This is a genomic window from Janthinobacterium sp. GW821-FHT03C10 (assembly GCF_059420865.1).
The window spans coordinates 796,081-852,257 of sequence record NZ_JBWKUN010000001.1; the positions used below are offsets into that span (position 1 = coordinate 796,081).

A 56,177-nucleotide genomic window follows, 5' to 3' on the forward strand; every position below is an offset into this window, starting at 1 on the left:
ACGCGCGCTCGTGCCACATGACGATCGGGTATGATTTCAGCATGTGTGGACGATTCGATCAAAATGACACGGCGCGCGTGCTGGCGTCATCCTTCGGCTGGACGGACGCGGTGTTCGACAGCGAGGCCGAGCCGCACCTGAACGTCTCGCCCGGCACGTACCGGCCCGTGCTGCATATCCAGGATGGCGTGCAGCGGGTTGACGACGTCTTCTGGGGCTACCGCCCCGCCTGGGCCGCGCAAGCCGTGCCCGCCCCCGGCAAGAAAAAAATCCCCATCGCCATCAATGCACGGCTGGAAAAACTCGCCGGCGCCTACTGGAAACCCTTGCTGCGCGCGGGGCGCGGCATCGTCTGCGTCGATGGCTGGTATGAATGGACGGGCGAAAAAGGCAGCAAGCAGCCGTGGCACATCCACCGCAAGGACCGCGCGCCCCTGTTCCTGCTGGCGCTGGCCCAGTTCGGGCCGTACAAATTCAACCGCGAGGAAGCGGGTTTCGTGCTGGTGACGGCCGACAGCCTGGGCGGCATGGTCGATATCCACGACCGCCGCCCCGTCGCCGTCAGCCTGGAAGACGCGCACCGCTGGCTAGCCCCCGCACTCACGCCCGAGCAGGCGCTGCACCTGGCCCGCACCTGCATGCTCGACGTGGACTTGTTCGAGTGGCATGCCGTCGATAATCCCCTCGTGCCGTCGGCCAAACCCAGGGCACCGCCGCCGGCGTCGCCGCAAGGCGCCTTCGACTGGGGATCGGATTAAGGCAGGCGCGCCAGCCGGCGCCACAGCGCTTCCATCGGCCCCTGGCGGAAGTATCTGAGCCAGTAGCGGCTGAGCAGCACCTGCCCCATCATGATGATGAACGCCAGGCCCAGCATCTCGGCGGGACGCAGTGTCGCGCCCCAGCCCAGGCCAGGCCCCTGCAGCAGCCAGGTGCCGAGCAAGGATTGCAGCAGATAATTGCTCAGCGCCATGCGCCCCACGGGCGCCAGCCATGCGCCCAGCCAGCGCAGCAGGAAGGGACCGGCCAGCATCAATGCCGCCACATAGCCGGCCGCCAGCACGGGACCGCCGGCGAACAGGCCCACTTCGAACAGGGCCGTATCGAACACTTGCTGATACGGATCGGCCACCTGCCACGCGACGGCTCCCGCCGCCAGCAGGTTGAACGGCAAGCCCACGCCCAGGCCCACGGCACGCACGCGCCGCCACACGCGCTGGTGACGCCGCGGCTGCGTCAGCCACCCGAGGCGCACGGACAAGATGCCCAGCAGGAACAGCACGATGATATGCGGCAGCATGACGGCGGCGTACAGCAAGGAGACGAGGAAATCGTTGGCGCGCAGCCTGGCCACGGCCCACACACTGCCTTGCGTGTAGGTGGCGTAGCGGGCGGCGAAGTTTTGCAAGTCATGCGCCGTGTCCGGCGCGCCGCCCTGCTGGCCCACGGGAATGAGCAAACACATGAACAGCAAAAAACCGGCCGCCACCAGCCAGGCGCGGTTGCGCACGCGGCTGAGCCTGGCGGATGCCAGAGACAGGATCAGCATGCCGGCCACCGCATATGAGGTGAGCACATCGCCGCTCCAGATGCAGAAACCGTGCAGGAGGCCAAACACGAGCAGCCAGCGCAAACGGCGCCGGTAGGCCGCTTGCGCCGCGTCCCAGCTGCCCAGCTGGCGCCGCAGGGAACGTGTCTGCAGGGCAAATCCGGCGCCAAACAGAAACGCGAAGACGGGATAGAACTTGAACTGCGCCAGCGCCGCCACGCCGAAAATGACGAGCTGGTCGAGCACGGGCGGCTGCGCCGGCAAGGTGCCATAGCGCAAGGACAGCGTGCCCCAGGCAAAACCCCAGATATTCACCAGCAAGATGCCAAACACGGCGATGCCGCGCAGCACGTCGAGCTGCAGCAACCTGCCGGGTTTGGCGCTCACGGAGTTCAGGGGCGCGCCAGGGTCGGGTAATCGCTGACCTGCAGGCGGAAACCGGACGCATCCGATTGCAGCCGCGCCTGGCCGCCGAACGGCAAGGTGACCCGCCGGCGGATGTGGCCGAATTCGAGCCCCGTCAGCACGGGCACGGGCAGGCGCTCGCGCACGTAAGCCAGCATGGCGTCGAAATCGTAGCCCCTGTCCATGGGGCTCAATTTATAGGCGGAAAAGTCGCCGAGCACGACCGCATGCTGGCGTTCGAACACGCCCGCATGCAGCAATTGCAGCAGCATGCGCTCGACCCGGTACGGGTGCTCGTTGACGTCTTCCAGGAACAGGATGCCGCCATCGACCTGCGGGAAATACGGCGTGCCGAGCAGATGCACGAGCATGGCCAGGTTGCCGCCCCACAAGGTGCCCACTGCCTCAAGCCGCGGATTGTCCGCCGCCGTGCCCGTGACCGTGTGCGTGGGTCCGGCCAGGCACGACCACAGCTGGTCGAGCGTAAATTGCTCGGGTTCGTCGCGCGTAAAATCATCACAGACCATGGGACCGGCAAAGCTGGCGCGGCCCGTTTTCGCCAGCAAGCCCATGTGGAAGGCCGTGAAATCGCTGTAGCCGACGAACAGCTTGCGGCTGGCGGCCATGGCGGTAAAGTCGATGTCGGGCAGGATGCGGCTGATGCCGTAGCTGCCGCGCAAGGCGAGCACCACTTGCACGTCCGGGTCGGCGGCTGCCGCGTTGAGCTGCGCCAGGCGGCCCGCATCCGTGCCGCCGAAGCGCTGGAAGCTGTGTTCGGGATCGTAATAATTGTGGACGGTGGCGCCTTGCGCCTGCAGGCGGGCGATGCCGCGCGCCACGGCCGCGTCATCGGGCGCGCAACCGCCGGGCGCCACGATGGCGATGCCAATTTCAGGTGTCTTCAAAATGCCCGTGCCTTCAAAAGTGGTGGGCGCGCCTAGGCCGGCTGGGAGCGCATCTGGGGCGCCATCTTACCTTGCAGATGCACATCGATCAAGGCGAGCAGGCGCTCGATCAGCTGGGGCGGCATGTCGTGCCCCATGCCTTCGATCACTTCGAGCGTGGCGCCCGGGATCAGCGCCGCCGTATCGATGCCGCAGGCGACGGGGATCAGGGGATCGGCCGCGCCATGGATCACCAGCGCCGGGCAGCTGATACTGGGCAACAAGGCCGTGCGTTCGCCCGAGGCGGCAATGGCCACCATCTGCCGCGCCACGCCTTCCGGGCAGCTGCCCCGCTCCAGCGCCGCCTCGATGCGCTGGTACAGCAGTTTTTCCGACACAGGATAGGCGGGACTGCCGATGACGCGCACGGTGGCCGCCATGTGCGCCATCAGTTCGACGCGGCTGGCATTGCGTTTCGGACGTTGCAGCAAGGCGTTGCGCGCGGCCCGCGTGGGGCCGGGCAAGCCGCGCCGGCCGCTGCTCGACATGATGGAAGTCAAACTGAGCACTTGCTGCGGCGCGCGCGCCGCCATCACTTGCGCGATCATGCCGCCCATCGACACGCCGATCACATGCGCCTGGGCAATGCGCAAGGCCGCCAGCAAACCCAGCGCGTCGTCCGCCATGTCATTCAAGGTGTAGGAAGTTTTCAGGGGCCAGCCCAGCAGGTTTTTCACGTAGGCCAGCGGCAGATACGGTTTGCCCGCCTGCGCCATCTTGCTCGACAGGCCGCTGTCGCGGTTATCGAAGCGCAGGACGCGAAAGCCTTGCTCGACGATGCCTTCGACGAAGTCCGCCGGCCAGGCGATCAGCTGCATGCCCAGACCCATGACCAGCAGCACGCACGGATCGTTGGGGTCGCCGTGGCTTTCATAAGCTATGTTGAGGCCGTTCGCCATGATGGTTGCCATGATTGCCTCTCTTCAGGAACCAGCACGCAGACACGATCGCTGCGGCCTTGCAATCAGCATACCACTATTGTGCTTCAGACATGAGACCGGCACGCGGCACCCACACTGAAGTGTTGCCGCGCCGGTACGGCGCGCGGCAACTCTGCTGCTACCTACTTAGCCTTAGGCAAGGAATCAGCCAGGTCCACCCAGCTTTGCGGCTGCGGTTTGCCCCGCTCGCGCACGCCGAAGAAGGAGACCACTTGCGTGCCGTCGTTGTCGAAGAATTCGACGGACGTGACGCCGCCGCGCTTGACGACCCAGCCGCTGCGCAGGGCCGTGTCGCGGATGTGCAGGTTGAAGTCCGGGTCCAGCACATTGAAGAAGCCGCCTGCCGCCATGGTTTTCTCGATCTTGCCGCTGTAGATCTGCGTCAAGCCGTCGTTGCCCAGGAAGACCATGATGGCAACCTTGTCCCTGGCCGCGTTTTCCAGCAGGGTGCGCAGCGCTTGCGGCGTCACGCGCTCGACCACGCCGGCCGGCGCCAGGCGCAGCGCCTGCTCGCGCGTCAAGTGGAATTCGCGCATGATTTGCGCAAACTGGTGCACGTCCGTCATGTCTTTCCAGGCCAGCTGGAATTCCTTGACGTCGATCTCGCTGTCCGGCTTTTCCGCCGCCTTTGGCGCGACGGCCAGCACGTTCAGTTCGGCGCTTTGCTGGGGCGCGCGGAAGGTCGCCACCAATTTATCGTAGACGGCCACGCCCGGCTCGTTGCGCAGGTAGATTTTGTGCACGGCCGTACCGTTGGCGTCAAAGAATTGCAGGCTGCGCGTCGGCTTGCCGTCGCGGCCAGGCTGTTCCACGGCAAATGCATATTTCCAGTTTTCAAAGTGGAAACGCAAGTCGATCTGGCCGCCCAGGTAGCCGCCCGCGATATTGCGCTGGCGCGCCTCCGTTTCCGGATCCTGTTTCGCGTCGGCCTGTTCCGACTTGTCGCCCGCCTGCTTGAACTTGCTGGCCACGCCCGTCGTTTCGATGACGCCGTTTTCATTGCGCGTGATGGCTTGCACCAGGCCCAGGTCCAGCGCGGCGCGCATGATTTCGCGCGGCTGATTGCCGTCCGCCTGCAGGCGCGTCACGCCCTTGCCGATGTTGGTTGCCAGCAATTGCGCTTCCGACACCCCCAGCGCGCGCGCCGCGTCGCGGATCTGCAGCTTCGGTTGTTCCGTGCGCAGGGTGGACCAGCGTTCCGCCAGGGTGGCTGGGGCCGCATATGCGTTTGCAATCAGCAGGCTGCCTAGCAGGGATAGAACGAGTTTGGATAACTTCATAGAGAGACCATTCAATCAAACATGGAAAAAAAGAGGGGCAGGCGCCCCTCCCCGGTAAAAATTTAGAAGTTCACGCTGAGGCTGGCGGCGACGTTGCGGCCCGGCTTGGCGTAGCGCTCGATCTCGGCGCGGCTGGCGGCCGTGGTGCCGGCGGCCAGGCTGCGCGAGGCGGCATAGTCCCAGTACTTGCGGTCCGTCAAGTTGTACACGCCGACGACGATCTTCGCGTTCTTGTGCACGTTCCAGTACGTCGACAGGTCGAAGATGGTGTACGACGGCACGGTGAACAGGGACCCGGCATCGCCGATCAGCAGGTTTTCCGGCGCCTGCTTGGCGCCCGCATGCACGGCCGTCAGCGCCAGGCCGAACAGCTGGTTCGCATGGTCGTAGCCGAAGGTCAACGCCGACTTGGCGGGCGCCACCGAGTTCAGGCCGCCGCTCTCGCCCGTCCGGGTATTGAAGGAGCGGCCCTTGGCCACGCCCGTGGCCAGGTCAACGTGGTAGCCCTGCATGACCGGCGTCCAGGCGCCCAGTTCCGCGCGCAGGGTCAGCTCGGCGCCCCAGGTGCGGGCATTGCCGATGTTTTCCGGGCGGAACAGGCCGCGCGTGATGGTGGGGTAGTTCACCGGATCATCTTTTTGCATCACGTAGTCGATCATGTCCGTGTATTCCGTCTGGTAGACGGACGCGTGCATGCTCAAGCCCCTGGTGACGTCGCCCTTCAGGCCCAGTTCATACGCCTTGCTGGTTTCCTTGCGCAAGTTGGCATTGCCCAGCACGGCATAGCCCTGCCCCGTGCCCGTATAGCTGAAGGAGTCGTAGGTGCCCGTGCGCTCGGCCGCCGTCGGCAGGCGCGTGCCGCGCGTGAAGGTGGCATAGGCGTTCATCTGCGGCAAGACTTCCACGGACAGGCTCAGGCTGGGCGTGAAATACGTGTCGCTCTCTTCGCGCACTTCCTTGGCCGCGTTCGGCACGGCGATCGCATAGGTTTGCAGGTTTTTCGGCTCGTTCTTGCGGTAATCGGCACGCAGGCCCGGCGTCAGCACGGCTTTCTTGCCGGCCAGATTAAAACTGAGATCGTCGCGCACATACAGGGCCAGCTTGCTCGTGTCCATGTCGGCCATGCGGTTCTTGTTGGTGACCTGATGCTGGCCCGTGGCGACGATGACGCGGTCTTCGCGCCACGGACGGCGCGTTTTCAGCTGTTCCAGCTGCACGCCGTACAGCAGCGCATTGTCCGCATTGAGCTGCTTGAACGCTTCCGACGTCAGGCCGATGCTGTCATTCTTAAAGCTGGTATCGATGGAGCGCTGCGCCGGACTGCCAAACGTGTAGAGGCCTTGCGTCTTGTCGTCGGTCTTCGCGTTCTGCAGATACACTTTCGACGTCAGGCGGTCGAACAGGGCGAAATCCTTGAGCACTACGTCGTGGCCCAGGCTCACGCGCGTACGCTTGGTGGTGGAATCCTGCTGCACGCCCGTCGGGTAATACGCGCTGACCTTGCTACGCAGATCGCGCTTGTTCTTGCGTTCGAACATGTCGACCGTCAAGTCCAGCTTCTGTTCGCCAGGCAATGTCCACACGAGCTTGGACAGCAAGGCGTTCGAATGCCAGTCGTCCGGGTTGACGGGCGTGGTGCCGCGGCTGTCCATCTGCTCGCCGTCGCGGTGCACGTAGACGGCCAGGCCCTGCAGATTGGCGCCGATTTTGGCGGCGCCCGTCAGGGTGTGCGCATTGCTGCGATCGGCCGTGGCGCGGCCGTATTTATAGGCCACGTAATGGTCTTGCCCCTCGCCCAGGTAATCCTCGGGCGACTTGGTGATGAAGGCCACGCCGCCGCCCAGGCCGGGATTGGCGCCGCCGGCCGCCGTCGTGCCCGAATCGATGCGCACTTCGCGGAAGGTTTCCGGATCAAAATAATCACGGCCCGTGGCGAAAGCGTTGAGGGTGTTGCCGTCCGGCTTGGGCGCCGCGTCGGGCAGCGCGATGCCGTCGAGCTCCAGGCTGACCCGGTTGCCTTCCAGGCCGCGGATGTTGTAGCCCGTATTGCCGGAACCATCCCACACGCTGCCGCTGCCCGAGGCCGCCGCTGGCGCGCTGATCAAGGGTAGATAGCGCACGATGCCGCCCATCTCGGTGACATTGCGGCGCTCCAGGTCGTCCGCCGTGACGACCGTCTTGGTGCCGGCGCGGCGCTCGTAATCCTGCTTGGCGTTGACGACGATTTCCGGGAAGACGGGCAGCTTGGCCGGCTCCTGGGCGGCCGTGCCCGCATTGATGGCGGCCGTTTGCGCGGCCACGGGCAACAGCGGCGCCGCAAACAGGCCCAGCAAGGCGGCGCGCAGCACCAGGTTATGACGGCGGGCAGGAACGGGAGATACGACGGGCGCAGCGGAGCGCTGCAGAAGCACTGTAGTCATGGTGATCCGGTGTAAGAGTGGAGGCTGGCTCTTGAACCCGGATCGATAACGATAATGTTAGCGATGCGTAAGGGAAGTTTGCTGGCGAAAACAATACTGTAACACGAATCATTCTCATTTGAGAATGGCAATTGGTCTAGACAGATGTTATTTCGCAACAATTATAAAAATGCCAGCCGGGAGGGCTGGCAAGGCACGGCACACCTACCGGCAAGGCCATGGAGGCCCTGCCCTGTCCGCTGTCAGGCCGGCGGATTGGCCAGCTTGCGCGCTTCCGCCTGGGCCCGGCGGCGCTCGGCAAAGAAGCGCCGGAGGAAGTCGCCGCACTCGTCGGCCAGCACGCCGCCAACGATGGCCGTCTGGTGGTTCAGCGCCGGCTGCTCGAACAGGTTCAGCACGGAACCGCAGGCGCCCGTCTTCGGGTCGCCCGCGCCGTAGACCACGCGCGCCAGCCGTGCATGCAGCATGGCGCCCGAGCACATCACGCACGGTTCCAGGGTCACGTACAGCTCGCAGCCGGGCAAGCGGTAGTTGCCCAGCTTTTCAGCGGCCGCGCGCAAGGCCATCACTTCCGCGTGCGCCGTGGGGTCGTGGCGGCCGATGGGCTGGTTGTAGCCCACGGCGATGACTTCGCCATCCTTGACGACGACGGCGCCGACGGGCACTTCGCCCAGGTCCCACGCGTGCTGGGCCTGCTCCAGGGCCAGCTGCATGTAGCGCGCGTCCTGCGCGCCAGCGTGCGTTTCACTCATCGGTCACTTCGGCCCAGCAATTCGGCGTTTCGTGCAGCACCAGCTTATGCAGGTGCAAGCCCGTGCCGAAATGGTCGGTGAACGCCGCCTTCAGTATCTCGAAGGCGATGCGCGCCAGGTTTTCCACCGTGGGGATGCGGTCGATGACGACGGTCTTATGGTCGGGCAGGCTGGCCAGGAAATCGCGCACGGCCGTGTCCTTCTCGTAGACGAGGAAGGCGTGGTCCCACACGTCGACCAGGTGCTGCTTGGCCAGGGTTTTCACGTCGGAAAAGTCCATGATCATGCCATTGTCGGAATTGCCTTCCGCTTCGATGACCTTGCCGACCAGGGTGATTTCCACCGTGTAGCGGTGGCCGTGCAGGTTGCGGCACTGGCTTTTGTGGTCGGGAATGCGGTGGCCCGCGTCGAATTCGAGCTTGCGTGTGATAGTCAGCATATTGTTTTATTAAGGTATTTGCAGGAGTTTATGGGTTTGCAGGCTCAGCTTCCACTTCGGGTTGCTTTTGCACGTCTCGATGGCCAGCTTCATGTTGTGCGCGGCCAGGGGGCCGTCCATCGCCTGCACGAAGAAGTTCTCGAAATCCAGTTGTTCGTAGGCGGCCAGGTCTTGCTGGAACTGGGGGATGACGACCTTGATCTCATTGCCCTTGTGGACGACCAGTGTCGAGCCCATCTTCGGGCTGACGCAGATCCAGTCCACGCCGGCGGGCACGGGCAAGGTGCCGTTGGTTTCGATGGCGATGGTAAAGCCCACCGCATGCATGGCGTCGATCAGGGCCGCGTCCAGCTGCAGCAGCGGCTCACCGCCCGTAAACACCACGTATTTGCTGGGTGCATAGCTGGCCGGCCACAGGCTGTCGATCAGCGCGGCCAGTTCCTGCGGCGTCTTGAACTTGCCGCCCAGTTCGCCATCGGTGCCGACGAAATCCGTGTCGCAGAACTGGCACACGGCCGTGGCGCGGTCGCTTTCGCGGCCCGTCCACAGGTTGCAGCCGGAAAAGCGGCAAAACACGGCCGGACGGCCCGCGTGCGCACCTTCGCCCTGCAGGGTATAAAAAATCTCTTTGATGCTATAAGTCACTGTATTTCCTAAGAGCTGGCTGACGCATCGCGCATGGATGCGGGCGCGCCCGGCGCAAAACAACAAGGCCGGGGCCGGAGAGCCGATTGACAACCCTCTATTATATGCCGCCACGACACTTCCCGTGCAAATGCCGTGCCTGCCGCCTGGCGCCGCGGCATCCGGCAGCAAGAAAGCCACAGCGGCAGGCAAAACTGCGCAGCTTTTGCGTTTAGACAATATAAATAACCCAAGGTTAATATATTTTCTGTAATAACATTGCCCGTTGGAAAACATTTAGGGAGCGAGAAAATGATGCAACGCTGGCTGCGCCCGCCGTGTCGCCTGAGCATTCTGGCTTGCCTGGCGGTCACTACTCTCGCTTCCCTGGACGCCGGTTACGCCGCCGGTCCGATGCTGCCGACAAGCACGCCCTTGCCCCTGATACTGGTTTGCGCCATCCTGTGCGGTGCGCTGGCGCTGCTGCTGTGGCGCCAGCACCGCCTGGCGCTGCGCCTGCGGGCGCTGGAACAGCTGCGCGCGGACACCGAGCAGGACCGCCTGGCCAGCGGCCAGCAGCAGGCGCGCGAACAGGAACGCCTGCGCATCGGGCGCGACATCCATGACGACCTGGGGCAGCATCTGCTGACCTTGAAGATCGACCTGTCCATGCTGCAGACCAGCACGCATGGCGTGGCGCCCCAGCTGGCGCAGCAGCTGGCCGTGATCGTGCGCAATGTCGACCTCAGCATCGCGGCGCTGCGCTGCGTCATCCATGACCTGCGCCCGCCCGCGCTCGAAGCGGGCCTGCAGGCGGCATGCGAGGAACTGCTGGCCGACTTCAAGCGCACCACGGGCATCGATTGCCGCTGCGATTACCGGCTCGATGCCGCCGCCGGCCGCGCGCATGGCGCCCTGCTGTACCACGTGGTGCAGGAAGCGCTGGCCAATATCGCCCGCCACGCGCGCGCCACGCATGTCCAGCTATGCCTGCGGCAAGCGGGCGGCAGCGTCGAGTGCCGCATCGGCGACGACGGCGTCGGGCTGTCGGGTTCGCCGCCGCGCCTCGGTTGCGGCCTGTCCGGCATGCATGAGCGCGTGGCCGCCGCCGGCGGCAGCCTGCACATCGACAGCCGCAGCGGCACCGGCACCACCTTGCGCGTCTCGCTGCCCCTGCCGGTCTGCCACGACGCGGCGACACCCCATCGCTGAAAGTATTGCTCAATATCAACACCTTCGGCCCGCCACGCTGCATCATGGCCAACGAGCCAGCCCCCTCATTCACCCCAAGAAGGATGCTTACATGCCGGATAGCCATGCACATGCCAGCGCATCGCCCTGCGATGAAGCCCAGGGTTTCGCCGTCAAGATGATGGAATTGCTGGTCGTGCCCACCTTTGTACTCGACGTGCATGGCCAGGTGATGATCTGGAACCGCGCCTGCGAGCAGTTGACGGGCGTGCCTGCGGCCGAAGTGCTGGGCACGCGCGAGCCGGGCCGCTGCTTTTACAACGACGAGCGCCCCACCCTGGCCGACCTGCTGCTGGCCGGACGGGGCGGCGACATGCGCGCCCTGCATGCCCAGCTGCAATACCGCAGCAGCACGGGCAGCAATCTGTGCGCGGAAAACTGGTGCGACATGCCGCGCACGGGGCGGCGGCGCTACCTGGCCGTCGATGCCAGCCCCATCTACGACAACCACGGCGAACTGATCGCCGTCGTCGAAACCCTGCGCGACATGACCGATGAAAAGCGCGCGCACGTGGAACTGGAACGCCTGGCCACGCGCGACGGCTTGACGGGACTGGCAAACCGGCGCTGCTTCGACGACACCATCCTGGCCGAGTGGCAGCGCGCCCAGCGGCAGGACCAGCCCCTGTCGCTGCTGATGGTCGACGTCGACAATTTCAAGGAATACAACGACAGCCACGGCCACCAGGGCGGCGACCTGTGCCTGCGCAAGGTGGCCGGCGCCGTGGCCAGCGAAATGCGCACGAACGACCTAGTGGCCCGCTACGGCGGCGAAGAGTTCGCCGTGATCCTGCCGAACCAGTCGCTCAAGGGCGCGGCCATCGTGGCCGAGCGCATCCGCCAGCGCGTGGAGCGGCTACAGCTGCCGCGCAAGCGCCCCGACGGCGCCTGCGTCACCGTCAGTATCGGCGCCGCCACGGCCCTGCCCGGTCCCGGCACCGAACTGGGCCAGCTGATCCACACGGCCGACTGCGCCCTGTACCGCGCCAAGCACCTGGGCCGCAACCGCATCAGCCTGCCGGAAACGACGCTGACCTGACCACCTGTCCCTGCGGCACGCCTTGCCTGCCCTGACGGGGCCGCCCCTTCATGCCAAAACGCCTTGCCCCTATGCACGGCGGCACGAATATTCTATGCTGCGGCGTTGCACTTTCATAACATCCAATAAGAAGGAGCCCCCGTGTCAAGAATCATGCCCGCTTTATTACCCGCTTTCGCCCTGGCCCTGTCGGCCATGGCTGCGTCGAACCTGGGCGCCGCGCCCGTCAAACCGGCCGCAGCCCACAGCGCCGCCGCCGGCAAGGCCGATCTGCTGCCATTCAAGGCGACGGAAAAAACCCTGGCGAATGGCTTGAAGATCATCATCGTGCCGACGGGCTTTCCCAACCTGGTCTCCTTGCAGATTCCCGTGCAGACGGGCTCGCGCAATGAAGTCGAGCCGGGCAAGTCCGGCTTCGCCCATTTCTTCGAACACATGATGTTCCGCGGCACCAAGGCCTATCCGCCCGAGAAATACCAGGAAGTCATCACCCGCGCCGGCGCGCGCCAGAACGCCTACACGAGCGACGACCTGACCAATTACCACACGACGTTCGCGAAGCAGGACCTGGAAACCGTGCTGAAGGTGGAGGCGGACCGCTTCCAGCACCTCGACTATGCGGAAGACGCGTTCAAGACGGAATCGCGCGCCGTGCTGGGCGAATACAACAAGAACAGCGCCAATCCCGTGTCGAAACTGTTCGAAGTGATGCGCGACAGCGCCTACACGACGCATACCTACAAGCACACGACGATGGGCTTCATCCAGGACATCGAAGACATGCCGAACCAGTACGCGTATTCGAAGCTGTTCTTCGACCGCTGGTACCGTCCCGAGCGCACCACCATCATCATCGCCGGCGACGTGGAACCGCAGCAAGCCATCGCGCTGGTGGAAAAGTACTGGAGCGGCTGGCAGCGCGGCAAGCAGCAGGCGGCCGTGCCCGTCGAACCCGCGCCGCGCGGCCCCGTCTACAAGCACGTGGCCTGGCCCACGCCGACCCTGCCGTGGGTAGCCGTCGGCTTCCACGCGCCCGCGTTTTCCGTGAAGGACAAGGACCAGGCCGCCCTGGCGACCCTGCTGTCGCTGTCCTTCGGCCGCACCTCGCCCCTGTATAAACGCCTGGTGCAGAATGAACAGAAGGTCGACCAGTTGTTCGAGATGACGCCGGACCGCGTCGATCCCACCCTGGCCGTGCTGGGCGCGCGCGTGAAAAACATCGACGACGCCGTCTACGTGCGTGACGCCATCCTGTCCACCGTGGCGCGGCTGCGCGACACGCCGGTGAGCGAAAAAGACCTGGCGGACGCCAAGTCGGCGGAAAAATACGGCTTGATCCGCTCGCTCGACAACACGGAGCAGATCGCCGGCACCCTGGCCTCGTTCGTGCATTTCGACCGTTCCTACGCCACCATCAACCAGTACTACCGCCTGATCGACACGCTCACGCCGGCCGACCTGCAGGCGGCCGCGCGCAAATACCTGACGGACGACGGCCTGGTGGTGACGACCCTGTCGCACCAGCCGATGGCGGCCGCCATCGCCGCCACACCAAAGCTGGCCAGCCTGCTGCCGGCCGCGTCAAATGCAAAATTCGACGTGCTGGTGCAAAAGTCGGCGTTGCCGCAAATCCGCTACAAGCTGCTGTTTATAGCCGGTTCCGCGCAAGACCCGCAGGGCAAGGAAGGCCTGGCCGCGCTGACGGCCGCCATGGTGGCGTCGGGCGGCTCGTCCGAGCGCAAGATCGACGAAGTCAACCAGGCCCTGTTCCCGCTGGCCGGCAGCTTTTCCCAGCAGACGGACAAGGAAATGACGACGTTTACGGGCTCCATCCACAAGGATAACTGGACCCAGTTCAACGCCATCGCCCTGCCCCTGCTGCTCTCGCCCGGCTTCCGCGAAGACGACTTCCGCCGCTTGAAGGATGCGCAAAAAAATGCACTGCTGCTGGACCTGAAGGACAATAACGAAGAGGAATTCGCCAAGGAACGCCTGCAAACCAATGTGTATGCGGGCACGCCATATGGCCATCCCGTACTGGGCACGGTGGCCGGCATCGACGCCATCACCCTGGACGACGTGAAACAGTTCTGGAAAAGCGCGTACGCGCAAGGCGCCGTCAAGGTGGGCATTTCCGGCGACGTGTCCGACGCCATGACGGCGTCGCTGACGCAAGCGCTGGCAAGCTTGCCGGCCGGTCCCGGCTTGCCCGCCACCGTGAAACCGGCGGGCCGCAAGGCGCAGGGCCTGGAAGTGGAAATCATCGAGAAGAACACGCGCGCCACGGCCATCTCGTTCGGCCTGCCTTTGGAGGTGACGCGCACGCATCCGGACTTCCCCGCCCTGTGGCTGGCGAAGACATGGCTGGGCGAGCACCGCGCCTCGAATTCCTACCTGTACCAGCGCATCCGTGAAATCCGCGGCATGAACTATGGCGATTACGCGTACATTGAAGCCTTCCCGCGCGGCATGTATCAGTTCTTCCCGAACCCGAACCTGGGCCGCAAGGCGCAGCTGTTCGAGATCTGGATCCGCCCCGTGGCGCCGGACAACGCCCACTTCGCCCTGCGCGTGGCCCTGACGGAATTGGGCAAGCTCATCGACAACGGCCTGACGCAGGACGATTTCGCCACCACGCGCGACTACCTGATGAAGAACGTCTTCGTCATGACGTCGACGCAGGACCAGCAACTCGGTTACGCGCTCGATTCGCAATGGTATGGCACGCCCGAGTTCACCAAGCTGATGCGTGATGGCTTGTCGAAATTGACGGTACAAGACGTCAACCGCGCCATCAAGCAGCATCTGTCGGCGAAGAACCTGTCCGTGGTGATCGTCGCCAAGGATGCGGCCGGCCTGAAGGAAAAGCTCGTCAGCGACGCGTTTTCTCCCATCAAGTACGACGGCAACAAGCCGCAAGCCCTGCTCGATGAAGACAAGGTCATCGGCGCGATGAAGCTGAACCTCCAGCCGGCGGCCGTCACCGTGACGCCGGCGGCGCAGGCGTTCGCCCAGTAAGTGGGTGCCAGAGCGACCTCGTCCGATGCAGAAGGTCGGACGAGGTTGACCTGGCATTCGGCGCGGCCAAACGCGCCTTCAGGCCGCCAATCCCGGCCTTGGTCGGAAAGTGGCATCTTGGCAATCTGGTTATCCGCATACTGTTTTCAACTCTTCCCGAGTGAAAAACATGACAAGGACAACCATGAACCTGCGCCTTTCCCCTCTTTACGCCAGCTGCCTCCTCGCCGCTGCCGCGCTGCCCGCCACCCTGTACGCCCAGGCGCCGGCCCTCGCCGGACAGTGGCAATTCGGGACGGCGACGGGCACGACCACGACGAATAGCGTCGAGGCCGACCTGATCGACACGGGCATACTCGACATTACCGAAGAGCAAGGCGGCATGCGTGCGACGATCGCGTGGCTCGATGAACGGGGCCAGCTCACCTCCCCACGCACGGTGCACGGGACAAAAGGCCCCGCCGGCACCGTTTTCCGGCATGGCGGCAAGCGCGTCAGCACGGGGCGCAACGGCAAGGAGGTCAGCACCGAGGTGACGATACGCTGGACCTTGCAAGCGAAAGGCGACGTGCTGAGCGGCGAACGCCTGGTCGAAACCGATGAGAACGAGCCCAAGCCTGTAAACGGCACGCGGCTCAGGGAACGCTATGTGCCAGCGGCTTTGCCCGCCGCGCCAGCGGTAGCGGCGGCAGGCGGCGCCGCTCGCGGCCCATCCACGCCGGCCGAGCGCATGCGCGTGGTGCGGATGGCGAAAGAGGCGCAGGGCGCCCCGCTGGCCGTGCAACAGCGCGACGGCGCCTGGCTGGGCGCATGGGTCGATGCCATTCCCGACCTCGCGTTCGACGCCGGCATGCCCGATGACTGGCTGAGCACCGCCCCCGCGCCGGCCACGCGGGCGGCGCTGCGCTTCCAGTACCTGGCCAGCGTGATGGCCTTCCAGATCAGCCACCCGGAGCAGGCCCGGCAGCAAGGGGAGCGCGACCTGGCGGGCATGCAGGGCGTGCTGCGCGCCTACGAATCGCTGCTGCGCCAGGATAAGCTGAACCGTGCCGCCAAGCTGGATGCGGCGCTGGCGGCGCGCCGGCAAGGCACATTGCCCGCCTTCCTGGGCACGTTGTCCGGCAGGGATGCGCGCATCGAAGCCGCGCCAGCGCGCTCCGGCGACGCCACGGCGCGCAAGATCGTGGCGCTGGGCACCAGCGAGCCGCGCGCGATGGACTGGCTCGACATCCTGAGCAACCGCTTCGGCGGCCGCATGGCCGGCAGCGATGCCTACACGCATGCGGCGCAATGGGCACGCATGCAATTGCGGCAATGGGGCGTGCAGGCCGAACTGGAAGAGGCGGGCCAGATGTCAGCAGGCTTCAACCGCGGTCCCTGGTCGGGCAGGATGCTGGCGCCCCGGGAGCTGCCCTTACGCATGGCGACGCCCGCCTACTCGGCCGGCACGCGTGGCGTGCAGCAGGGCCTGGCAATCGTGGGGCCGGCCACCTTGGAAGAGGCACAGCAGCGCGCCGCGCAGTTCCAGGGAAAATGGGTGCTGATCGGGGGCGAAAACAGCGGCGGCGGGCGCGATGGCAGCGCCATCCAAAAGCCCAGGGCCATCACCAGAGTGCTGATGCAGGCCGGCGCCCTGGGCACCCTCCAGTCCGGCGAGGAACCCCTGTACGCCGCCAGCGCGGCGCCCGCCACCTGGGCGTCGCTGCCGACCTTGCCCGACATCAAGCTGGCCGCGCCACAGTACGCGGACATCCGCCAGCGCCTGGCGCACGGCGAGGCCGTCACCCTGGAGTTTGATATCCGCAACTGGTTCTACCCGGGTCCGGTGACGTATCACAACGTCGTCGCCCGCATTCCTGGCTCGGAAAAATCCGGGGAAATCGTGCTGATCGGCGCCCACCTCGACAGCTACGATAGCGGCACGGGTGCGGCAGACAATGGCGGCGGCGTGGCGACCATGCTGGAAGCGATGCGCCTGCTGGCGCTGTCCGAAGCGAAGCCGCGCCGCACCATCATGCTGGTGGCCTTCGGCGCGGAGGAAATCGGCCGCAAGGGTTCATTCGCATTCGCCGAACGGCATGCGGGCGAAATGAAAAACATCGTCATGATGCTCAATCGCGACGGCCGCCCCGGCGCCATCGACGGCATCGCCGTTCCCACGGCCTGGCAACCCGTGTTTGGCCGGGTGGAACGGGCCCTGCAAGACGTCCACCCCGTGTTCGACTTCGCCGCGACCATCAACGATGTGCCGCGCGACGCCAGCAAGGCGATGAATGCGCGGACAGGCAGCGATGATGCCGTCTTCAGCCTGCATGGCGTGCCGACGCCGAAATTTAGCGTGCTCGGCGATTTCGACTACGGCCGCGTGCATCACACGGTACAGGACACGTATGAGAACGTGCTGCCTTTCGGCGCGGCGCAGCAATATTCGGCCATCGCCATCGCCCTGACCGCCTACGAGGTGGCGAATGCGCCGGAGGAACTGAGCCGGAACGGCTACTATCGCGCCGCCCAAGCGGCACAATAGACGTCCGTGCCCGCGTCACTCGAAGGGATTGGCCACCGACGTCACCTCGGGCGGCGGCAACTGGTCCGGCAACTCCTGCTTTTCCAGCTGGGCCACCACGTCGGTCAGCAGTTTTTGCAGCTGCCTGGCCAGCGCCAGGCCCGGCTTGTCCAGGGTCAGGTCGATGTCGCCGCTGAGGCTGATGCGGTCGACCCGGTTTTCGATGGTCAGGCTGCCGATTTCCAGCACATCGCTTTCATTGGCGTAAGGGACGAATTTCTTTGCGCACATGGGATTTCCTTTTTGACGGTCTTGTTATTTCTTGGACTTGCTTTTCACCTTGGGCAAACTCAGCATGCGCAGCTTCTGCTGGCGCGTCAGCGACGGTAACAGATCGATGCCTATCCTGTCTTCCAGTTGCGCAATGCTCAGCACTTCATACGTCTTCGTGTCGACGTTTTCAATGAAGTAGGCGGCGCCGGCACGCTGGCGCGGACTGTACACGGCCTTGTACAGATGGCTGGGCACGATCACCCGGCCCACCTTGCGCAGGTTGCCGCCGATGAACGCCGGTCCCGTGATCACGTACAGGTCGCCCTCCTTCTTCGCCATCTTGCGCACGGCGCCCTCGATGCCGGCCCACACATAGCGGTTGTTGCGCGCGTCTTGCGGCACCATATTGGCCAGGGTAAAGCTGTCGCGCTGGCTCTGGCGGTCCGGCATGTCGCCGTTGGGCGCCATGTGGCCACGGTCGAAGCCGCTGCGCGCATAATCGGCCAGTTCCGCGCGCTGGGCGGCGGGCAGCTTGCGTTCGGCATGAAAGGAGTTTTCGCGCGACAAATCCTGCGCCGCTTCCAGGTTGTTCGCCGTCAAGTGCTCGGCCGACCACAGCGGCGTGCGCGTGATACCCGAGTGCATCACGCCAAACACGTTATAGCACAGCTCTTTGGTCGCCACGTCCAGCTTGGGGTTGGTGATTTCCGGCTTGCGGCCGTCGACGTAGTGGGCGGGACAGGCATCGGCATGCGCCAGGTTCGCGGCAAAGGCGGAAGCCAGCACGCCGCACGCCAGGGTCAGCCTGGCGATCGATCGTTGAATCATATTTCCCTTTGAAATCTTTGCAGGCCAGCATTCTAGCGGACGCGGGCTCCCGCCACAAACCTGGCGTGCGCGCCTGTGCGGGGCGGCAAATTGGCGTGCAGGCGGGCGTGCAGGCGGCCCTGCGCAAAGCCGGCGCAAATAAAGGCCAACAGGCCGCGCACGGCCATTCATATCTGCTAAGATTGCCTTGATTCGTTCGCATCGACCATTCAAGATTTGGAGAGCATATGATCAAAAAAACCCTGCTGCTGATCGTTGTCGTCGTCGCCGCCATCCTCGGCTATGCCACCACCAAGCCCGACACCTTCAGTGTCCAGCGCGAAATCACCATCAAGGCCCCGCCCGAGAAAATCGCCGCCCTGATCACGGACTTCCATTACTGGGCCGCCTGGTCGCCGTGGGAAAAGCTCGATCCCGCCATGCGCCGCACGTTTACGGGGCCGGCCAATGGCCTCGGTGCCCAATATGCGTGGCAAGGCAATGACAAGGTGGGCGCCGGCCGCATGGAAATCACGGAAGCGGCCCAGCCCGAGCGCACCGTCATCAAGCTGGACTTCCTCAAGCCGTTTGAGAGCCACAACACCACCACGTTTACCATGGCGCCCGAGGGCGACGGCACCAAGGTGAACTGGACCATGACGGGCCCCAGCCCTTACGTCAGCAAGGTCATGACGGTCTTCGTCAGCATGGACAGGATGATCGGCAAGGATTTTGAAAAAGGCTTGAACAACCTGAAGGCGGCGGCGGAACGCTAAGCCCGCCCACCGCCAGCGGACACAGGGCCCGCGCGGCCCTGTTGTATTTGGCACGCCCCCTTGCGGGTACCGTCAGAACTGCTCGATCCAGGCCGCCAGGTGGTCCGGCGTGAGCGCCGGCTCGGCCTGCACCACCTTGCCCTGCAAGCCCAGTTCCGTTTTGCTCAGCTGCAAGGACCAGCCGCGCCGCGCCAGCCACAGCAAGCTGGCCAGCCAGAACGAGTGGATGGCCGAGACGGGCATGGTAGTCGGCGTTTCCAGGAATTCCGTCAGCAGGCGGCCATCGAGGAACAGCGCCGTGCCGCCCTGGTTTTGCAGTGCCGCGCCAAACACGGGCAGCAGCATGTCGATCGCCTGCTCCACGCCGCGCCCCGGATGCTCGCGCTCGAGCGTGTCGAGCTGCTGGCGCACGGCGGCGGCAAAGGCCGTGCCGCGGAAGGCTTCCGAACTGACCAGATCGGCATAATCCATCAGCAGCCAGTCCGGCTCGGGCGGCGTGACGCCGGCCGTCAGGGCCGCCGACAGATACGCTTCCACGGGCAGCTGCTGTTCCGGACCAGCCAGGCTGGCGCACAGCGCATACAGGGTGCCGATGCGGTTGGCGACGGCTTGCCGCTGGCGCACCATCAGCTTTTCACGCAGCAACTGCGCGTGTTCATTGCGCAAGCGCGCCAGTTCCAGCGCCTGCTTGAGCTCCATGCGCAGCGCCGCGATATCCCACGGCTTCTGGATGTAGCGGTGGATCTGCCCCTGGTTGACGGCTTCCACCGTGTGCTCCAGCTCGGAATACGCGGTGGTCAGGATGCGCACGATGTGCGGATGGCGGTCCCAGCAATACGACAGCAGCTCGTTGCCGTAGGCGCCAGGCATGCGCTGGTCCGACACCAGCACGGCGATGCGGTCGGCTTGCTCGTCGAGGATGCGCTTGCCTTCCTCGACCGAGGTGGCCGTCAGCACCTCGGCCAGCGGCGCGATGGCGCGCTGGAAGTATTTGAGGGCGTTGGCCTCGTCATCGACGTAGAGTATCGTCGGCAAGCCTTGCGCCGGCTCACGCTGAGCCGGTAAACGCAGATTGGCGTCAATCATGCTCGTTCCTTATATGTACTGGAAAATTCAGGGTGACCGTGGTGGAACTGCCAAATTCGGTGGCGATATCGAGGTTGCCGCCGAACGACTGCATCATGCGGTGGCAAAACACCATGCCCCAGCCCTTGCCTTCGCCGCCGCTGCTGCTCAAGGGGTCGATCAACAGCTGTTCGACGATCTCGGGGGCGATGCCGGCGCCATTGTCGCGCACCGTGATGCGGCCCGCATCGATGCGGATGCCGATCGCCGGATGGGCTTGCTCGCCGGCCGAACGCAAGGCATTCGCCAGCACGGAAGATAAAATCAGCGCGACGCAATTGGGCGACTCGGCAATGGAGAAATCGTCGCCCACCTCGACCGCGATGGCGGCGCGCTGGGCCGTGCTCAAAGGATAGCTGTCGAGCAAGGCGTCCAGCAGCTGGCGCGCGCTGCCGGCGCGGCGTCCACCCTGCATACCCGGCCCGCTGCTGGCCAGGCGCACCGTGTCGACAAAGCTGGCCAGCACCGACAGGCAATAGCGCGCATTGTCGTGCATCAAGGCGGCCGCCTCGCCGATCTCCGCTTGCGGCGTGGAATCCGCCTGTGCGCGCCGGGCGATGCCGCGCGCAAAATTGGCGATGGCCGCCAGCGGCGTGTTCAATTCATGCGCGAGGAAGGCCAGCGATTCCTCCATCGCCACCAGGCCCTGGCGGCGCGCGGCCCGCTCGCGTCCCGTCTGCACGGCCAGCTGCAGCGCCGTTTGCATGGCGGCCAGATCGAGCGGCTTTTCCAGCAGGCGGAATAAGGTGCCGCCGTTGATCAGCTCCAGCAGCACGTCCTTGTCCGCATACGCGGTGACGAGCATGCAGACGATGTGCGGATAGCGCTGCGCCACGTCCTGCAGCAATTCGCTGCCCAGGCGGTCCGGCATGCGGTAATCGGTGACGAGCACGTCGATGAGGCCGGCCTCGTCTTCCAGCAAGGCCAGCGCCGCATCGACGCTGGGCGCCGTCAGCACGCGGTAGCGCTGGCCGACGGCGCGCTCGAAATACTTGCAGGCGAGCGCTTCGTCGTCCACGTACAGCACGCTGGCGCGGCTATCGTTGTCCATGCTAGCGGCCCTCCCAGTCGGAACGCTGCAAGTCGAAATTCATGCTGGCCCATTCGCCGAGCACGCTTTCGGCGCTCAGGGTGCCGCCGTGGCGCTCGATCACGCCATAGCTGATGCTCAGGCCCAGGCCCAGGCCCTGCCCCACTTCGCGCGTGGTAAAGAACGGCTCGAACACGCGCGCCAGATTTTCCGGAGCGATGCCGGGGCCGTTGTCGCGCACGCTGATGCGCAGGCGGTTGTCGTCCCAGTGGGCCGTGACGCGGATCTCGAACGGCGGCGCATTGCCCTTGCGCATGGACAGCACGGCATTGCCCAGCAAGTTGATCAGCACGCCCACGATGGCCGCCTCGTCGCCACGCACCAGGGTGTCGACCGGCAAATCGTGGCTGATGCTGACGTTCTTCGTTTCATGCCCCACGAGGCGGATGGCCGCGTCGAGCGCGCTGCGGAACTGGAAGTGCCCCGTTTCCAGCTGGTTGCCGCTCTTGCGGTAGGCGAAGGTTTTCAAGTCCGAGACGATGTGCTGCACGCGCAACATGCCCTGCTTGGCGTCGGCCAGGCATTCGCTGACCAGCGCGCTTTGCTTGGCGGCCGGGTCTTCGATGGCCACCTCGATGGCCATCATGCAGAAATTCACGGGGTTATTCACTTCATGCAACATCCCGGCGGCCAGGGTGCCGATGGCGGCCATCTTCTCTTGCTGCAGCATCTGCCCCTTGATATCGGCCAGGCTTTTATTCGTTTCTTCCAGCTGCGTGTTCTTTTGCGCCACTTCCGCCTTCAGCTGGAACAGCATGAAGCGGGCGCGTTCATTGAAATAGGTAAACACGGCGCTGATGCTGGCCGACATGATAAGGAATAAACAGTTAACGACAAACGTGCTTGGCAAGTCGAAGCCGCCCGCATGCCAGGCGCAGGCAGCCACGTACAGCAGGCAGGAAATGGCGCCAAAGACCATATTTTGCCACAGGCCGAAGGCCAGCACGATGCCCGACGAATAAATGGCCAGGGTCATGCCCACATAATAGATCGAGGTGGCGCCTTCCGTGACGGCGATCATCCAGGCGATCATGATTTGCGGCAGGATCAGCCAGACAAAGGTCAGCCCCTGGATGCGGTCTTGCGCCCAGCGCGTGCGCATGGCCAGCACGACGCAAAAGATCAGCACGGACACGAGGATGCGCGCGCTGGTAAACGCCGACTGCTTGTCCGGGTACAGGGCCGAATCGAGGCCCATGCCCAGCAGGATCAGCACGATGCCCGTGTAGGCCCCGCCGCGGCTGAATTCCAGGCGGAAGTCGCGCAAAACGGCCGTGTAGCCGGCATGCAAGCCTGGGGTATCCATCATCAAGGAATGCTCACTTCCGCAAATACATTCACGCCCGTGGCGTCGACATAGATCAGCGGATCCGTCGCATGCTCGGGCAGCAGGGCCGACAGGCCCGCTTCATCGCGATAGATCAAATGCCACTCCAGCAAATGCTCCATGCCGAACTTGCCCGGATTATCCGCGTGCACATTCGTCACCAGCAGGCGCCCGCCCGGTCCCACGCGCGAGGCGAAGTGCAGCAGCAGGCGCGCGCACACCTTGTCGGACAAATAATCGAACAGGCCGGCGCAATACACGGCATCGAAACTGCCGGGCAAGCCCGTGGCGCCGGAGCCGTGGCGGCGCTTGAGCAGGTTATGCACGGAGTCATGCACATAATCGATCTCCACCACGCGCCCCGTGCGCTGCATGATGGTGGTCAGGCGCGCGCGCGTCCAGTCCAGGGTCTCGCTGCTGAAGTCGACCAGCTCGAAGGCCAGCCATTGCGCATCGGGACACGTTTCCAGGAAACGCTGCACCTCGATGGCCGGGCCGCAGCCCACGTTGAGCACTTTATACACGCGCCCGGCGGCGCGCGCCGCGGCCGCCTTCTGCGCCAAAAATTCCGTCAGGATATCGATGCGGTTGCGGTGCGCCGTCGCCACGGCCGCCTGCAGGAAGGCGGCGTTGACGATCTGAAAATACGTGCTCGGGCCCTGGCGCGGATCGTCCAGCAACTGATTGACCATCTGGTAGTCGCCCGCATAGCCGAGCGGCTTCGTAAACGTGCGGAAGACGAAGGGCGCGCGCAGGATCAGCGGATGCAGCGCCGCCTGGGCGAACGCGCGGTGGGCCGGCGCCCGCTCCTCTTCGACCAGCGAAGCCTCGGTTTCGAGCTGGCGCAGGTACAGCTGGGTTTGTTCCATCAGGGGCAAGGCCAGCTCGTCGAAGATATCGGGGCGCAGGCGGCCGTTTTCCTTCGGCAGCGAATCGGACAGGTCGACCTGCTCGACCCAGCGCGCCACTTCCGACAGGAAGGCGCGCATTTCGTTGACGACGATCTGGTAATCGCGGCGGATGCGGAAGCGCTCGCCCCAGCCGGCGACAAAGGCGCTCGACTCTTTCAACACGGCGCCCTTGACCACGACCACGTCGCTCAGCTCGCGCCACTCGTCGATCAGGGTCACGGAAACGATGGCGGTCAGGCCCGTGTTGACGCTGCTGATGACGACGGCCTTGCCCACGTAGGCGTTCTTCGCCCCCATGCGCACCGTCACGTCATTGAGCACCTCGCTGACCTGCACAATCGAGTATGGATTGTAGATTTCCATGACCAGCGAATTGCGCTGCAAGTTGAAAATCGTGCCGCGCACCGCCTCACCCTGGGTGTTGCGGAAACTGACGACTGGATCGATCTGCGATTGTGAATACACGATTGAGCATTATCAAGTTGCCTGGTTTCCGGCGCACCACACTGGTGACGCCAGCTTCCAGGCTGGGTTAAGGCACGGCACACCGGTCGTCTGCCGCCGGCCCGCCATCGCGATGGCGCTGTCGCGGCGTCGCGTGGCGCCGTGCCGGAGCGCCTCAAAGCGCGTCTGTTCGCTCTCTGATCGAGTGTACTATGGATGTAGCAGAACGGGCAATTGTTCCCGCAGGAACGACTGTCCGTGGCGCAGGCGCGCAACGCCGGCGTTCATCCCGCCACGAACAGGGCCAGCGCGTGACGCAATAGTTGCGGCGTTTGCCCCGTCCAGCGTTTGAACGAGCGGCGGAAGTTGGTGGCATCATGAAAGCCGAGGTAGGCGGCCACGGCATCGTTGTCGTAGCCATGCGCCTGGAACAGGTAGATCGCCTTGTGCGCGCGCACCTGGTCCAGCTCGGCCTGGAAATGCGTGCCATGGCGCGCCAGATGGCGTTTCAGGGTGGCGGGACTGACGCCGAATTCCTGCGCCGTGCGTTCCAGGGTCGGCGCGCAGCGGATGTTCGCCAGCAGGTAGTCGTACAGCGCACCGAGCAGGCTGGCGGCGGGCACGGGCGCCAGGGCCGCCGCGCGCAAGGCCAGCGCGGCCGCCGTGGCATTGCCGCGCGGCCAGGGCTTGTCGAGCCAGCTGGAATCGATGAGCATGGCGTCCACCTGGCAATCGAAACGCAGGGACTGGCCCAGGTGCACTTCGTGCTGCTCCACGTGGCGGGGCCGCGCGCGGTTGAAACAGAAGCGCCATGGCAAGGACTCGCCCGCCAGCCAGCGGCACATGGCCGCCAGCGCCGTCATGTGCATTTCCACCAAAAAAGGCAGCTGGCTGGGCGCGCCGAACGCATCGACCCAGTACAGCACGTGCATGTCGCCCGCCACACGCAGCCGGGGCTGCAGCAGCGGACACAGCAAGGTATGGAAGTCGCACAGGATGGTCAAGGCCTGGCGCAGATTCTGCGCCTGCAGCAAGGCGTGGCTGGCCGCGCCGTAATGGCCGGGCAGCATTTGCTGGCCCAGCATGAAGCTGGTGTCGGCACTGTCGAGGCCGCGCGCCACGTTGGCCAGCAACTGCAGGTATTGCGCGGCGCTGACCTGGCTTTCCGCGGACGGCAGCGCGCCGCCGTCCAGGCCCGTACCCTTGAGCAAGGGCGCCGTGGCCAGGTCGCGGCTGCGCGCATAATCGAGCACCAGCGCCGGCTGGTGATGGGCCGCGATGCTGGGGTCGCCCTGCTGGTTCAGCGGCATCAGGCGGGCGCGGCGCTGGCGGAACGCGGCTGCGGCGTTTCCACCGCCCGGCTCAGCTCGGCCAGCACCACTTCCGGCACGCCTTCGGTGAGCGAACACGCATGCCGCAGGCTCAGGCGGATTTCGCGGTTGTCGTTGGCATGGTGGCGCATCTGCCCCACCATGGCGCACAGGTGGCGCGCCTTGACGGCCGCATCCTCGCGCGACACGCCCGGCATCAGCACGGCGAAGCGGTCGCCCGCATACCGGCACAGCAAGTCGTCATTGCGCAAGTTCAACAACAGCATGTGGCCCACGGCTTGCAGCACGCGGTCGCCTTCGCGGTGGCCATATTCGCGGTTAATCAGGTGAAAGCTGTCGATGTCGAGCAAGACCAGCGCGCAATCGAGGCCGGGGCGGCGTTCCTGCTCCAGGCGCATCTGCGTGCGCAGGTAGCTGGCGTCGGCCAGCTGCGTGATGCGGTCGAAGGCGCGGTGGTCGCGGAACAGGCGTTCGCGCTTTTGCAGGTGTTCGTTCAGGCGGAACTGTTCCAGGCGCCAGTAATACATGCCGATCGTCAGCACCAGCATGCCAAACGGGATCAAGGCTTCCAGCCAGTTGTCCCACACGGCGCGCTTGTCGACGGCAAAGAATTCGTCCAGGCAATCGGCCCAGGAACCCAGCATGATGGCGCACAGGCCGCCGGCGATCAGGCTCGTCACCCGCCCCCGTGGACGGCTGCTGAGGGTAAACAAAAACCAGATGCCCGCCATGACGGCCGTGCCGCCTTCGCAGACGATATCCATCCACTTCCAGATGGCAAACGGTTTAACATGGCCCAGTGTGGCGTACAGGAATAAAAACAGGGGCAATGCCAGCGCGGCGGCAATCAGACTGTTACGGTGCAACGGCAGCATGTGGGGAACCTTTAAAAGTGGTGCTGTCGCCACGATAGCGCCCGCCCATGACGGCACGATGACATGCCCCGCGCCCGTGCGGCAGGTGCAAACGGCTCAACATCAGCAGCGCGGCGCAGGCAAATGCGGCAAGCCGTTGCCCATGCGCCCCGCGCCGGCAGGTCAATTCAGCTCACCCCGGTTCATTTCCGGCTGGAAAGCGTTCACCCGCCGTTGTTTTCAGGGTGGCAAGCCCTTGCCTGTCACGCAACCGTCATATTTGCTGCCTAGAATCCGCCCGGTTCCTTCCTCCCTAACCGAGCTCTTCATGAAAACCATGCACCCTTCCTTCCCCTCCCCGCTGCGCCTGACGGCCGCGGCCCTGGCCGTCATGGCTGTCTTCAGCGGCGCCAGCCAGGCACAAGCACAGGACGACGGCCAGCCGGCCGCCACCGTGGTCGTCAGCGGCCAGCGCGCCAGCCTGCGCAACGCCATCGCCGCGCAAGAGAAAGCCGACAACATCATCAGCGTCATCAGCAGCGACGATATCGGCGGCTTGCCCGATAAAAACGCGGCCGAGGCACTGGCCCGCTTGCCGGGCGTGTCCGTGCAGCGCGACCAGGGCGAAGGCCGCTACATCACGGTGCGCGGCCTGGGCCCGGACCTGAACGCGGTCACCATCAACGGCGCGCTGGTGCCGTCGCCGGAAGCGGGCCGCCGCGCCGTGGCACTCGATATCCTGCCTGCCGGCCTGATCCGCACGCTGGAAGTCTCGAAAACCTTGCTGCCGGAAATGGACGCCAACTCGCTGGGCGCCACGGTCGAGGTAAAATCGCTGTCCGCCTTCGACTTGCCGGGCAAGCTGCTGTCGGCCAACGTGGCCGCCAGCCATGATGAAAAGACGGGCAAGACCAGCCCCAGCGGCGGCGCCCTGTGGGCCCAGCGCTTCCTCGACGGCAAACTGGGCGTGGCCGCCGGCCTGAGCGCGGAAAAGCGCTCGTTCGGCTCCGATGACGTGGAAACGGGCGGCGCCTGGAGCAAGGGTAAATTGTCAGGCCTGGAATTGCGCGACTACCTGCCCGTGCGCAAGCGCGGCGCCCTGGCCGTCAACCTCGATTACCGTCCCGAAGCGGGCAACAGCTGGTTCTTGCGCTCTTTTGTGAGCGAATTTTCCGACGATGAAGTGCGCGACCGCCTGACCATCAGCAATATCGCGGGCGGCAGCCTGGCCGAAGGCCAGACGGCCAGTGCGCGCGCCGAACGCCGCATCCGCCAGCGCAAGTACACGCAGCAAGTGCGCTCGCTCGTGCTGGGCACGCAGCAGAAATCGGGCGACTGGACCCTGGACGTGAAAGGCGGCCTGAGCCGCGCCACGGAAGACACGCCGGAATCCTTGAACGACGGCCGTTTCCGCGGCGTCAGCAACTTTAACGGCATCAGCTTCAACGGCACCGAGCAACCATTGTTGAGCGGCCCCGCCTCGCTGTACGATCCGGCCAGCTATGCTCTGAACGCCATCACCCTGCAAAAGCGCTATTCGAAGGACAATGAACACCACGCGCGCATCGACCTGGCGCGCAAGTTCGACATCGCCACCCTGAAATTCGGCGCGAAAGTCAGCCGCCGCGAAAAAAGCAATGACACGGATCAATGGGCGTATAACAGCAGCAAGGCTTCCAGCGGCAATTACTGGGGCGCCGGCTCCACCTCGATGAGCGCCTTCGTGCAGGGCCACAATCTCGACTACGACCTGGGCAACATCGGCGTGGCGCTGGACCCGGCCCTGATACGCGCCAGGGTCGCCGGACTGGACCGCGACAAGGCGCGCCTGGCCACGGAATCCATCATCAACGATTACCGCATGCATGAAGACATCAACGCCATGTATGTGCAGAACAGCTATGACTTCGACGCCTGGCACATCCTCGGCGGCGTACGCGCCGAGCGCACCAGTTTCGAGGCCGCCGGCTCGCAGGTGGACAGCGCCGGCGTCGCCACCGCCTTGACGCGCGAGCGTTCGTACACCAACTGGCTGCCAAACCTGCAAACCCGCTATGACCTCGATCAAAAGACGAGCGTGCGGGCCGCCTGGACGCAAGCCGTCGTGCGCGCCAACTTCAGCCAGCTGGCTCCGGGCATCAGCCTGGCCAGCAACACGGAAGCCGTGATCGGCAACCCGGACTTGAAACCCTTGAAGGCCAACAACCTGGACCTCGGCATCGAGCGCGTGCTGGGCAACGATGGCGTGATGTCGGCGTATGGCTTCTACAAGGACATCAAGAATTTTACATACACGACCAACCTGGCCGGCACGGGACAATGGACGGGCTACACCACGGCCACCTCGTATGCGAACGGCGACGCGGCAAAAGTCAAGGGCATCGAACTGGCCTACATGCAGCCGCTGCGCATGCTGCCTGCGCCGTTCAACAAGTTGCTCGTCGGCGTCAACGGCACCCTGAGCACCTCGCGCGCGCAAATCGGCCGCTTCGACAAGGCGAGCAACAAGCAGATGAACCGCGACATCCGCCTGCCCGGCCAGTCGAACCAGGTGATGAACCTGATGCTGGGATATGAAACGGGACCCGTCAGCGCCCGCCTGGCCCTCAACTACAAGTCGCCTTACCTGCTGGAAATGGGTGGCGATATCCTCGACCAGAGCCAGGACCATATCGTCGCCAGCCAGAAGCAGCTCGATTTCTCGCTGTCGTACCAGATCAGCAAGCAGTTCCAGGTGACGTTCGAGGCGGCCAACCTGAACAACGAAAAATACTATGTCTACCAGGGCACGAAGCAATACAACGTGCAGAACGAACAATACGGCCGCACGTTCAAAGTGAGCCTGAAAGCCAGCGCCTTCTGATGATGATTTCAAATAACATGAAAAAAACCGTACTCTGCAGCGCTTTGCTGGCTGCCTTCTGCCTGGGCGCCAGCGCGCAGGCCGCGCCCGCCAACGCCTTGCCGGCCTTCACGCAGGAGGCGGAAGAACTGGCCCGCCTGCCCGGCGGCGGCTGGCTGACGTTGGACAAGCACGGCTTGCGTCTGTTCAATGCGGCCGGCCAGGAACAGGACCGCATCGCCGTGCGCGCCAAGCAGCTCGACACGCGCATCGATGGCGGCAAGGTGCTGGCCGTGTTCCTGGAAGCGGACACGCAGCGCCCGCTGCCCGTGTCCGTCGACGTGCAGGCTGGCAAGCTGGTGAAACTGGCGCCGTTTCCCGTGCCGACGTTTTCCGTGGAAGCGTCGTGCCTGTACCGCGACGCCCAGCAGCTCGATCATCTGTTCTTGATCGGCAAGGATGGGCAGGCGGAACAGTGGGTGATGCAGGGCGAGCAGCGCAGCCTGGTACGCAAACTGGCCTTGCCCCCGCACGCGAAACATTGCCGCGCCGACGATGGCGCCCAGCGCCTGCTGGTGAGCGAGGCCAACATGGGCGTATGGGCGTATGAGGCCGAGTCCGAAGGCATGGGCAAGCGCGAAGTGGTGGCCCTGCGCAAGCCGTATGGCCAGCTGGACGGCGGCGCCGGCGCCTTGGCCGTACTGCCCGGCGGCGTGGCCGTGCTCGACGGCAAGGCAGACAAGCTGCACCTGTTTGCTCATCAAGGCGGGCAGTGGACGGCGCAACCAACCCAAACCGTCGCCTTGAACGTGCGCAAGGGCGACAGCCAGCTGGCGCTGGACAAGGACGCCTTGCTACTGCGCGGCAAGAACAGTTGGCAGGCGCGGCCCGTGAAATGGACAGGCAAGGCGGAAACCTCGCCTGCGGTGGCCATCATCGCCCCGCAAGCGCAGACGGAACCGATGGCGCGCCAGGGCGACGCGGCCGACGACCCGGCCATCTGGCTGTCCAGGAACCCAGCCGATGCGCGCATCCTCGGTACCAACAAGAAGCAGGGACTGCTCGTCTACGACCTGCAAGGCAAGCAGACGCAGCTGCTAGAAGTGGGCCGCCTGAACAACGTCGATGTGCGGCAGAATATCCAATTGAATGGCAGCAAGGTCGACCTGGCCGTGGCCACGCAGCGCGACGACAACAGCATGATGTTGTTCACCATCAATGCCAGCGGCGAGGTGGCGGAAGCGGGCCGTTTTGCTACCGGCCTGAAAAGCATCTACGGCATGTGCTTGTATCAGCCAGCGGCCGGCGGCGTGCAGGCGTTCATCAACGACAAGGACGGCACCTTCCAGCAATACAGCATCGGCCTGGAAGGCGACAAGTTCAGCGCGACTCTGTTGCGCAGCTTCAAGGTCGCGACGCAACCGGAAGGCTGCGTGGCCGACGACGCCAACGCCCGCCTGTTCCTGGGCGAGGAAACGCGCGGCGTGTGGACCACCTCGGCCGACGCCGCCAAGCCGGACGCACTCACCATGGTCTTGCCCGTGGGCGCGAACCTGGCGGCCGACGTGGAAGGCATGGCCATCTACCGCCAGCCGGGCGCCAAGCCCGGCACCGGCTACCTGATCGTCTCCAGCCAGGGCGACAACAGCTACGTGGTGCTCGACGCGCAAGCGCCCTACAAGGTGCGCGGCCGCTTCAAGGTAGGCTTCAACTTGCCGGCCGGCATAGACGGCACGTCGGAAACGGATGGCCTCGACGTCACCTCCGCCAACCTGGGCGGCGCGTATGCGCAAGGCATGCTGGTGATCCAGGACGGCTACAAGCGCCTGCCGGACGGACCACAGAACTTCAAATATGTGGCGTGGGGGGATGTGGCGAAGGCCTTGAAGCTGGAGTAATCAGGCAGGAACGAGGTTGGGCCTGCCAGGGAGTGCGCCTCATTGGGGCGCACTCCGGTCCTGAAAGGACCGGCCCCGCTACTGTGTGCGCGGCATATCAATATGAAATGGCAGCCGTTTACCGCATAAGTCCACCATGCCCGACACGAGCAGGCGCCGTGCCGACAATTCAACAATGTTGACGGCCGACACGTCACCATACTCCATCATATAGATACCCGATTCCTCTGCCTCGGGATGCATATCCAGCATCCCGATCGCCAGCGCTCCTCCCTGCCCTTCCGGTATGCGCAAGCCATGCAGGAAAAAGGCCGGCGGATACAGCGCCCACGACCACTCCGCATCCTCCGGCTCGGTCAAGCGCATAAACACATCGTCGTCGCCATGAATATCGATGTTTAGCTCCAGCATTCCGCTGCCATGGGCTTCCAAGCTAATGCTTGATTTCGTTACATCCACTTCAAAATTGGTGTTGCCGATACTGAAAACAGTCATTCAATACTACTCCTGAGTTACAAGCAAATATACGGTGCGATAAACAGCAAGAAATGCAGAATTGCCCTGTCTTCACCATATTCATTCAACTATTGTTAATGCGCACAGCAATGACATTAAACTTTACCGCCTTTAATAATGTCAATGAAAGCAAGAAAGGGCCGTTTACTCCGAAAAACACGTAAAATTTGTAATGCCCGCTTCCGCCCCGAAGCGGACAATTTCGATCTGGCCGATGCGGACCTTAGAGGCACGCAGGTGCCCACATACAGCCAGGTACAAATGAAACAATAAGGTACGCTAAGCAAGACCAAACGCTAACGGCCACAACCCAAAGCAGTTTCCTCACCAAAGAATAGGAAAAATAGCTTACGGTGAGAACTGCAGCACCCAGTGCCAGAAAGAGGGAAATTGGCTCAATAAATTCAGGGAAGGGCCACGGCAGCCGGTACTGCCAGTACATCAGCGCGATTTTGGAGACGGGGACACATCCTGCTGCGAAAGCAAGCGCCGGGACGCTCGCATATCGAGGGCGTACTTTAAAATTCATGCTATCCATAAATGCCCGCTGTTGGCCGATTGCCGACTCTTTTAGTCAAAATTCCGATTAGCATTGGTATCGGTCTTTGATGTGCTCATTGTAGTAAATACCCTTGGAGTAGGCACGCATGAACGCAGCATGCACATTTGGAGGTACTCGGCAAAAATCATAACTATGTCCCTGCTGGAATTGGATGCGCATGTGAGCTGTTTGCTCGTCGTAACCAATTGCAACAATGGCGCTGGAATTTACCCGGACCATTTGCATGGCAGCTCCCGAAAGTGTTAAGACTCAAAATGGTAAAGGCTGTTCGATTAGGAGCGGCTACTTCTGACCATTAGTAGTAAACGATTCCACAACTGTAGCGTATCTTGCAACATGATATCGAAAAAGAAGCCGCAATGCACCAGTCATGTCAGCAACTACCTCGTTAAATCTCCCCGGCTTACCAATCTGCCAGCGACTGCCAGCCTCAGGCATATTAAAATACCGTCCCATGACCTCCCCCGCCTCGACCTCCTCTCTCCCCGACAGCATCCTGCTCCCTTCCCTGGCCGTTCTGGGAGGGCAGATTTCCGTCAATCTGGGGGCGGCGATTGCGAAGAATCTGTTTCCCGTCATCGGGGTCGAGGGGATTACGGCGTACCGCGTGGGGTTCTCGGCGCTGATCCTGCTGGCCATCTTCCGGCCGTGGCGCTACCGGCTGACGCGCAAGGATGTACTCAATTTGCTCGTCTATGGTTCCGTGCTGGGGCTGATGAACTTGCTGATTTACCGGGCGTTTGCGCTGATACCGATCGGCATCGCGGTTGCCATCGAGGTGACGGGGCCGCTGGCCGTGGCCATGCTGTCGTCGCGCCGGCCCCGCGATTTATTCGCCGTCGCCTGTGCCGTGTTCGGCTTGTATTTGCTGCTGCCCCTGCAAGGCAGCCCGGGCAGCCTGGACCCTGTCGGCGTGGCGTATGCGCTGGGCGCGGCCCTGTGCTGGGCGATGTACATCATCTTCGGCAAGCGCGCCTCGACCTTGCAGGGCGGCCAGGCGGTGGCCTGGGGCATGACGGTGGCGGCCATGGTGACGGTGCCCATCGGTGTCGCGTATTCGGGCACGGCCCTGCTGGCGCCATCGATTGCCTTGATGGGCCTGGCAATCGCCATGCTGTCCAGCGCCCTGCCGTATTCGCTGGAAATCTTTGCCCTGCGCCGCTTGCCGCAGGGCGTGTTCGGCATGTTCAGCAGCGCGGCGCCGGCCGTCAGCGCGCTGGCCGCCATGGCCGTGCTGGGAGAATTGCTGAGCCTGACCCAGTGGCTGGCCATCGCCTGCATCGTGTTCGCGTCAGCCATGGCGGCGCTCGGTGCACAGGGCGGCAAGCGCTAAGTAATCCTCAGGAAATTATTGTGAATTTATGACGAACAGAACCGAATGCTATGCAAGGCACCCGCTGCGACGCAGACAGGCAGGTTTTGATGCCGACCTGTAAAATATGTCAGCGCTTGCCATACAGCCCATTCAGTCCAATTCCAGTCCAATTCCGCCTCGCCAATGACATCCCCATTTGCTTTTCGCTTGCTTTTCCCTCTGACCGCGACAGCCCTGCTGCTGGCGCCAGCCGCCATGGCCAACGCGGCCGCGCCTGCCGCTAAGCCTGCCGTGCAGGGCAATGCGGAAGCGGGCAAGGCGGCGTTTCGCAAGTGCGCCTCCTGCCATCAGGTGGGCCCATCGGCGCGCGGCGGCTTCGGCCCCAAGCTGACAGGCGTGATCGGCCGCAAGGCCGGCACCACTACCGACTACAAATACTCGGCAGCCATGAAAAACGCGAATATCATCTGGACCGAGCAAAACCTGGCCGCCTTCCTCAAGGCGCCCAGCGATTTCATTCCCGGCAATAACATGCGTTTCTGGGGCATCGGCAATGCCCAGCATGTGGCCGACCTGCTGGCCTACCTGCGCACGCAGTAAGGCGTAAAACCGTAAAAACGCAAGAAGCCAGGTATAAAGCCAGACAGGCATCAGGCCAAGCACAAGCATGGCGCACGCAGGCAGATGGATCCGCATCGCTCCCCTTAGCGATCCAAGGCATCGAACACGCCCTTGCGCTTCTTGTGCGCCGCCTCGTATTCGCGCAGGCGCTTGCGCTGGGCGGCAGACAGGCCGTCCAGCTTGTCGCGTATCTGCGCCACCGTCAGGTGCTGATAGCCGGCAATCGGCAAGTCGCTTGCCGCTGGTGCGTCAGCCGCCTTGGCCGCAGGCTTGCCCGCCCCTTCCTCGCCATGTGCCTCCTGCGTTTCACCCGCTTGCGCCCTTTGCTTGTTCACGATGCGGGCCGCGACTTCGTCCTCGCGGCCCGGATAGCGCCCTTCCCGCTTGAATTCTTTTTCCAGCTTCCTGAATTCACGTTCGCGCTTGGGACTGGCACCGACAGGCATGTCACCTCCCGCCTAAGGCTTGGCCGGCAGCTTGCGCACGCACAGATAGATGGAATACAGCGCCGCCAGCCCCACCAGCACGTACACGCCGCGCGACGCCGTCGTCATGGCGCCCAGGATGCGGGCCACGATGTCGATATCGAACAGGCCCACCAACGCCCAGTTCAAGCCGCCCACGATCAAGAGGATCATCGAGATCCAGTCGACCACGTTCAGGCGCTTTGCCGTCATTTCCTGTTTTGCCGCACCGTCCGATCCTGCCTGGATATTCGCCATATCAACCTCCTGATAGAAGAAAGGACCCGCCGCCGGGTCGCTGCAAGGAACAGTGTAGGCGCGGCGCCGGCACGCGCTAGTCGGACGATGCCGGGTATCGGGGTAGGAGGGATCTGTAATCAGGTGGGTGATTTTATCTGGCAACAAGCCAGCCCACAGTGGCGGGCAGCGGCATCGTACGGTCCTTGTGATGCCAGAGTTTGCCTTGCCAGGTCATTGCTGCAGTTGCTTGTACATGATGGTGGTGGCGTCCAGCCGGTCGCCGGCCGGCGCCAGCGCATAGCCGGGGATGCTGCCCGCCACCACGTAACCGAGCGACAGGTACAGCGGTTCCGCGTGGTCGCCGCTGCGCGTGTCCAGGGTCAGCAGGCTGCGCGGCAAGAGGCGTGCCTGTTCTTCCAGCGCCTGCATCAGCTGGCGGGCGATGCCATGCCGTCGAAAGGCGGGCGCGACCAACAGCTTGCGCACTTCGGCCCGGTGCGCCTGGTTGGGATTGGTGTCCCAGTCCAGCTGCACGGCGCCCGCCACCTTGCCCGCCACTTCGGCCACCAGCAGCAGGCGCACGCCGCGCGTCACGGCAGGCAGCACATTGTCCGTCCAGAACGCCTGGCTGGCCGCCACGTCGAACGGCAGGATAAAACCGATGCTGGCGCCGTCGTGCACGCAGTCTTGCAGCAAGGCGCCCAGCTCCGGCAGGCGGTCACGAATATCGGCGGAACTGAAACTGCACAGCGATGGGGACATATCAACCTCAGACGATGAACAAAAAATAGCGGGCGCCGCTGTCGGCTGGCGTCATGAACGCGCTGGCGCCATGCAATTGGTAGCGCAGGCAATCGCCGGGCATCAAAGCGTGGGAGCGGCCGTCGACCGTTACGTTGAGCTTGCCGTCCTGCAGCAACAGATGGTGTTCCATGCCGAGCCGGGGCGAGGCCGCGTAGGTGATCGTCACGCCCGCACCCAACTCGCATGCGAGCGCTTCGCCGGCCAGCGCGCGCGACGGGGGCGAGACGGAGCGGCGGACAAAACCGGTCTCCGGGTCCGTCCACACGCTTTGCTCGGCCCGCCGCAGCAGGGGCGGAAAATCGTCCTCGACCATGCGCAGCAGGCGCGACATGGCCAGGCCATACGCGGCGCACAGCTTGCCCAGCACGCTAGTCGTCGGGCTGACTTCGCCGTTTTCCAGGCGCGACAAGGTTGCACGGCTGACCTGGCTCAAATGGGCCAGCTGGTCCAGCGACCAGCCCCGCTCCACGCGCAACTGTTTTAATCGCGCGGCCAGGCGCTGTTCTGTCTCGCTCTCTGTGAGCGTTGAATTTTCCATATAAGGGAATTTATTCCATATATGGAAAAACGTCAAGCCATGCGCGAGGCGTGGCGGCACAGTTCCAGAAAACCCCTCAAACGGGGCGAGAGGATCTTCTTCGATTGGCGGATCAGATAAAAGTTGCGCTCCAGGGGCGGCAGCATGGTTTCCAGTTCTACCAGTTGCCCGCTGGCCAGCAAATCGGCCACGACGACCCGCGACAGGCAGGCGATGCCGAGACCGGCCGCCGCGCCATACTTGATCGCTTCCGAATTGCTGAACTCGCCTGCGGCGCGCAGATAGTGCAGATACGGCACCAGCGCTTGCTCCACGGCTTCGCGCGTGCCCGAGCCCGCTTCGCGCAGCAGCCAGCCCGCCTGGTTCAGCTCCGCAAAACTGAGCAGATGGCGGAACTGCGCCAGCGGGTGCGTGGGCGCGGCCACGATCAGCATCTGGTCCGTCAGCCACGGCTCCACCAGCAAGCCCGCTTCGTGGCACGGTCCTTCGATCAGGCCGATATCGACACGGAACTCCGCCACGGCGGCCGCGATGTCGGCCGTGTTGGCAATCGTCACCTGCGGAATGCTGCGCCCGTACTGCTGCGCCGCCTGGGCCAGGATCTGCGGCAGCAGATAGATGCCTATCGTCGTGCTGGCGCCGATTTGCAGACTGACGGGCACAGACGGGTCGGCGCCCGCGAACTGGCGTTCGATGCTGGCGGCCCCGTCGCGCATCTGCCGCGCCTGCGGCAACAGCAGGCGGCCATTGTCGTTGAGCAGCAATCGCTTGCCCACGCGATCAAACAGTTGCGCCCCGAGCAGGGTTTCCAGTTCGTTCAGGGCCGCGCTGGTGGCCGATTGCGACAGCGCGATCAGCTCGCCGGCCGCGCTGGTGCTGCCGGTGTCCGCCACGGCCAGGAAAATCTGCAGTTGCCGCAAAGTCAAAGCCATGCTGTTTCCTCTCTCAATTTACCTATTTTTCAGGTTAAACATACAAAAACAATCCGTTTTACCATTTAATCAGCGAACTGTACAGTCATGCCATACGAACCAAGAACCATGGAGTACGGCATGTCTTCCCTCTCAACAAGCAACACAACAAGTTTCAGCGACCGCTACGGCCGCCTCCTTCCCGGCCTGCTGCTGAGCGGCATCATCGCCTGGGGCGCCATCGCGCTGGGCAAGCTGGAATGGATGCAAAGCCACGGCATGAGCGCCCTGACCCTGGCCATCATGCTGGGCATTGTGCTGGGCAACAGCGTGTATGGCGGCCTGGCGCCCACCTGCGGCGCGGGCGTGGCTTTTTCCAAGCAGACGTTATTGCGTCTTGGCATCATCCTGTATGGCTTCCGTTTGACCTTCCAGGACATCGGTCAGGTGGGCCTGGCCGGCATCGCCATCGACGCGCTGGTGCTGACGTCCACGTTTGGCCTGGCCATGTTCCTGGGCACCAGGGTGTTCAAGCTGGAACGCAACAGCGCCATCCTGATCGGCGCGGGCAGCTCGATCTGCGGCGCGGCGGCCGTGATGGCGACGGAACCCGTCGTCAAGGGCCGCAGCGAGGATGTCACCGTGGCGGTCTCCACCGTCGTGGTGTTCGGCACCATCGCCATCTTTCTGTATCCCGTGCTGTACCAGCTGAACCTGGGCTGGCAAGTGCTGGGCGCCACGCCCACGGCCTTCGGCGTGTACATCGGTTCGACCGTGCATGAGGTGGCGCAAGTGGTGGCAGCCGGCAAGTCGATCGGGCAAGAGGCGGCGAATGCGGCCGTGATCGCCAAGATGGTGCGCGTGATGATGCTGGCGCCGTTCCTCGTCATCCTGTCTGCCCTGCTGGCGCGCGGCAAGGCCAAAGATGGCAGCCACGACAAGGCGGCCAAGCTGGCCATCCCCTGGTTTGCCTTCATCTTCATCGGCGTGGTGGCCTTCAATTCGCTGGGCCTGTTGCCAGCCAGCATGGTCGCCACCATCACCGACATCGACACGGCCCTGCTGGCCATGGCCATGGCGGCCCTGGGCTTGACCACGCACATGTCGGCCATCCGCCGCGCCGGCATCAAGCCCTTGCTGCTGGCCGGCCTGCTGTTCTGCTGGCTGATCGCCGGCGGCGCCGCCATCAACCATGTGGTCGCCAGCCTGTTTGCCTGAAGCAAAGCCTGATTCAGGCGGGGCCGCCGGCGCGGGAGCCGAAAACTTCGTACAATAAGCGTGTTTTGACTCCCCAATCCGGCTCCGGCCCCACCCAGGAACACCCATGCACCTCTCGAACTGGCTGCTTTTCTGCAGCGTCGCCCTGCTCGTCACGTTTTCTCCCGGCCCGGCCGTCTTGCTGGCCATCTCGAATGCCATCGCCGTCGGCCCGCGCCGCGCGATGATCAGCAGCATGGGCAATGGTTTTGGCTTGTTCATCATTTCCGGCGTGGCCATGGCCGGCATGGGCGTCGTGCTGGCCACCTCGGCCACGGCCTTCATGCTGCTGAAACTGGCCGGCGCCCTGTATCTGGTGTTCCTGGGCATCAAGCAATGGCGCAGCAAGACCAGCGTCGTGGCCGATGCGCCCGTGGTGCAAGGCGCGGCGAATCCCAATTCGTTCTGGAAACTCTTCCGTCAGGGTTTGACGGTCGCGCTGACCAATCCGAAAGCCATCCTGTTCTTTTCGGCCCTGTTTCCGCAATTCATCACGCCGGGCGAGCCGGTGGCCATCCAGTTCACCGTGCTGACGACCTCGTTTGTCGCCTGCGCCATGCTGGCCCACTTGTTCTACGCCAACCTGGCGCGCCTGCTGAAAACCCAGCTGGCCACGCCGGGCCGCGCCAGGTTGTTCAACCGCATCACGGGCGGCGCCTTCGTCTTGCTGGGACTGAGCCTGCTGCGCCTGCGCAGCAAGGCCGCATAAGGTCACTGCGCCGATAGAAACGCCTCGATGCTGGCCGCCAGGGCCAGCGGCGTCTCATTCATCGGATAGTGTCCCGCATTGCCCAGCACCTCCAGCCGGGCTTGCGGGTACCACGCCAGATACGTGCGGCGCATCAAGTCCGCATCAAAACGGGGGTCGTGTTCCCCCACCAGCGCCAGCAAGGGCAGGTTCGGCGCCGATCCTTGCACTTCGCCGCTGAAATCCGTTTCGCTCCACGCGAGAAAATAGGCGGCGAACGCGGCCTGATCCGAACTTTCCCACGAATACCGCGCCTTCCAGTCCAGCCAGGTAGCGGACAAGCGCCCGCCCGTGCTGCGGTCGATGATGGCGCGCCGCGCCTGCACATTGCCGCTGGCGTCGAGAAACAGCGCGCGCGCCGTCCCCTGCAGCGCCACGCCACAGCTGGGCACGGGCGCCACGGCCACCAGCTTGCGCAAACGCAAGGGCGCCAGCAAAGCCAGCCGTTCCAGCGCCATGCCGCCCATGGAGTGACCAACGACGCTGAACGTGGCAAAGCCCAGCGCATCGGCCAGCGCCAGGGCGTCGCGGGCGACCTCTTCCATCGAATACTCTCCCGCCGCGCCGCGCATGCCGCCATAGCCGCGATTGTCCATGAAGACATAGCTGAAAGCGCCGCCATCGAGGGCCGCTTCCATCGGCGCAAACGCGTGCGCGTCGCCGAACCAGCCGTGCAGGACGATGACGGCGTGGGGGCCATGGCCCACGCGATGATAGGTATTGTGCATGTTCACTCCTGAAAAAGAGTGTGATGGTAAGCGGCCGGCAAGCGGCCCGCCTTCGATGGCAGGTCAAATACTGTAGAGTACGGGCCATGGATGATTTTTATACAGAAGTGCCGCGAACACTGATCGCCACCGCGCGCGACCATGCCTCCGGCGAGATATTTCCCAGCCACAGCCATGCACGTGGGCAATTCGCCTATGCGGCACGCGGCGTCATCAGCGTGCACACGCCGCAGGGCAACTGGCTGGTGCCGCCGCAACGGGCTTGCTGGGTACCGGCCGGACTCGTCCACGGCATGCGCATGCATGGCGCCGTGACCATGCACAACGTGTTTATCGCCCCGGATGCCATCGCCAGGATGGGCTTGCCACCGGATTGCCAGGTGCTCGATGCCACGCTGCTGCTGCGCCAGTTGCTGGCCGCAGCCGTGACCGTGGAAGCCTTGTATGCGCAGGCGTCGCGCGCCGGACGATTGATGGCCTTGCTGCTCGACGAGATCGCCGCTGCCAGACCCCTGCCCCTGAGCGCGCCCCTGCCGCAGGATGCCAGGCTGGCGCGGCTGTGCATGGACATGCTGCGGCAACCGCGCCTGGACAGCGGCCTGGACGCGATGGCGATGCAGGCGGGCATGAGCCGGCGCACGTTCACGCGGCAGTTCCGCGCCCAGACGGGGCTGGCCTTTGCCCAATGGCGCCAGCAAGCGTGCCTGCTGGCCGCCATCACGCGGCTGGCCGAGGGGCAAGCCGTCACCCGCGTGGCGCTCGATCTCGGTTATGCCAGTCCCAGCGCTTTTACGGCCGCCTTCCGCCGCGTGCTGGGCCAGGCGCCCAGCGACTATCTAGCCTAGGAAATGATGGCGGCGATGCGCTGCGCCAGCGCCTGCGCCAGTTTCTGCACATGGTAGCCATCGACAAAGCCATGGTGGGCCTGCGCGGAAAACGGTATCCGCATGCGGCCATCCTGCTGCGCGGGGCCGAATTTGCCCCAGGTAAAGGTCGGGATGTCGGCGTCGCGGTGGCGGCAGATCGGGTGCTCGATGGCCGCCAGCTCCAGCCATGGCAGGCAGGTGATGAAGATATTGTTGCGCTGCTCGCGTTCGGTCTCTCCCTCGCCCGTGTTGATCAGCGCGCAGCTCGCTTCCGCGAGGCGCTTGGCTTCCAGGCTGCGTTCGATGAAGAGATCGAGCTGGTCCGTCATGGCAAAACGCGTGTAATTGAGGTTCTCGTCGCCGTTGATGACGGTGTAGGAAGCGGGAAAGTCGTCGATCTTGATCACTTCGCCCTGGCAGATGCGGTACATGAAGTTGTCGATGTCCTTGACCGTATTGAGCAGGCAAAACAGGAAAAAGTGAAACACGGGAACGTTCCGCTCCTTGCACCAGGGCCGGAAATCCGGCACGTCGAGCTGGAAGTTGATGTTGACGAGGGGATTGTCGAACGCCCGGAACAAGTCATAGCGGTCGCGCCGCTTTGCAAAATTTTTCATGCGGCGAGTGTAGACGATGGAAGTGCTGGCGGGCAAGTCATGCCGCACCGGCAGCGCTGCTCGCCAAAATTTCCCGGGCCGCCTCCGCCACGCCTTCCTCCAGCTCGGCAGTCGTAGGCGCCAGGGCGAAGCGCTGCAATTCCCCGTCCAGGGCCGCTGCCAGCCCGGGGGAATGGCGCACGATGCCCAGCAATACAACATATTTCCACTGTTCATCGTCACTGGCCAGCACCGTTTTGAGATACGGAGCCAGGCGTGGACCAATGCCGGCCAGAAAAGGCAGGAGGATGGAGGCCACGGGCCAGTTCGCGTCCTGCACCCACTCGAGGATCTGCGGCATGGCGGGACGGATTTCCTCCCATGGCAAGGCGGTCAGGGCTTGCGCATTGCCCGTATCGTGTTTATCGCGCGGCAATGGCAGACTCATGCGAGGCATCCTGTCATGCGGCGCCGCCATGCGCCAGGCCCCGCTGCACCTTCCACGCCAGCGGCAAGGTCAGCAGCAATACGGCCGCCAGCGCCAGCAAGGCCGTGGGTACGCTGGTATGGTCGCCCAGCGCGCCGAACAGCACGGGCGACAGCGCGCCGCCGCCGATGCTGCCCGTGTAGAACAGGGCAAACGCGTGCTCGCGCTTGCCGGACTCGGCCAGTTCCGGCACCGCGCCGTACAGCACGGACGAGGTGCCGTTCAGCGCCAGCCCCAGCAACGGCAGCATGGCCATGATGCCGGCCAGCGGCAGCCACAGGGCCGCGACGATCAGCAGCGAGGTCATCGATTCCGTCAGCCACACGGTCTTCATCATGCCGATGCGCGCGCCCAGGTAGCCGCACAGCAGCTTGCCGAAGGCGCCGCCCACGAACAGCAGAGATAAGGCCACGCCGATGCCGGCCGTGCCCGCCCCCTTGCTTTTCAACAAGAACGGCAGGAAGGTGAGAAAACCCATGCGCACGGCGCTATCCAGGGTGCCCGTGGCCAGCAGCGCGCGAAAGCTGCCTTTGGCGCCGCTGCCAGTGATGGGTTTGACCGCTTTCTTCTGGCTGGCCTGGATGTCTTCCGGTTTCGGCAGCAGCCACCACAGCAAGCCGGCCGCCGCCAGACCCAGCAAGCCCAGCAGCGAGACGCTCGCTTGCCAGCTGCACACCAGCAACAGCAAGCCCACCAGCGCGGGAATCAGGGTCTTGCCGATATCGCCCGCAAAATTGTAGTGCGACAGCGCCTCCTTCACGCCGCCGCCCGCCTCGTGCGTGTCCGTGACGATGGACGAGGCCAGCGGATGCTGGGTGCTGGCGCCCAGGCCGCCCAGCAGCAAGGCGATCAGCAGCACGGCCAGGCCGCCCGCCTGCCCCGCGATCAGGTAGGCGACGCCGGCCAGCGCCGTGCCGCCCACCAGCAGGCGCTCGCGTCCCCAGCGCCTGGCCAGGCGGCTGGCCAGCAGCTGGAAACCGGCCATCATGCCCGAGTAGGAACCGCGCAACAGGCCCACCATGGCGTAGCTGATGGCAAACTGGGCCTGCCAGATGGGCAGCAGTACATAGATCACGTCCGTCAAGCCGTCATGCACGGCATGCGCGCTGCAGGCGGCGAACAGCGAGCGGCGACGGATCGATTTATCGGAGGAAGGTGCTTCGGGGGACAACGCGGCAACGGACGGTTCGGTCATGACTGTGCATGCGGGAAATCAGGAGGCGTCCAGCTTACACCAATTAGCAACCTCGCATCGGGCGGCAGCATGGGTGAACGCTGGAAGACGCGCGCGGCCTGGCGCCATCGCGTTGACGGCGCCAGGCCCCTGCACTACTTGGCCATCGCATCCTTGGCCATGCCATCCTTTTTCATTTCATCCTTTTTCATGCCGTCTTTCGCCATGGCATCTTTTGCCATGCCATCCTTGGCCATGTGATCCTTTTTCATGTGTTTCTTGGCCATCGGCTTGTGCATGCCGTCCTTGTCCATCGCATCCTTGTGCATGGCGTCGGCCGAGGCAGGCTTGGCCATCGCGTCTTTCTGCATGGCGTCCTGGGCAAACGCGGCGCCCGACATGAGGATGGCGGAAGCGAGGATGGCAGTAATGGTGGTTTTCATGATAAGTCCTTGTCTCAGTGTTGGATGGGCGAGATTGCCCGGTGGTAAAACTATTGCTGTGCTACAGGGTGCTGCTTGCTGCTGAACATAAGGAAGGCCGGGAGGTGGTCAGGGCCAGGCGCATTGCCGCAGGCAGTACGACTAGTACGACAAGGCAAAGCAATGCAACGCCGCCCTGGCCGGCTCCCCGGCCTTCCTAGGAACCGCCGAACCAGTTGTATCCCTGGTTTTCCCAATACCCTCCCGGGTAGGTATTCGTGACGAAAATGGCCTGGATGTGCTTCGGGTTCTTGTAGCCCAGCTTGGTCGGCATGCGCAGCTTCATCGGATAGCCGTATTTCGGCGGCAATTCCTGGCCGTCATACGTGAGGGCCATGATGGTTTGCGGATGCAGGGCCGTGGCCATGTCGATGCTGGTGAAATAATCGTCGGCGCACTGGAAGCCGATGTATCTGGCCGTCGTGTCGGCGCCGACCCGCTTGAGGAAATGGGAAAACGGCACGCCGCCCCACTTGCCGATGGCGCTCCAGCCTTCCACGCAGATATGGCGCGTGACCTGCGTTTCCTGCGGCAGGGCGCGCAGCTGCGGCAGGGTCCACGGCTTCTTGTCGGCGATCAAGCCGCTCAATTCCAGGCGCCAGGCGTCGCCGTCGACCTGTTCCACCTCATCCTCGCCGTAATAGGCGTTGAAGGGAAACGGCCGCGTGATCATGGAGTCCGGATACGTGGGCGCCAGTTTATTCGGGTCGAACAGCCAGCCCTGCACCCGGTCGTTCATGCGCGACACGGCCATCAAGGCCGTCTCGATGGCGGACGGGTCGCTGGCGTTGCAGCCCGTCAGTAAGGACAGGCCGCCCAGGGTCAGGCTGCGCTGCAAAAACAGGCGGCGCGACGGCTGTTTGATCTGGCGCAAGGCGTCGGTCAGCATGGCCTGGCCCTGTGCTTGCACGAGGATGGATTTTTTCATGCTCATCTCCTTAGCGGCCGCGCAGCATGGCGACCAGGGTGCGCGGCACCAGCGCCACCATCAGCAGGTGCACGCCGACAAAACCCGTCAGCAGCGCCATGGCGATGAAGTGGACCCTGCGCGCGCTCTCGTAGCCGCCCAGCAGCTCGCGCAGCAGGGGAAACTGCACGGATTTCCACAGCACCAGGCCGGACAGCACCAGCACGATGCAATCAAACATGACGAACAGGTAGGCGGCACGCTGCACCATGTTGTAGCGGCGCGGGTCCGCATGGGCCAGCTTACCCTTCAGCGCGGCGGTGAAATCGGCCAGCAGCAGACGCGGCGAGAGGGGAAAGAACTGGCGCCGCAGCCGTCCCGAGACGATATTGATGACCAGATACAACAGGCCATTTGCCACCAGCAGCCACATCGCGGCGAAATGCCATTGCAGGGCGCCGCCCAGCCAGCCGCCCAGGGTCAGCGCACGCGGCAACTCGAACGGGAAGAATGGCGCCGCGTTGTAGATGCGCCAGCCGCTGGTGGCCAGCACGACCACGGCCACGGCATTGAGCCAGTGCGTCACGCGCAGCCAAACGGGGTGGATCACGCTCGCTTGTCCGTTCATCACATCCCCCCTTTCGCGCAGGATGCCGTGCTGACGGCTTGCAGGATGGCGCTGCTGTCGGTCCGCTGCACGAAGGCGACGATTTGCAGGTTTTCCGGGCGCCAGCTGGCCGGCAGGCTGACTTCGCGGCGCAGCCCGGCGCGGCCTTGCGCCAACGCAACCGGCCCCAGCCACAGGCGCACGGCCGCATCATGGCGCAAGGTGGCGCCCCGGTTTTCGCCGCGCAGCACGGTCGAGACGATGCCGCTTTCGCTGATGGCCACATATAGCTGGCCGTCCGTCCGCGCGTCCGGCGCGCTGGCATCGGCTTCCAGCAGCAGCTTCCCACCCGGCGCCGGCACGGCGGACAGGCGGATAGCGACGGGCGCGGCGGTCGCGTTGATGCGGCGGATGGCGGCCGGCAACTGCGTATCCCAGCCGCGCAATTCCGTGCCGCCGACGAAGAACTGCGGCGTATAGGCCACGTGGCGCGGCTGGTGGCGCAGCAGCTCGGCCTGGCGCGCATCGAATTGCGCCTGCGCCAGCGGGTCCGTCCAGCCGATCTGGTCCCAGTAGGTGACGTGCAAGGCCAGCGGCACGACCAGGCTGTCCACCCCCGCTTCCTGGCGCAAGGCGTTCAGGCGCCGGTCGGCGGGCGGGCAACTGGAGCAGCCTTCGCTGCTGTACAGTTCCACCAGCGCCGCCGTCCGCGCACCACTTTTGACTTCGCAGCGCTGGCCGGACGCCAGTTGCGCGTACACGGGTGCCGTCGCGGCCCACAGGCAGAGCGGAACGAGGCTGGCGGCAAGGCGGTGCTTGATATGCATGTTGACTACCCGTTATAGTGAATGAAGAAACGTGCTTGCCTGTCAATTCGCCGCGCCATGCGGATTGGTTACAGCCGCCCTCAAATAATTTAAGATTTATTTTTTTCAACGCCTGTCACCAAAGGCTTGCATGCAACGAATACCAATAAGCGAGCAGTTGCACGGCACGGAATTGCGGCTGCACGGCTTGATGCTGCGCGGCCTCGACGGCGATGCGGCGGCGTATCGCAGTTTTTTGCAGGCAAGCAGCGCTCATTTGCGCGCGTTTTTCCGGCGCCGCCTGCAGCGTTGGCCGGACGAGGTGGAAGACCTGGTGCAGGAATGTTTATTAGCCATCCACAACCAGCGCTTGACGTATGACACGGGTGTGCCGCTGACGTCGTGGATCCATGCGATCGCGCGCTACAAGATGATCGACTGGCTGCGCCGGCATGGGCGGCGCGAGGCGCAGCATTTGCCGTATGACGAAGAAGATAGCGCGCAGGAACTGTTTTCCAGCGCCGATGCCGAGGCGGCCGAGGCCAGCCGCGACCTGGGCAAGCTGCTGGCCACCTTGCCGGCGCAGCAACGCGACGCCATCGTGCATACCAAGCTCGACGGCTGGTCCGTGCGCGACACGGCCGCCGCCATGGCCATTTCGGAAGCCAGCGTCAAGGTGGCCGTGCATCGCGGCTTGAAGGCCCTGGCGGCCCATTTAAGGATAGAAGGAAACGCACCATGAAAACCGAAGACTTGATCGCCATGCTGGCCAGCGGCCCCGACGTGGCCGCTAAAGCCCCGCCCGGCACACACTGGCGCGCGGCAGGCACCTTGGGCGCCGGCCTGCTGGCCAGCGTGGCCTTGATGGCCATGCTGCTGGGCGTGCGGCCCAACCTGGAACAGCTGGCACTGCTGCCCGACTTCTGGATCAAGGTGGGCTTCGTCGTGTGCCTGTGCCTGGCGGCCTGGCACGTCAGCCGTCGCCTGTGCGTGCCGGGCGCCGCCACCAGCGCCCTGCCCCTGCTGCTCGCCATGCCCGTGCTGCTGATGTGGACGCTGGGCGCCGTCATCGTGCAGGAAGCGCCGCCCGAACAGCGCGCCGAGCTGTTCTGGGGCGCCACCTGGCGCAGCTGCCCCCTGCTGATCGCCATGCTGTCGCTGCCCATCCTTGCCGCCGTGCTGCGCCTGATGCGCCAGCTGGCGCCCACGCGCCTGCGCCTGGCCGGCGCCGCCGCCGGTTTTGCCGCCGGTGCCGTGGCCGCGCTCGTGTATTGCCTGCACTGCCCCGAGCTGGCGGCCAGCTTCGTCGGTTTCTGGTACGTACTGGGCATGCTGGTGCCGACCGCCATCGGCGCGGCCCTCGGTCCCAAAGTGCTGGCCTGGTAAGGGGCCGCCAAGGTCAGTTGCAGACTTTGACAAAGAGTTGAATCCGTTTTTTGTAGCCGTTCGTATAAGTCAGGCAGCCTGCAGTTTCTTGGACTTGTCTGTCAACGCTAACAAAAATCGGGAGAATCGAAATGTCATTGTCACACTCGAAAACCGCACTGGGCGCCGCACTCCTGGGCAACCTTCTCGCCGTTTCCTTCACTTTGGCCATCGCGCCAGCCGCCTACGCTTCCAGCCACCGCGAAGCGCCGTTCATCACGCAAAGCCCCAAGGTCGACGGCACCGACTTCTATATGTTCCGCAGCTATGAGGCGGGACGCGGCGCCTACACCACCCTGGTGGCCGACTACCTTCCCTTGCAGGACGCCTATGGCGGCCCGAATTATTTCGCCATGGATCCGAACGCCTTGTACGAAATCCATATCGACAACAATGGCGACGGCAAGGAAGACCTCACCTTCCAGTTCCGCTTCACCAACACCATCAAAGATGACCAGTTCACCGTCGGCGGCAAGAAAGTCTCGATTCCGCTCGTCATCAACGGCGGCGCCATCGATTCCGTCAACCCGCCGGGCCTGAACGTGCGCGAAACCTACAGCGTAACAGTGGTGCGGGGCGACCGCCGCAGCGGCACGCGCAGCAGCGTCACCAATGCCAGCGGCGGCGGCAGCGTGTTCGACAAGCCAATCGACAATATCGGCAACAAGTCCATCCCCAACTATGCCGCGTATGCCGCGCAGCACGTCTACACGGTCAACATCCCCGGCTGCGCCACGCCGGCGCGCATGTTCGTCGGCCAGCGCAAGGACCCGTTCGTGGTGAACCTGGGCGAAACGTTTGACTTGATTAACATCAAGGCGCCCGCCACGGAATTTGCCGCGAATGCGGAGTCGGCCGCCAGGGACGACCTGGCGCGCAAGAACGTCACGGCCCTCGAAATGGAAGTGCCGACCGCCTGCCTGACGGCCGGTAGCGACCCTGTCATCGGCGGCTGGACCACGGCCAGCCTGCGCCAGGGACGTTTGCTGAACCCGGCACCGGGCGCCATTCCGGCGTCGAAGGAAGGCGGCGCCTGGGTGCAGGTGTCGCGGCTGGGCATGCCGCTGGTAAATGAAGTGGTGATCGGCCTGAAGGACAAGGACCGCTTCAACGCCAGCAAGCCGTCGGGCGATGCGCAATTTGCCGACTACGTGAAAAATCCCACCGTGCCCGCCCTGGTGGAAGTGCTGTTCGGCTCGGCAGGCGCCAAGGCGCCCACCAACTTCCCCCGCAACGACCTGGTGGCCACCTTCTTGACGGGCATCAAGGGCGTGAACCAGCCCGTCACCGTGACGGCATCGGAAATGCTGCGCCTGAATACGTCGATCGCGCCCACCAACGTCGGTGCGCAAAACCGCCTGGGCGTGATCGGCGGCGATAACGCCGGCTTCCCGAACGGCCGGCGTCCCGGCGACGACGTGGTCGACGTGGTGCTGCGCGTGGCCATGGGCAAGCTGTGCACCTTGAACATCGGCTGCGCCCCGGCCGACGCGCCGGCCGGCGGCCTGCACTTCACGGACGGCGCCTTCCTCGATGAAACCTACTTCACGGCAGGCTTTCCCTACCTGAAAAACCCCATCGCCGGTTCGCCGCAGATGTAACAAGGAGAACGCGATGAAAAAGCTCCATGCACTCAGCGCCCTGGCGCTCACGGCCCTGCTGGCAGGCTGCGGTGGCGGCGGCAGCAGCCACGGCGCAGATAACGGCAACGGCGGCACCACGCCGCCCCCCGTGACCATGCTCGACGCCTTCTATACGGCCGTCAGCAACGTTATCGCGAACACCGGCGATGACAAGGAAGACATCGCCATCGACGCCATCATGGCGACGTCGCCGGAAGACACGGAACCGGTGCCGTTGTAAGGCCCTTGCGGGCGCCGGGGAGTCCGCTCTCCGGCGCCCGCATCAATGACTGTTGAGGGCATCCATGATGAAAACACCGATTTCCCTGCTGTGCGCCTGCCTGCCCCTGCTGGCCTGGGCCGCGCCCTACACGCCGAAAGATGGCGGCGCCGTCATCGAACAGCTGCCGCGCCGCGCCGACACCACGCAGAGCGAGCTGCGCGGCCTGCGACAGCAATTGAATGCTACGCCGCAAGACCTGACCTTGGCGGCAAGCCTGGCGCAGCGCTACATCGCCCTGGCGCGCAGCGAAACGGACCCGCGCTACCTCGGCTACGCGCAAGCGGCCTTGGCGCCCTGGTGGCGGCAAGCGGCGCCGCCCCTGCCCGTGCGCCTGCTGCGCGCCACCATATTGCAAAGCACCCACAAGTTCGGTCTCGCCCTGCAAGACCTCGACGCCGTCATCGCGCAGCAGCCGCACAACGGCCAGGCCTGGCTGACGCGCGCCACCGTCCTCACCGTGCAGGGCGATTACGCGCAGGCGACGGCTAGCTGCGCGCGCCTGTCGGCGCTTTCCACGCAGCTGGTCACCGTCACCTGCCTTGCCAATATCGCCAGCGTCACGGGCCGCGCCGCCGCCAGCGAGCGCCTGCTGGACCTGACCTTGCAAAGGAGCGCCGGCGCGGCGCCCGAGCTGGAAAACTGGGCCGCCACCCTGCTGGCGGAAATGGCCACGCGGCGCGGCGAAATCACGCTGGCCGAAGCCCGCTACAAGACCGCGCTGGCGCGGCAGCCGCGCGACAGCTATCTGCTGGGTGCCTACGCGGATTTCCTGCTCGACCGGCAGCGCCCGCAGGAAGTCGTCAAGTTACTCAAGGACCAGCAGCGCATCGACGCCCTGCTGCTGCGTTACGCGCTGGCGCTGCAGGCGTTGCCCGGCCAGCAAGCGGCATTCCTGGCGGCGAAGGCGGAGCTGGCGGCCCGCTTCACCGCCGCCATGCAGCGGGGCGACACCGTGCACCAGCGCGAGCAAGCCCGTTTCGCCCTGTTCTTGCAACAGGATGTGCCGTCCGCGCTGCAACTGGCGCAGAAAAACTGGGCCATCCAGAAGGAAGTGCCCGACATGCGCATCCTGCTCGAAGCGGCCCTGGCCGCGCGCAACTACGGCGCCGCGCAACCGGTGCTGGCCTGGATCGCGGCCAACGGCGTGGAAGATGTGGCCCTGCAGCGGCTTGCCAGGCAGCTGGGGCCGCAGGATGGACAAAAAATCAGTTTTATCAAGAAAGCAGGTGTGCTGTGAAAGGCTGCCTGTTCATCCTGTTCCTGTGCGCCTGGCTGGCTCCCGCGCAAGCGCACAAGCCCAGCGACAGCTATCTGAGCCTGGCCGTGCACGGCCAGCAGGTCGAAGGGCAATGGGATATCGCCCTGCGCGACCTCGATTTCGCCATCGGCCTCGACGGCAATGGCGACGGCGCCCTGACCTGGGACGAAATCCGCGCCCGCCACGCGGCCATTGCCGCCTACGCGCTGCAGCGCCTGCAGCTGGCCAGCGACCAGGGCGCCTGCCCCCTGCAAGCCATCGAGCAGCTGGTCGACAACCACACGGACGGCGCCTACAACGTGCTGCGCTTTCGCGCCGACTGCCCGGGCGCTGCGCCGGCCAGTGTGACCATTGGCTATACGTTGTTCGCCGACCTCGACCCGCAGCACAAGGGGCTGCTCAAGATCAACAGCGGCGGCGCCACGCAAACGGCCATCTTCGATCCGGACAGCCCGCGCCAGACCATCTCCCTGGCCGCGCCCGACCGCCTGGCGCAGTTCGGCGCGTACGTCAAGCACGGCATCTGGCATATCTGGATCGGCTACGACCATATTTTGTTTTTGCTGTCGCTGCTGCTGCCGGCCGTGCTGCTGCCGGGCTTGCGCGAACAGCAGCAGGGGCTGAAGGCGGCCTTCTATGACGTGCTGAAAGTGGTCACGGCCTTCACGCTGGCCCATTCCATCACATTGAGCCTGGCCAGCCTGTCGCTCGTCTCGCTGCCTTCGCGCTGGGTGGAGTCGGCCATCGCCGCTTCCGTCATTCTGGCCGCGCTGAACAACCTGCTGCCCCTGTTCCGCGGCAAGCGCCCCGTGGCCGCCTTTGCCTTCGGCCTGATCCACGGTTTCGGCTTTGCCAGCGTGCTGCGCGACCTGGGCTTGCCGCAAGGCTCGCTGCTGGCCAGCTTGCTGGGCTTCAACGTGGGCGTGGAACTGGGCCAGCTGGCCATCGTCGCCGCGTTTCTGCCCCTCGCCTGGCTGCTGCGCAAGACCTGGCTGTACCGGCAGGTGCTGACCGTGGGCTCACTGGCCATCGCGCTGGTAGCTTGCGTGTGGCTGGTGGAGCGGGTGGCCGATATCAAGCTGATCAGCGCGTGATCGCATCCGATTCATTAGCACGACTTATAAGATCATGCCGATTACAATGGCTTATCAACGGGTGGATGGTGCCTTAGAGTAGCTCCTGTCAATAACCGAAGGAGCTTTGCCATGGACCGCGTCACCCTGAACAACGGCATCAGCATGCCCGTCGCCGGCTACGGCGTCTTCCAGATACCCGACCCGGCCGAATGCGAACGCGCCGTGATCAACGCCATCGCCGCCGGCTACCGCCTGATCGATACGGCCGCGTCCTATCTGAACGAGGCGGCCGTCGGCCAGGGCATCTGCCACAGCGGCGTGGCGCGCGAACAGCTGTTCGTCACCAGCAAGCTGTGGGTGCAGGACACGGGCTACGAGCGCACGCGCGACGCCATCGAGCAGTCGCTGCGGCGCCTGCAACTCGACTATCTGGACCTGTTCCTCATCCACCAGCCATTCGGCGACGTGCACGGCTCCTGGCGCGCCATGCAGGATGCGTATCGCGGCGGCAAGCTGCGCGCCATCGGCGTGAGCAATTTCCAGCCCGACCGCCTGGTGGACATCATCGCCTTCAACGACATCGCGCCCGCCGTCAACCAGATCGAAGTGAACCCTTTCCACCAGCAGGCGGACAGCGTGGCCTTCATGCTCGAGCACGGTGTGCAGCCGCAAGCGTGGGCGCCGTTCGCCGAAGGCCGCAACAAGCTGTTCAACAACGAGTTGCTGCTGGGCATCGCCGGCAAACACGGCAAGTCCGTGGGCCAAATCGTCCTGCGCTGGCTGACGCAGCGGGGCGTGGCCGTGCTGGCCAAAACCGTGCGCCGCGAGCGCATGGCGGAAAACCTGGCGATTGACGACTTTGACCTGGACGAAGCCGACATGGCCGCCATCGCCACCCTGGAAACGGGCAACAGCAGCTTCTTTTCGCACCGCGATCCCGCCATCGTCCAATGGATGGCCGAACGCAAGCTTGATATTTAAGGGAAAACACACATGCCAACAAAAGATACAAGCACGGGCCGCCGCGGTTTCCTGCTGGCGGCGGGCAGCCTGGCCGCCACGCCATTGATCGCCCAGGCGCAAGGCCAGACTCTGCGGGCAACGGTGGCGGGCCGCCGCAAGCTGGGCACGCTGGAAGTGTCCAGCCTGGGCCTGGGCGTGCAAAACATGAGCCGCAGCTACCAGACGACGATACCCAGCCGTCCTGAAATGCATAGAATTATCCGCACGGCCTACGAACGGGGCGTCACCTTGTTTGACGCGGCCGAAGCCTACGGCCCGCACGAGGTGGAGAGGATTCTGGGCGAAGGCGTGGCGCCATTCCGCAATGACATCGTCATCGCCACCAAGTTCGGCTGGAACATCGACCAGCAGACGGGCGAGCGCCGCCCCGGCACCAACAGCCGCCCCGATCACGTCAAGCTGGTCGTCGACGGCATGCTGAAACGCCTGCGCACGGACCGCATCGACTTGCTGTACCAGCACCGGGTCGACCCGCAAGTGCCCATCGAAGACGTGGCCGGCGCCGTGCAGGATCTGATGCGCGAAGGCAAAGTGCTGCACTGGGGCTTGTCCGAGATGGGCTTGAACACCCTGCGGCGCGCCCATGCGGCCCTGCCCGTTTCCGCCGTGCAGAGCGAATACTCGATGCTGTGGCGCGGGCCGGAAGCCGGCGTGCTGGCCCTGTGCGAAGAGCTGGGCATCGGCTTCGTGCCGTGGAGCCCGCTGGGCGTGGGCTTCCTGGCGGGCGCCATCGACATCAAGACCCGCTTTGCCGAGGGCGACATCCGCCGGGTCGAATCGCGCTTTGCACCGGAAAACCTGCCGCACAACCTGGCGCTGGTGGCATTGGTAAAAAACTGGGCGGCGCGCAAGCAGGCGACACCGGCGCAGATCGCCCTGGCCTGGCTGCTGGCCCAGCGGCCATGGATCGTGCCCATTCCCGGCACCACGCAGATGGCGCACATGGAAGACAACCTGGGCGCGGCTGGTGTGCGTTTTACCCCGGCGGAACTGGCCGAGATGAATCAATCGATCGCCGCCATCGCCATCCGGGGCGCGCGCCTGCCCGATGCCGTGCTCGCCTATTCGGGCGTGGAAGCCGCAGCTCGGCCTGTCCTCAGGGGAAGCCGATAAATTCTACCGGCACGGCCTGCGTCAGCCACACGCCATTGTCGGACACATAAAACACGTGGCCCTGTGCCTGCATGGCGGCCGCATCGACCGTCAGCACGACGGGTTTGCCATGGCGCGCACCCACGGCCACGGCCGTTTCGCGGCTGGACGACAGGTGCACGTGCTTGCGCGCTCCGGGCAGCAAACCGGCGGCACGGATCGCCTCGACAAAGCGACTGGCCGTGCCGTGGTACAGCATGGCGGGCGGTGTGGCGGGCGGCAAGGCGATATCGACGGCGGCCAAGGAATGCCCCTGGTTGGCGCGGATGCGCAAGCCATCGTCGCTGATGGCGTAGCGCGTCTTGCTGTCGCGCGCCACCACGTCATCCAATTGTTCGCGGGAAAGGTGGCGCCCATGCCGGGCTGCCAGCGCCAGCAGCAGGCCGATGTCGGCCCAGCCCTGGGCATCGAGTGCGAGGCCGATTTTTTCAGGCGCATGGCGCAGTATGAGGGAAAGGAATTTACTGGTTTGTACTAGGTGATCGGTCATGCCCCAGTTTACCGTTATCAGAACGCATACGACAAGGTCAGGCGCGCGGAGCGCGGTTCGACCGGGTGAAAATGCCGGTCATTCACCCCGTCCGCCGCCTCGCCAGACAGGCGCGACGCATAGTAATAGTCGATATCGCTGGCACGCTTGTTGAACAGGTTGAAGACGTCGAGCGACAGCCGCGTCCTGCGGTTGAGCTGGTAAGCGAGGCGCGCATACGCGAGGGTCGTCGAGGCCGAGCGCACGCTATTGTCTTCGATCAAGGGACGGGGGCCGAAGTAGCGCAGCTGCAAGGCGCCCGACCACGGGCCCCGGTCCGTCACCGTCACGCCGAACGACGCCACCCTGTCGATCGAACCAGGAATATAATTGCCGGCCGCATCGTTTTGCGTGTAGCGCGAGCGCGAGGCGGCCAGGTCCAGGTCGAATTGCAGCCACGGCGCGGCAACATAATGGTTGTTCCACTCGATGCCGTGGTGGCGGCTGGCGCGGCTCGGTTGCGTTTCGCCCGCGTCGCCCACGAACAGCAGTTCCGACGCGAGATCGAGGCGCCACAGGGCCAGCGAGCTTTGCAGGCCCGGCAGCCATTCCGTGCGCGCGCCCAGTTCCATGCCCTTGCTCGGCACGAGGGGCGTCACGGGCGCGGAAGGCGAGCCATCGGGCAAGCGCGTCTGCGTCGTGCCCCGCGCATCGTTGCTATGGAAACCCTTGCCGTAGTTCACAAAAAACTCCGTCTTGCTCCACGGCCCCAGGATCAAGGACAGTTTCGGCGACACCACGTGGTCGCTCGCCGCACCGCTGTTGCCGGCTATGCTGCTGGCCACATTGAAACGGTAGGCGTCGTAGCGTACGCCCGCCACGGAACGTAGCCACGGCAGCCACTGGGTCGTGTTTTCGCCGTACAGGCCGACGCTGGCCTCGCGCACCTTGTCTTCGCGCACCGTGGCTTGCCGCACTCTGTCCACCGTGCTGTACAGTCCCACGGGCGACAGGCGGTCATAACGGGCCTGCACGCCGAGCTTGTTGCGCAGGGGAAGTCCGAACAGCTCCGTGGCCCAGCTTTCGCTGGCGTTGACACCGGCCACCGTGCGCCGCTCGCTTTGCTGGAACTGGTCGCCGGTGGCCGGGCTGGCCAGGAAGTAGGTGAAATCGCTGTTGAGCTCCAGCTGCGAGCGGATCAGGTACGCGTCAAACTCGAACAGGCGATTTTCCGTGCGCTGGCGCATCGCATACGACAGGCTGGCGCGCGACGTATCTCCCCCGTCGCTGGGCGCGAGCGAGCCGAAACGGCCGATCTGGCCGGACTCCACGGCGCGCAGCGGCACCTGGTCCGTGGCGTTCCAGCTGTTCTTGTAGGCCATGGCCGTCACGCTGAAGCCGTCGTCCTGCGTGCCCTGGCTGTAGCGCAGCACGCCGCTATATTTGCGCACGCGCTCCGGTACATCCCAGGGGCCGTTGTTGCGGTTCACTTCCAGGCCGTACAGCAAGGTGCCCTGTCCTGCGTCAAGGGAATCGGCCACGACGCCCCGCACATAGCCGTGCTGGCCCACGGACACGCTGGCCTGGCCTTGCGGCAATTTGTCGGCCAGGCGGATGCGCGCCGCGCCGGCCGAAGCGAAGTCGCCTTCGCCGGCAAAATACGGCCCCTTCTTGTAATCGATGCGCTGCACCAGCTCGGGAATGAGGAAATTGAGGTCGGAATAGCCCTGCCCATGCGCGTGGGTGCGCATATTGACGGGCATGCCGTCCACATACGTGGCGAAATCCGTGCCATGGTCGAGGTTGAAGCCGCGCAGGAAATACTGGTTGGCCTTGCCGTCGCCGCTGTGCTGCGTGACGATCAGGCCCGGCACGAATTCCAGCAATTCGCCCGTGCGCAAGGCGGGCCGGTTGACGATCAGCTCATTGGTGATGACGCCCTGGCTGGCCGCGTCCGAGGTGCCGACGGCGTTGTCATAATGGCCCGTCACGCGCACGGTGCGCGACGCATCGGTGAACGATGCGGCCTCCGGCGCAGCCGCCTTGCCGGCGCCGGTCAGCAGTAACAAGGCACAAGCTGCCAGCTGTTTGCGTTTTATCAACCGCATCGCGTCTCCCCTTTTTATGATGTCAGTACAGGCTCCTACGGGATATATACGCGGCAGGCTGGCTGCCTGGATTCAGCATTTTTCAAGGAGCGACCGTGGACCTGAGCGACAGCAGCGGCAAGGCGAGCAAAAGCGTCACGGCGGTCGTGCGCAAGCGCGACGTGCTGCCCTATATCCTGCTGTTCATCTTGCTGGCGGGCTTGCTGGCCGTGCTGGCGGGCGCCCTGCTGCCGCCCTACTACCACGCCGTGCCGGCCCTGCTGTGGAGCCTGGGCTTTTGCGTCAGCGG

At 64.4% G+C, this 56,177-nt stretch carries 55 protein-coding genes (1 of these 55 running past the window's edge); 22 read left to right on the forward strand and 33 right to left on the reverse strand.

What is annotated here, in order from left to right:
* The first annotated feature begins 41 nt into the window (after positions 1 to 41).
* Entirely contained in the window at positions 42 to 758 is a 717-nt protein-coding gene (locus tag AC07VH_RS03350; protein ID WP_494786764.1) for an SOS response-associated peptidase, read from the forward strand.
* Here AC07VH_RS03350 and AC07VH_RS03355 read toward each other — a convergent pair.
* The 8 genes from AC07VH_RS03355 to queE all read right to left on the reverse strand — a co-directional run bounded on the left by AC07VH_RS03355 (position 755) and on the right by queE (position 9,372).
* Complete coding sequence (locus AC07VH_RS03355; RefSeq protein ID WP_494786765.1) at positions 755 to 1,933, reverse strand: DUF418 domain-containing protein; 1,179 nt, start codon at positions 1,931 to 1,933, stop codon at positions 755 to 757. The genes AC07VH_RS03350 and AC07VH_RS03355 overlap by 4 nt on opposite strands.
* Positions 1,934 to 1,938: 5 nt before the next feature.
* A complete protein-coding gene (ldcA, locus tag AC07VH_RS03360) occupies positions 1,939 to 2,856 on the reverse strand; it encodes a muramoyltetrapeptide carboxypeptidase (RefSeq protein WP_494786766.1) in 918 nt (305 codons plus the stop codon).
* 32 nt (positions 2,857 to 2,888) lie between these two features.
* Positions 2,889 to 3,806 carry an alpha/beta fold hydrolase gene (locus AC07VH_RS03365; RefSeq protein WP_494786767.1) on the reverse strand — a complete coding sequence of 306 codons (918 nt, stop codon included), beginning with the start codon at positions 3,804 to 3,806 and terminating at the stop codon, positions 2,889 to 2,891.
* Between the two features lie 152 nt (positions 3,807 to 3,958).
* Entirely contained in the window at positions 3,959 to 5,116 is a 1,158-nt protein-coding gene (locus AC07VH_RS03370) for a hemin-degrading factor (RefSeq protein ID WP_475415046.1), read from the reverse strand.
* 62 nt (positions 5,117 to 5,178) lie between these two features.
* Complete coding sequence (locus AC07VH_RS03375) at positions 5,179 to 7,536, reverse strand: TonB-dependent hemoglobin/transferrin/lactoferrin family receptor (protein WP_494786768.1); 2,358 nt, start codon at positions 7,534 to 7,536, stop codon at positions 5,179 to 5,181.
* A gap of 242 nt (positions 7,537 to 7,778) precedes the next feature.
* The gene (tadA, locus tag AC07VH_RS03380) at positions 7,779 to 8,288 is read right to left on the reverse strand and encodes a tRNA adenosine(34) deaminase TadA (protein ID WP_475415044.1); all 510 of its coding nucleotides are present in this window, start codon (positions 8,286 to 8,288) and stop codon (positions 7,779 to 7,781) included.
* A complete protein-coding gene (gene queD / locus AC07VH_RS03385; RefSeq protein WP_475415043.1) occupies positions 8,281 to 8,727 on the reverse strand; it encodes a 6-carboxytetrahydropterin synthase QueD in 447 nt (148 codons plus the stop codon). Before queD ends, tadA begins: the two co-directional genes overlap by 8 nt.
* 9 nt (positions 8,728 to 8,736) lie before the next feature.
* Positions 8,737 to 9,372, reverse strand: a complete 636-nt coding sequence (gene queE / locus AC07VH_RS03390; RefSeq protein WP_289897788.1) for a 7-carboxy-7-deazaguanine synthase — start codon at positions 9,370 to 9,372, stop codon at positions 8,737 to 8,739.
* Between the two features lie 291 nt (positions 9,373 to 9,663).
* Between queE and AC07VH_RS03395 the strand changes: the two genes are divergently transcribed.
* The 4 genes from AC07VH_RS03395 (at position 9,664) to AC07VH_RS03410 (ending at position 17,186) form a co-directional block, all read left to right on the forward strand.
* On the forward strand, positions 9,664 to 10,563 hold the full coding sequence (locus AC07VH_RS03395) for a sensor histidine kinase (protein ID WP_494786769.1): 900 nt from the start codon (positions 9,664 to 9,666) through the stop codon (positions 10,561 to 10,563).
* Between the two features lie 91 nt (positions 10,564 to 10,654).
* On the forward strand, positions 10,655 to 11,641 hold the full coding sequence (locus AC07VH_RS03400; RefSeq protein WP_494786770.1) for a sensor domain-containing diguanylate cyclase: 987 nt from the start codon (positions 10,655 to 10,657) through the stop codon (positions 11,639 to 11,641).
* Between the two features lie 153 nt (positions 11,642 to 11,794).
* Positions 11,795 to 14,659, forward strand: coding sequence for a M16 family metallopeptidase (locus AC07VH_RS03405; RefSeq protein ID WP_494803968.1), 2,865 nt, complete (start codon positions 11,795 to 11,797; stop codon positions 14,657 to 14,659).
* A 184-nt stretch (positions 14,660 to 14,843) separates the two neighbouring features.
* The gene (locus AC07VH_RS03410) at positions 14,844 to 17,186 is read left to right on the forward strand and encodes a M28 family metallopeptidase (RefSeq protein WP_494786772.1); all 2,343 of its coding nucleotides are present in this window, start codon (positions 14,844 to 14,846) and stop codon (positions 17,184 to 17,186) included.
* Positions 17,187 to 17,201: 15 nt separating this feature from the next.
* Here the strand turns inward: AC07VH_RS03410 and AC07VH_RS03415 are convergent, their stop codons facing one another.
* Complete coding sequence (locus AC07VH_RS03415; RefSeq protein WP_475415038.1) at positions 17,202 to 17,456, reverse strand: hypothetical protein; 255 nt, start codon at positions 17,454 to 17,456, stop codon at positions 17,202 to 17,204.
* Between the two features lie 24 nt (positions 17,457 to 17,480).
* Positions 17,481 to 18,266, reverse strand: a complete 786-nt coding sequence (locus AC07VH_RS03420; protein WP_475415037.1) for a DNA/RNA non-specific endonuclease — start codon at positions 18,264 to 18,266, stop codon at positions 17,481 to 17,483.
* Positions 18,267 to 18,493: 227 nt separating this feature from the next.
* Here AC07VH_RS03420 and AC07VH_RS03425 point away from each other — a divergent pair, with 227 nt between their 5' ends.
* Positions 18,494 to 19,021 carry an SRPBCC family protein gene (locus AC07VH_RS03425; protein WP_494786773.1) on the forward strand — a complete coding sequence of 176 codons (528 nt, stop codon included), beginning with the start codon at positions 18,494 to 18,496 and terminating at the stop codon, positions 19,019 to 19,021.
* A gap of 72 nt (positions 19,022 to 19,093) precedes the next feature.
* Here the strand turns inward: AC07VH_RS03425 and AC07VH_RS03430 are convergent, their stop codons facing one another.
* From AC07VH_RS03430 to AC07VH_RS03455, 6 genes are all read right to left on the reverse strand, one after another.
* Positions 19,094 to 20,107: a response regulator gene (locus tag AC07VH_RS03430; protein WP_475415035.1), complete on the reverse strand. Its 1,014-nt coding sequence runs from the start codon at positions 20,105 to 20,107 to the stop codon at positions 19,094 to 19,096.
* A complete protein-coding gene (locus tag AC07VH_RS03435) occupies positions 20,100 to 21,197 on the reverse strand; it encodes a hybrid sensor histidine kinase/response regulator (RefSeq protein WP_494786774.1) in 1,098 nt (365 codons plus the stop codon). The genes AC07VH_RS03430 and AC07VH_RS03435 overlap by 8 nt, the downstream gene beginning before the upstream one ends.
* A gap of 1 nt (position 21,198) precedes the next feature.
* Positions 21,199 to 22,542, reverse strand: coding sequence for a sensor histidine kinase (locus AC07VH_RS03440; RefSeq protein WP_494787111.1), 1,344 nt, complete (start codon positions 22,540 to 22,542; stop codon positions 21,199 to 21,201).
* A gap of 2 nt (positions 22,543 to 22,544) precedes the next feature.
* Positions 22,545 to 23,939, reverse strand: coding sequence for a class I SAM-dependent methyltransferase (locus tag AC07VH_RS03445; protein WP_475415033.1), 1,395 nt, complete (start codon positions 23,937 to 23,939; stop codon positions 22,545 to 22,547).
* Positions 23,940 to 24,202: 263 nt separating this feature from the next.
* Positions 24,203 to 25,228 carry an AraC family transcriptional regulator gene (locus tag AC07VH_RS03450; protein ID WP_494786775.1) on the reverse strand — a complete coding sequence of 342 codons (1,026 nt, stop codon included), beginning with the start codon at positions 25,226 to 25,228 and terminating at the stop codon, positions 24,203 to 24,205.
* Complete coding sequence (locus tag AC07VH_RS03455; protein WP_494786776.1) at positions 25,228 to 26,124, reverse strand: GGDEF domain-containing protein; 897 nt, start codon at positions 26,122 to 26,124, stop codon at positions 25,228 to 25,230. The genes AC07VH_RS03450 and AC07VH_RS03455 overlap by 1 nt, the downstream gene beginning before the upstream one ends.
* A 307-nt stretch (positions 26,125 to 26,431) precedes the next feature.
* Between AC07VH_RS03455 and AC07VH_RS03460 the strand changes: the two genes are divergently transcribed.
* Positions 26,432 to 28,966, forward strand: a complete 2,535-nt coding sequence (locus tag AC07VH_RS03460; protein ID WP_494786777.1) for a TonB-dependent receptor — start codon at positions 26,432 to 26,434, stop codon at positions 28,964 to 28,966.
* Positions 28,967 to 28,983: 17 nt separating this feature from the next.
* Positions 28,984 to 30,843 carry a phytase gene (locus AC07VH_RS03465; protein ID WP_494786778.1) on the forward strand — a complete coding sequence of 620 codons (1,860 nt, stop codon included), beginning with the start codon at positions 28,984 to 28,986 and terminating at the stop codon, positions 30,841 to 30,843.
* Between the two features lie 78 nt (positions 30,844 to 30,921).
* On the opposite strand, the gene AC07VH_RS03470 is transcribed toward AC07VH_RS03465, so the two are convergent.
* A complete protein-coding gene (locus AC07VH_RS03470) occupies positions 30,922 to 31,338 on the reverse strand; it encodes a hypothetical protein (RefSeq protein ID WP_494786779.1) in 417 nt (138 codons plus the stop codon).
* Positions 31,339 to 31,945: 607 nt separating this feature from the next.
* Positions 31,946 to 32,146, reverse strand: coding sequence for a KTSC domain-containing protein (locus AC07VH_RS03475; protein ID WP_494786780.1), 201 nt, complete (start codon positions 32,144 to 32,146; stop codon positions 31,946 to 31,948).
* Between the two features lie 229 nt (positions 32,147 to 32,375).
* Here AC07VH_RS03475 and AC07VH_RS03480 point away from each other — a divergent pair, with 229 nt between their 5' ends.
* Positions 32,376 to 33,254, forward strand: coding sequence for an EamA family transporter (locus AC07VH_RS03480; protein WP_494786781.1), 879 nt, complete (start codon positions 32,376 to 32,378; stop codon positions 33,252 to 33,254).
* Positions 33,255 to 33,491: 237 nt separating this feature from the next.
* The gene (locus AC07VH_RS03485) at positions 33,492 to 33,836 is read left to right on the forward strand and encodes a c-type cytochrome (protein WP_494787112.1); all 345 of its coding nucleotides are present in this window, start codon (positions 33,492 to 33,494) and stop codon (positions 33,834 to 33,836) included.
* Positions 33,837 to 33,940: 104 nt separating this feature from the next.
* Here AC07VH_RS03485 and AC07VH_RS03490 read toward each other — a convergent pair whose 3' ends face one another.
* The 5 genes from AC07VH_RS03490 to AC07VH_RS03510 form a co-directional block, all read right to left on the reverse strand.
* The gene (locus AC07VH_RS03490; RefSeq protein WP_494786782.1) at positions 33,941 to 34,303 is read right to left on the reverse strand and encodes a hypothetical protein; all 363 of its coding nucleotides are present in this window, start codon (positions 34,301 to 34,303) and stop codon (positions 33,941 to 33,943) included.
* A gap of 12 nt (positions 34,304 to 34,315) precedes the next feature.
* Positions 34,316 to 34,579: a DUF378 domain-containing protein gene (locus tag AC07VH_RS03495; RefSeq protein ID WP_326456128.1), complete on the reverse strand. Its 264-nt coding sequence runs from the start codon at positions 34,577 to 34,579 to the stop codon at positions 34,316 to 34,318.
* Between the two features lie 213 nt (positions 34,580 to 34,792).
* Positions 34,793 to 35,323 carry a GNAT family N-acetyltransferase gene (locus AC07VH_RS03500; RefSeq protein WP_494786783.1) on the reverse strand — a complete coding sequence of 177 codons (531 nt, stop codon included), beginning with the start codon at positions 35,321 to 35,323 and terminating at the stop codon, positions 34,793 to 34,795.
* Between the two features lie 7 nt (positions 35,324 to 35,330).
* The gene (locus tag AC07VH_RS03505; RefSeq protein ID WP_494786784.1) at positions 35,331 to 35,903 is read right to left on the reverse strand and encodes a helix-turn-helix domain-containing protein; all 573 of its coding nucleotides are present in this window, start codon (positions 35,901 to 35,903) and stop codon (positions 35,331 to 35,333) included.
* A gap of 32 nt (positions 35,904 to 35,935) precedes the next feature.
* Positions 35,936 to 36,835 (reverse strand): LysR family transcriptional regulator, encoded by a 900-nt coding sequence (locus tag AC07VH_RS03510; protein WP_494786785.1) that lies wholly within the window; start codon positions 36,833 to 36,835, stop codon positions 35,936 to 35,938.
* Between the two features lie 120 nt (positions 36,836 to 36,955).
* Here AC07VH_RS03510 and AC07VH_RS03515 point away from each other — a divergent pair, with 120 nt between their 5' ends.
* Together AC07VH_RS03515 and AC07VH_RS03520 are read left to right on the forward strand one after the other, a co-directional pair.
* Positions 36,956 to 38,032 (forward strand): YeiH family protein, encoded by a 1,077-nt coding sequence (locus tag AC07VH_RS03515; RefSeq protein WP_494786786.1) that lies wholly within the window; start codon positions 36,956 to 36,958, stop codon positions 38,030 to 38,032.
* A gap of 106 nt (positions 38,033 to 38,138) precedes the next feature.
* Complete coding sequence (locus AC07VH_RS03520) at positions 38,139 to 38,780, forward strand: LysE family translocator (protein ID WP_409028637.1); 642 nt, start codon at positions 38,139 to 38,141, stop codon at positions 38,778 to 38,780.
* A 2-nt stretch (positions 38,781 to 38,782) separates the two neighbouring features.
* On the opposite strand, the gene AC07VH_RS03525 is transcribed toward AC07VH_RS03520, so the two are convergent.
* Positions 38,783 to 39,547: an alpha/beta fold hydrolase gene (locus AC07VH_RS03525; RefSeq protein ID WP_494786787.1), complete on the reverse strand. Its 765-nt coding sequence runs from the start codon at positions 39,545 to 39,547 to the stop codon at positions 38,783 to 38,785.
* 86 nt (positions 39,548 to 39,633) lie between these two features.
* Here AC07VH_RS03525 and AC07VH_RS03530 point away from each other — a divergent pair, with 86 nt between their 5' ends.
* A complete protein-coding gene (locus AC07VH_RS03530; protein WP_494786788.1) occupies positions 39,634 to 40,392 on the forward strand; it encodes an AraC family transcriptional regulator in 759 nt (252 codons plus the stop codon).
* On the opposite strand, the gene AC07VH_RS03535 is transcribed toward AC07VH_RS03530, so the two are convergent.
* From AC07VH_RS03535 to AC07VH_RS03565, 7 genes are all read right to left on the reverse strand, one after another.
* Positions 40,389 to 41,030: a CatA-like O-acetyltransferase gene (locus AC07VH_RS03535; RefSeq protein ID WP_494786789.1), complete on the reverse strand. Its 642-nt coding sequence runs from the start codon at positions 41,028 to 41,030 to the stop codon at positions 40,389 to 40,391. The two genes, AC07VH_RS03530 and AC07VH_RS03535, sit on opposite strands and share 4 nt — an antisense overlap.
* A 37-nt stretch (positions 41,031 to 41,067) precedes the next feature.
* Positions 41,068 to 41,457, reverse strand: a complete 390-nt coding sequence (locus AC07VH_RS03540; protein ID WP_494786790.1) for a DUF5071 domain-containing protein — start codon at positions 41,455 to 41,457, stop codon at positions 41,068 to 41,070.
* A 13-nt stretch (positions 41,458 to 41,470) separates the two neighbouring features.
* Positions 41,471 to 42,691, reverse strand: a complete 1,221-nt coding sequence (locus AC07VH_RS03545; RefSeq protein ID WP_494786791.1) for an MFS transporter — start codon at positions 42,689 to 42,691, stop codon at positions 41,471 to 41,473.
* A gap of 134 nt (positions 42,692 to 42,825) precedes the next feature.
* Positions 42,826 to 43,113, reverse strand: a complete 288-nt coding sequence (locus AC07VH_RS03550) for a pentapeptide MXKDX repeat protein (protein WP_494786792.1) — start codon at positions 43,111 to 43,113, stop codon at positions 42,826 to 42,828.
* A gap of 196 nt (positions 43,114 to 43,309) precedes the next feature.
* Entirely contained in the window at positions 43,310 to 44,086 is a 777-nt protein-coding gene (locus AC07VH_RS03555; protein ID WP_494786793.1) for a molybdopterin-dependent oxidoreductase, read from the reverse strand.
* Between the two features lie 4 nt (positions 44,087 to 44,090).
* Positions 44,091 to 44,687: a cytochrome b/b6 domain-containing protein gene (locus AC07VH_RS03560; protein ID WP_494786794.1), complete on the reverse strand. Its 597-nt coding sequence runs from the start codon at positions 44,685 to 44,687 to the stop codon at positions 44,091 to 44,093.
* Positions 44,687 to 45,493, reverse strand: a complete 807-nt coding sequence (locus AC07VH_RS03565; RefSeq protein ID WP_494786795.1) for a DUF1223 domain-containing protein — start codon at positions 45,491 to 45,493, stop codon at positions 44,687 to 44,689. The genes AC07VH_RS03560 and AC07VH_RS03565 overlap by 1 nt, the downstream gene beginning before the upstream one ends.
* 130 nt (positions 45,494 to 45,623) lie before the next feature.
* Between AC07VH_RS03565 and AC07VH_RS03570 the strand changes: the two genes are divergently transcribed.
* The 8 genes from AC07VH_RS03570 (at position 45,624) to AC07VH_RS03605 (ending at position 53,272) form a co-directional block, all read left to right on the forward strand.
* A complete protein-coding gene (locus tag AC07VH_RS03570) occupies positions 45,624 to 46,214 on the forward strand; it encodes a sigma-70 family RNA polymerase sigma factor (protein WP_475415010.1) in 591 nt (196 codons plus the stop codon).
* On the forward strand, positions 46,211 to 46,858 hold the full coding sequence (locus AC07VH_RS03575; protein ID WP_494786796.1) for an NrsF family protein: 648 nt from the start codon (positions 46,211 to 46,213) through the stop codon (positions 46,856 to 46,858). The genes AC07VH_RS03570 and AC07VH_RS03575 overlap by 4 nt, the downstream gene beginning before the upstream one ends.
* 131 nt (positions 46,859 to 46,989) lie before the next feature.
* Positions 46,990 to 48,498 carry a DUF4331 domain-containing protein gene (locus AC07VH_RS03580; RefSeq protein WP_494786797.1) on the forward strand — a complete coding sequence of 503 codons (1,509 nt, stop codon included), beginning with the start codon at positions 46,990 to 46,992 and terminating at the stop codon, positions 48,496 to 48,498.
* Positions 48,499 to 48,511: 13 nt separating this feature from the next.
* The gene (locus AC07VH_RS03585; protein WP_494786798.1) at positions 48,512 to 48,760 is read left to right on the forward strand and encodes a hypothetical protein; all 249 of its coding nucleotides are present in this window, start codon (positions 48,512 to 48,514) and stop codon (positions 48,758 to 48,760) included.
* A gap of 64 nt (positions 48,761 to 48,824) precedes the next feature.
* Positions 48,825 to 50,039, forward strand: coding sequence for a tetratricopeptide repeat protein (locus tag AC07VH_RS03590; RefSeq protein ID WP_494786799.1), 1,215 nt, complete (start codon positions 48,825 to 48,827; stop codon positions 50,037 to 50,039).
* Complete coding sequence (locus AC07VH_RS03595) at positions 50,036 to 51,154, forward strand: HupE/UreJ family protein (RefSeq protein WP_494786800.1); 1,119 nt, start codon at positions 50,036 to 50,038, stop codon at positions 51,152 to 51,154. The genes AC07VH_RS03590 and AC07VH_RS03595 overlap by 4 nt, the downstream gene beginning before the upstream one ends.
* A gap of 111 nt (positions 51,155 to 51,265) precedes the next feature.
* Entirely contained in the window at positions 51,266 to 52,117 is an 852-nt protein-coding gene (locus tag AC07VH_RS03600; RefSeq protein ID WP_494786801.1) for an aldo/keto reductase, read from the forward strand.
* 12 nt (positions 52,118 to 52,129) lie between these two features.
* Positions 52,130 to 53,272, forward strand: coding sequence for an aldo/keto reductase (locus tag AC07VH_RS03605; protein ID WP_494786802.1), 1,143 nt, complete (start codon positions 52,130 to 52,132; stop codon positions 53,270 to 53,272).
* Here AC07VH_RS03605 and AC07VH_RS03610 read toward each other — a convergent pair.
* The gene (locus AC07VH_RS03610) at positions 53,256 to 53,801 is read right to left on the reverse strand and encodes an RNA 2'-phosphotransferase (RefSeq protein ID WP_494786803.1); all 546 of its coding nucleotides are present in this window, start codon (positions 53,799 to 53,801) and stop codon (positions 53,256 to 53,258) included. The genes AC07VH_RS03605 and AC07VH_RS03610 overlap by 17 nt on opposite strands.
* Positions 53,802 to 53,818: 17 nt before the next feature.
* The gene (locus AC07VH_RS03615; protein WP_494786804.1) at positions 53,819 to 55,849 is read right to left on the reverse strand and encodes a TonB-dependent receptor; all 2,031 of its coding nucleotides are present in this window, start codon (positions 55,847 to 55,849) and stop codon (positions 53,819 to 53,821) included.
* A gap of 134 nt (positions 55,850 to 55,983) precedes the next feature.
* Between AC07VH_RS03615 and AC07VH_RS03620 the strand changes: the two genes are divergently transcribed.
* A protein-coding gene (locus AC07VH_RS03620; RefSeq protein WP_494786805.1) for a response regulator crosses the window boundary here: on the forward strand, positions 55,984 to 56,177 show its 5' end (the start). It continues 1,036 nt past the right edge of the window; only the first 194 of its 1,230 coding nucleotides appear in the window; its start codon is at positions 55,984 to 55,986; the stop codon falls past the right edge of the window.

Coding starts and splice junctions, on each gene's coding strand:
- AC07VH_RS03350 (WP_494786764.1), top strand. CDS start 42: ATGTGTGGACGATTCGATCAAAATGACACGGCGCGCGTGCTGGCGTCA.
- AC07VH_RS03365 (WP_494786767.1), bottom strand. CDS start 3,806: ATGGCAACCATCATGGCGAACGGCCTCAACATAGCTTATGAAAGCCAC.
- AC07VH_RS03370 (WP_475415046.1), bottom strand. CDS start 5,116: ATGAAGTTATCCAAACTCGTTCTATCCCTGCTAGGCAGCCTGCTGATT.
- AC07VH_RS03375 (WP_494786768.1), bottom strand. CDS start 7,536: ATGACTACAGTGCTTCTGCAGCGCTCCGCTGCGCCCGTCGTATCTCCC.
- tadA (WP_475415044.1), bottom strand. CDS start 8,288: ATGAGTGAAACGCACGCTGGCGCGCAGGACGCGCGCTACATGCAGCTG.
- queD (WP_475415043.1), bottom strand. CDS start 8,727: ATGCTGACTATCACACGCAAGCTCGAATTCGACGCGGGCCACCGCATT.
- AC07VH_RS03395 (WP_494786769.1), top strand. CDS start 9,664: ATGATGCAACGCTGGCTGCGCCCGCCGTGTCGCCTGAGCATTCTGGCT.
- AC07VH_RS03400 (WP_494786770.1), top strand. CDS start 10,655: ATGCCGGATAGCCATGCACATGCCAGCGCATCGCCCTGCGATGAAGCC.
- AC07VH_RS03405 (WP_494803968.1), top strand. CDS start 11,795: ATGCCCGCTTTATTACCCGCTTTCGCCCTGGCCCTGTCGGCCATGGCT.
- AC07VH_RS03410 (WP_494786772.1), top strand. CDS start 14,844: ATGAACCTGCGCCTTTCCCCTCTTTACGCCAGCTGCCTCCTCGCCGCT.
- AC07VH_RS03415 (WP_475415038.1), bottom strand. CDS start 17,456: ATGTGCGCAAAGAAATTCGTCCCTTACGCCAATGAAAGCGATGTGCTG.
- AC07VH_RS03420 (WP_475415037.1), bottom strand. CDS start 18,266: ATGATTCAACGATCGATCGCCAGGCTGACCCTGGCGTGCGGCGTGCTG.
- AC07VH_RS03425 (WP_494786773.1), top strand. CDS start 18,494: ATGATCAAAAAAACCCTGCTGCTGATCGTTGTCGTCGTCGCCGCCATC.
- AC07VH_RS03430 (WP_475415035.1), bottom strand. CDS start 20,107: ATGATTGACGCCAATCTGCGTTTACCGGCTCAGCGTGAGCCGGCGCAA.
- AC07VH_RS03435 (WP_494786774.1), bottom strand. CDS start 21,197: ATGGACAACGATAGCCGCGCCAGCGTGCTGTACGTGGACGACGAAGCG.
- AC07VH_RS03440 (WP_494787111.1), bottom strand. CDS start 22,542: ATGGATACCCCAGGCTTGCATGCCGGCTACACGGCCGTTTTGCGCGAC.
- AC07VH_RS03450 (WP_494786775.1), bottom strand. CDS start 25,228: ATGCCGCTGAACCAGCAGGGCGACCCCAGCATCGCGGCCCATCACCAG.
- AC07VH_RS03455 (WP_494786776.1), bottom strand. CDS start 26,124: ATGCTGCCGTTGCACCGTAACAGTCTGATTGCCGCCGCGCTGGCATTG.
- AC07VH_RS03460 (WP_494786777.1), top strand. CDS start 26,432: ATGAAAACCATGCACCCTTCCTTCCCCTCCCCGCTGCGCCTGACGGCC.
- AC07VH_RS03465 (WP_494786778.1), top strand. CDS start 28,984: ATGAAAAAAACCGTACTCTGCAGCGCTTTGCTGGCTGCCTTCTGCCTG.
- AC07VH_RS03470 (WP_494786779.1), bottom strand. CDS start 31,338: ATGACTGTTTTCAGTATCGGCAACACCAATTTTGAAGTGGATGTAACG.
- AC07VH_RS03475 (WP_494786780.1), bottom strand. CDS start 32,146: ATGCAAATGGTCCGGGTAAATTCCAGCGCCATTGTTGCAATTGGTTAC.
- AC07VH_RS03480 (WP_494786781.1), top strand. CDS start 32,376: ATGACCTCCCCCGCCTCGACCTCCTCTCTCCCCGACAGCATCCTGCTC.
- AC07VH_RS03485 (WP_494787112.1), top strand. CDS start 33,492: ATGGCCAACGCGGCCGCGCCTGCCGCTAAGCCTGCCGTGCAGGGCAAT.
- AC07VH_RS03490 (WP_494786782.1), bottom strand. CDS start 34,303: ATGCCTGTCGGTGCCAGTCCCAAGCGCGAACGTGAATTCAGGAAGCTG.
- AC07VH_RS03495 (WP_326456128.1), bottom strand. CDS start 34,579: ATGGCGAATATCCAGGCAGGATCGGACGGTGCGGCAAAACAGGAAATG.
- AC07VH_RS03500 (WP_494786783.1), bottom strand. CDS start 35,323: ATGTCCCCATCGCTGTGCAGTTTCAGTTCCGCCGATATTCGTGACCGC.
- AC07VH_RS03505 (WP_494786784.1), bottom strand. CDS start 35,903: ATGGAAAATTCAACGCTCACAGAGAGCGAGACAGAACAGCGCCTGGCC.
- AC07VH_RS03510 (WP_494786785.1), bottom strand. CDS start 36,835: ATGGCTTTGACTTTGCGGCAACTGCAGATTTTCCTGGCCGTGGCGGAC.
- AC07VH_RS03515 (WP_494786786.1), top strand. CDS start 36,956: ATGTCTTCCCTCTCAACAAGCAACACAACAAGTTTCAGCGACCGCTAC.
- AC07VH_RS03520 (WP_409028637.1), top strand. CDS start 38,139: ATGCACCTCTCGAACTGGCTGCTTTTCTGCAGCGTCGCCCTGCTCGTC.
- AC07VH_RS03525 (WP_494786787.1), bottom strand. CDS start 39,547: ATGCACAATACCTATCATCGCGTGGGCCATGGCCCCCACGCCGTCATC.
- AC07VH_RS03530 (WP_494786788.1), top strand. CDS start 39,634: ATGGATGATTTTTATACAGAAGTGCCGCGAACACTGATCGCCACCGCG.
- AC07VH_RS03535 (WP_494786789.1), bottom strand. CDS start 41,030: ATGAAAAATTTTGCAAAGCGGCGCGACCGCTATGACTTGTTCCGGGCG.
- AC07VH_RS03540 (WP_494786790.1), bottom strand. CDS start 41,457: ATGAGTCTGCCATTGCCGCGCGATAAACACGATACGGGCAATGCGCAA.
- AC07VH_RS03545 (WP_494786791.1), bottom strand. CDS start 42,691: ATGACCGAACCGTCCGTTGCCGCGTTGTCCCCCGAAGCACCTTCCTCC.
- AC07VH_RS03550 (WP_494786792.1), bottom strand. CDS start 43,113: ATGAAAACCACCATTACTGCCATCCTCGCTTCCGCCATCCTCATGTCG.
- AC07VH_RS03555 (WP_494786793.1), bottom strand. CDS start 44,086: ATGAGCATGAAAAAATCCATCCTCGTGCAAGCACAGGGCCAGGCCATG.
- AC07VH_RS03560 (WP_494786794.1), bottom strand. CDS start 44,687: ATGAACGGACAAGCGAGCGTGATCCACCCCGTTTGGCTGCGCGTGACG.
- AC07VH_RS03565 (WP_494786795.1), bottom strand. CDS start 45,493: ATGCATATCAAGCACCGCCTTGCCGCCAGCCTCGTTCCGCTCTGCCTG.
- AC07VH_RS03570 (WP_475415010.1), top strand. CDS start 45,624: ATGCAACGAATACCAATAAGCGAGCAGTTGCACGGCACGGAATTGCGG.
- AC07VH_RS03575 (WP_494786796.1), top strand. CDS start 46,211: ATGAAAACCGAAGACTTGATCGCCATGCTGGCCAGCGGCCCCGACGTG.
- AC07VH_RS03580 (WP_494786797.1), top strand. CDS start 46,990: ATGTCATTGTCACACTCGAAAACCGCACTGGGCGCCGCACTCCTGGGC.
- AC07VH_RS03585 (WP_494786798.1), top strand. CDS start 48,512: ATGAAAAAGCTCCATGCACTCAGCGCCCTGGCGCTCACGGCCCTGCTG.
- AC07VH_RS03590 (WP_494786799.1), top strand. CDS start 48,825: ATGATGAAAACACCGATTTCCCTGCTGTGCGCCTGCCTGCCCCTGCTG.
- AC07VH_RS03600 (WP_494786801.1), top strand. CDS start 51,266: ATGGACCGCGTCACCCTGAACAACGGCATCAGCATGCCCGTCGCCGGC.
- AC07VH_RS03605 (WP_494786802.1), top strand. CDS start 52,130: ATGCCAACAAAAGATACAAGCACGGGCCGCCGCGGTTTCCTGCTGGCG.
- AC07VH_RS03610 (WP_494786803.1), bottom strand. CDS start 53,801: ATGACCGATCACCTAGTACAAACCAGTAAATTCCTTTCCCTCATACTG.